Source organism: Pseudoalteromonas sp. SR41-8 (assembly GCF_014163915.1).
Taxonomy (GTDB): domain Bacteria; phylum Pseudomonadota; class Gammaproteobacteria; order Enterobacterales; family Alteromonadaceae; genus Pseudoalteromonas; species Pseudoalteromonas rhizosphaerae.
Window position 1 is genome coordinate 1 of the sequence record NZ_JACJEE010000037.1, and the last position, 44,740, is coordinate 44,740.

34 protein-coding genes are annotated in these 44,740 nt (G+C 40.9%); 19 read left to right on the forward strand and 15 right to left on the reverse strand.

The genetic code is table 11. From position 1 onward, the window contains the following. Positions 1 to 196: 196 nt before the first annotated feature. Both deoD and H5162_RS18410 read right to left on the reverse strand, forming a co-directional pair. Positions 197 to 898: a purine-nucleoside phosphorylase gene (gene deoD / locus H5162_RS18405; protein WP_145238795.1), complete on the reverse strand. Its 702-nt coding sequence runs from the start codon at positions 896 to 898 to the stop codon at positions 197 to 199. Further along, entirely contained in the window at positions 898 to 2,130 is a 1,233-nt protein-coding gene (locus tag H5162_RS18410) for a phosphopentomutase (RefSeq protein WP_145238798.1), read from the reverse strand. Before H5162_RS18410 ends, deoD begins: the two co-directional genes overlap by 1 nt. Before the next feature lie 191 nt (positions 2,131 to 2,321). On the opposite strand from H5162_RS18410, the gene udk reads away from it, so the two are divergent. The 3 genes from udk to H5162_RS18425 all read left to right on the forward strand — a co-directional run bounded on the left by udk (position 2,322) and on the right by H5162_RS18425 (position 5,106). After that, on the forward strand, positions 2,322 to 2,951 hold the full coding sequence (gene udk / locus H5162_RS18415; RefSeq protein WP_145238801.1) for a uridine kinase: 630 nt from the start codon (positions 2,322 to 2,324) through the stop codon (positions 2,949 to 2,951). Positions 2,952 to 2,969: 18 nt separating this feature from the next. Then, positions 2,970 to 4,193 (forward strand): NupC/NupG family nucleoside CNT transporter, encoded by a 1,224-nt coding sequence (locus H5162_RS18420; protein ID WP_182731970.1) that lies wholly within the window; start codon positions 2,970 to 2,972, stop codon positions 4,191 to 4,193. A gap of 193 nt (positions 4,194 to 4,386) precedes the next feature. Further along, positions 4,387 to 5,106: an ABC transporter substrate-binding protein gene (locus H5162_RS18425; protein WP_182731971.1), complete on the forward strand. Its 720-nt coding sequence runs from the start codon at positions 4,387 to 4,389 to the stop codon at positions 5,104 to 5,106. 4 nt (positions 5,107 to 5,110) lie between these two features. On the opposite strand, the gene H5162_RS18430 is transcribed toward H5162_RS18425, so the two are convergent. Both H5162_RS18430 and H5162_RS18435 read right to left on the reverse strand, forming a co-directional pair. Next, positions 5,111 to 5,833, reverse strand: coding sequence for an ABC transporter substrate-binding protein (locus H5162_RS18430; RefSeq protein WP_145238810.1), 723 nt, complete (start codon positions 5,831 to 5,833; stop codon positions 5,111 to 5,113). Between the two features lie 145 nt (positions 5,834 to 5,978). Next, the gene (locus H5162_RS18435) at positions 5,979 to 6,188 is read right to left on the reverse strand and encodes a cold-shock protein (RefSeq protein WP_058559473.1); all 210 of its coding nucleotides are present in this window, start codon (positions 6,186 to 6,188) and stop codon (positions 5,979 to 5,981) included. A gap of 615 nt (positions 6,189 to 6,803) precedes the next feature. Here H5162_RS18435 and H5162_RS18440 point away from each other — a divergent pair. After that, a complete protein-coding gene (locus tag H5162_RS18440) occupies positions 6,804 to 8,969 on the forward strand; it encodes a M3 family metallopeptidase (protein WP_182779262.1) in 2,166 nt (721 codons plus the stop codon). Between the two features lie 188 nt (positions 8,970 to 9,157). On the opposite strand, the gene H5162_RS18445 is transcribed toward H5162_RS18440, so the two are convergent. Continuing rightward, complete coding sequence (locus H5162_RS18445; protein ID WP_182779264.1) at positions 9,158 to 9,871, reverse strand: M15 family metallopeptidase; 714 nt, start codon at positions 9,869 to 9,871, stop codon at positions 9,158 to 9,160. A 66-nt stretch (positions 9,872 to 9,937) separates the two neighbouring features. After that, complete coding sequence (locus tag H5162_RS18450; RefSeq protein ID WP_259398277.1) at positions 9,938 to 11,602, reverse strand: sensor domain-containing diguanylate cyclase; 1,665 nt, start codon at positions 11,600 to 11,602, stop codon at positions 9,938 to 9,940. 722 nt (positions 11,603 to 12,324) lie between these two features. Here H5162_RS18450 and H5162_RS18455 point away from each other — a divergent pair. Continuing rightward, positions 12,325 to 13,401, forward strand: coding sequence for a DUF5009 domain-containing protein (locus H5162_RS18455; RefSeq protein WP_182779267.1), 1,077 nt, complete (start codon positions 12,325 to 12,327; stop codon positions 13,399 to 13,401). A gap of 13 nt (positions 13,402 to 13,414) precedes the next feature. Here the strand turns inward: H5162_RS18455 and H5162_RS18460 are convergent, their stop codons facing one another. Further along, complete coding sequence (locus H5162_RS18460) at positions 13,415 to 16,279, reverse strand: FAD-binding and (Fe-S)-binding domain-containing protein (protein WP_182779269.1); 2,865 nt, start codon at positions 16,277 to 16,279, stop codon at positions 13,415 to 13,417. A gap of 374 nt (positions 16,280 to 16,653) precedes the next feature. On the opposite strand from H5162_RS18460, the gene H5162_RS18465 reads away from it, so the two are divergent. The 5 genes from H5162_RS18465 to H5162_RS18485 are packed head-to-tail and all read left to right on the forward strand — an operon-like array spanning position 16,654 to position 21,738. Then, positions 16,654 to 18,471 (forward strand): glycoside hydrolase family 3 protein, encoded by a 1,818-nt coding sequence (locus H5162_RS18465; protein WP_182759731.1) that lies wholly within the window; start codon positions 16,654 to 16,656, stop codon positions 18,469 to 18,471. 17 nt (positions 18,472 to 18,488) lie between these two features. Continuing rightward, positions 18,489 to 19,286 carry a putative hydro-lyase gene (locus H5162_RS18470; protein ID WP_149980357.1) on the forward strand — a complete coding sequence of 266 codons (798 nt, stop codon included), beginning with the start codon at positions 18,489 to 18,491 and terminating at the stop codon, positions 19,284 to 19,286. A gap of 12 nt (positions 19,287 to 19,298) precedes the next feature. Then, entirely contained in the window at positions 19,299 to 20,030 is a 732-nt protein-coding gene (locus H5162_RS18475; protein WP_182779285.1) for a 5-oxoprolinase subunit PxpA, read from the forward strand. Continuing rightward, on the forward strand, positions 20,015 to 20,881 hold the full coding sequence (locus H5162_RS18480) for a glutamate cyclase domain-containing protein (RefSeq protein ID WP_182731975.1): 867 nt from the start codon (positions 20,015 to 20,017) through the stop codon (positions 20,879 to 20,881). Before H5162_RS18475 ends, H5162_RS18480 begins: the two co-directional genes overlap by 16 nt. Next, positions 20,881 to 21,738, forward strand: coding sequence for an aminotransferase class IV (locus H5162_RS18485; RefSeq protein ID WP_145238837.1), 858 nt, complete (start codon positions 20,881 to 20,883; stop codon positions 21,736 to 21,738). The genes H5162_RS18480 and H5162_RS18485 overlap by 1 nt, the downstream gene beginning before the upstream one ends. A gap of 74 nt (positions 21,739 to 21,812) precedes the next feature. Here H5162_RS18485 and H5162_RS18490 read toward each other — a convergent pair whose 3' ends face one another. Next, the gene (locus H5162_RS18490) at positions 21,813 to 22,793 is read right to left on the reverse strand and encodes a WD40 repeat domain-containing protein (RefSeq protein ID WP_182779271.1); all 981 of its coding nucleotides are present in this window, start codon (positions 22,791 to 22,793) and stop codon (positions 21,813 to 21,815) included. Between the two features lie 409 nt (positions 22,794 to 23,202). After that, entirely contained in the window at positions 23,203 to 23,334 is a 132-nt protein-coding gene (locus tag H5162_RS21565; protein ID WP_222428961.1) for a MerR family transcriptional regulator, read from the reverse strand. Positions 23,335 to 23,579: 245 nt separating this feature from the next. Here H5162_RS21565 and H5162_RS18500 point away from each other — a divergent pair, with 245 nt between their 5' ends. Further along, a complete protein-coding gene (locus H5162_RS18500; RefSeq protein WP_182735471.1) occupies positions 23,580 to 24,299 on the forward strand; it encodes a 4'-phosphopantetheinyl transferase in 720 nt (239 codons plus the stop codon). Between the two features lie 99 nt (positions 24,300 to 24,398). Then, positions 24,399 to 26,423 carry a S9 family peptidase gene (locus H5162_RS18505; RefSeq protein ID WP_182779273.1) on the forward strand — a complete coding sequence of 675 codons (2,025 nt, stop codon included), beginning with the start codon at positions 24,399 to 24,401 and terminating at the stop codon, positions 26,421 to 26,423. 627 nt (positions 26,424 to 27,050) lie between these two features. On the opposite strand, the gene H5162_RS18510 is transcribed toward H5162_RS18505, so the two are convergent. Next, positions 27,051 to 28,652 (reverse strand): isocitrate lyase, encoded by a 1,602-nt coding sequence (locus H5162_RS18510; protein WP_145238853.1) that lies wholly within the window; start codon positions 28,650 to 28,652, stop codon positions 27,051 to 27,053. Positions 28,653 to 28,908: 256 nt separating this feature from the next. On the opposite strand from H5162_RS18510, the gene H5162_RS18515 reads away from it, so the two are divergent. Next, positions 28,909 to 31,086: a malate synthase G gene (locus tag H5162_RS18515; protein WP_182779275.1), complete on the forward strand. Its 2,178-nt coding sequence runs from the start codon at positions 28,909 to 28,911 to the stop codon at positions 31,084 to 31,086. A gap of 208 nt (positions 31,087 to 31,294) precedes the next feature. Here the strand turns inward: H5162_RS18515 and H5162_RS18520 are convergent, their stop codons facing one another. The 4 genes from H5162_RS18520 to H5162_RS18535 all read right to left on the reverse strand — a co-directional run bounded on the left by H5162_RS18520 (position 31,295) and on the right by H5162_RS18535 (position 35,943). Then, on the reverse strand, positions 31,295 to 32,020 hold the full coding sequence (locus tag H5162_RS18520; RefSeq protein WP_182779277.1) for a YebC/PmpR family DNA-binding transcriptional regulator: 726 nt from the start codon (positions 32,018 to 32,020) through the stop codon (positions 31,295 to 31,297). Between the two features lie 167 nt (positions 32,021 to 32,187). Next, positions 32,188 to 32,823, reverse strand: coding sequence for an HAD family hydrolase (locus H5162_RS18525; protein WP_145238861.1), 636 nt, complete (start codon positions 32,821 to 32,823; stop codon positions 32,188 to 32,190). Between the two features lie 160 nt (positions 32,824 to 32,983). Beyond that, positions 32,984 to 33,502 (reverse strand): DUF6702 family protein, encoded by a 519-nt coding sequence (locus H5162_RS18530; protein WP_145238863.1) that lies wholly within the window; start codon positions 33,500 to 33,502, stop codon positions 32,984 to 32,986. Then, entirely contained in the window at positions 33,502 to 35,943 is a 2,442-nt protein-coding gene (locus tag H5162_RS18535) for a M1 family metallopeptidase (protein WP_182779279.1), read from the reverse strand. The genes H5162_RS18530 and H5162_RS18535 overlap by 1 nt, the downstream gene beginning before the upstream one ends. Before the next feature lie 305 nt (positions 35,944 to 36,248). Here H5162_RS18535 and H5162_RS18540 point away from each other — a divergent pair, with 305 nt between their 5' ends. From H5162_RS18540 to H5162_RS18565, 6 genes are all read left to right on the forward strand, one after another. Further along, complete coding sequence (locus tag H5162_RS18540; RefSeq protein WP_182731983.1) at positions 36,249 to 36,503, forward strand: hypothetical protein; 255 nt, start codon at positions 36,249 to 36,251, stop codon at positions 36,501 to 36,503. 128 nt (positions 36,504 to 36,631) lie between these two features. Then, the gene (locus H5162_RS18545) at positions 36,632 to 36,871 is read left to right on the forward strand and encodes a hypothetical protein (protein ID WP_145238872.1); all 240 of its coding nucleotides are present in this window, start codon (positions 36,632 to 36,634) and stop codon (positions 36,869 to 36,871) included. Positions 36,872 to 36,947: 76 nt separating this feature from the next. Continuing rightward, positions 36,948 to 38,192 (forward strand): exonuclease SbcCD subunit D C-terminal domain-containing protein, encoded by a 1,245-nt coding sequence (locus tag H5162_RS18550; RefSeq protein ID WP_182735474.1) that lies wholly within the window; start codon positions 36,948 to 36,950, stop codon positions 38,190 to 38,192. Continuing rightward, positions 38,189 to 41,830 carry an AAA family ATPase gene (locus H5162_RS18555; protein WP_182779281.1) on the forward strand — a complete coding sequence of 1,214 codons (3,642 nt, stop codon included), beginning with the start codon at positions 38,189 to 38,191 and terminating at the stop codon, positions 41,828 to 41,830. The genes H5162_RS18550 and H5162_RS18555 overlap by 4 nt, the downstream gene beginning before the upstream one ends. A gap of 9 nt (positions 41,831 to 41,839) precedes the next feature. After that, positions 41,840 to 42,505 (forward strand): class I SAM-dependent methyltransferase, encoded by a 666-nt coding sequence (locus tag H5162_RS18560; RefSeq protein WP_182717327.1) that lies wholly within the window; start codon positions 41,840 to 41,842, stop codon positions 42,503 to 42,505. 362 nt (positions 42,506 to 42,867) lie between these two features. Further along, complete coding sequence (locus H5162_RS18565; protein ID WP_182779282.1) at positions 42,868 to 43,527, forward strand: hypothetical protein; 660 nt, start codon at positions 42,868 to 42,870, stop codon at positions 43,525 to 43,527. A 74-nt stretch (positions 43,528 to 43,601) separates the two neighbouring features. Here the strand turns inward: H5162_RS18565 and H5162_RS18570 are convergent. Further along, positions 43,602 to 44,740: hypothetical protein (locus H5162_RS18570; RefSeq protein WP_182779283.1), on the reverse strand; the 1,139-nt coding region annotated here is incomplete at its 5' end.

Here is a 44,740-nt window from a genome sequence, read left to right on the forward strand (position 1 = left end):
TACCCTAGCTAACTTTACCCTAGCTAACTTTACCCTAGCTAACTTTACCCTCGCTAACTTTACCCTTGCTAGCTTTTCCCCATAAAAAAAGCCGCTTAGTTTAACTAGGCGGCTTTGGAGGTTAGTCTCACATTATTTTGGGCGTGTCTCCAAAATACTGCGAATACGTTACCAAGGAACTTTTTGTTTATTACGCTTAGATTGACTCTAAGGCAATTTTAACCATTTCATTGAAGGTGCTTTGACGCTCTTCACTTGGGGTTGCTTCACCGGTGATCACGTGGTCACTCACGGTAAATAATGCCATGGCTTTTGCACCATATTCAGCAGCAACGCCATATAAACCGGCTGTTTCCATATCTACCGCTAACATGCCTAGTTTATCAAGTTCTTGATAAAAGCTGTTATCGGCTTGATAAAAGGTATCGGTGGTAAATACGTTACCCACTTTCGCTTTAATACCTAGCTCTTTTGCTGCATTAACGCCGTTTAATAGTAAATCAAAATCAGCAATTGCTGAGAAATCATAACCACGTACACGTGCACGGTTTACATTTGAATCTGTGCTTGCGCCTTGCGCAAAAATAACGTCACGAATTTTAATGTCGCTACCAATACCGCCACAGGTGCCGATACGAATTAGATTTTTAACGCCGTAGCTGACGATTAGTTCGCGTGCATAAATCGACATTGATGGAATACCCATACCAGAACCCATAATGCTTACTGGTTTACCTTTATAAGTGCCAGTAAAACCATACATGTTACGAACGCCGGTTACTTTTACAGCATCATCAAGAAAATTTTCAGCAATGTATTGCGCACGTAATGGATCACCCGGCATTAATACCGTTTGTGCAAAATCGCCATTATTTGCGTCAATATGTGGAGTACTCATTATTCGTTTCCTTTTACTTTTAGCGCGTTAAGCTTATCAATAAAGCCATCGCCATATTCAAGTGCAGGTAAGTTAAACCACTGGGCAAGTGTTTGACCTATATCTGCAAAACTAGCACGTTCACCAAGCGGGGTATTTTCAAGCCCTACCTGATAAGCAAGTACAGGCACATATTCGCGGGTGTGCTCACTGCCCGGGAATGTTGGATCACAACCGTGATCCGCCGTAATAATTAGTACGTCGTCGGCTTTAAGCTGCTTAAGTATCGTTGGTAAGTAATCGTCCAACTGTTTAAGCGCTTTTGCATACCCAACAGGGTCGCGGCGATGACCAAATTTTTCATCAAAATCAACTAAATTAGTAAATATCAAACTGTGATCTGGCGCTGATGCCATTACCTCAGTGGTTTTTGCTAACAAGTTTTGTAAGCCTGGGGCTTTGTGTTTTTGGGTAATACCTTGATGCGCATAGATGTCAGATATCTTTCCTATGCTAATCACTTCACCACCGTCATCTGCTAGTTTGTCTAGCAATGTTGGCGCTGGCGGTAACACTGAATAATCTCGACGATTGCCCGTTCTGGCAAAGTCTTGATTATTGGAACCCAAAAATGGCCGCGCAATCACTCGTCCTATGTTCATTTCATCAAGCAGCGCCCGTGTGATTTCGCAGACCTGATAAAGTTTTTCTAGACCGAAAGTTTGTTCATGCGCGGCTATTTGAAACACGCTATCAGCTGAGGTGTAACAGATTGGTTTACCTGTTTTTATGTGCTCTTCACCTAGCTGTTCTAAAATCGTAGTACCCGAGGCATGGCAGTTGCCTAAAATCCCTGGGATACCGGTACGAGCAATCAGCTCGTCAATTAACTGTTGTGGAAAACTCGGTTGTGTTTTAGGGAAATATCCCCAATCGAATAACACCGGTACACCTGCCATTTCCCAATGACCTGATGGAGTATCTTTGCCGCTAGAAAGCTCTTTTGCGTAACCCCAAGCAGCAATCGGTGTTTGACGGTCGCTAACAAGGCACGGTTCATTGCCTGCAGCTTCACATGCATCAACTAAACCTAATAACGATAGGTTAGGTAGTGATAGCCGTTCGCCGGTTTCTTCAAAGTATGCTTTAAGCAAATGTGCAAAAGTGTTTGCGCCCAAGTCGCCAAACTTGTCAGCGTCTGGTGCTGCACCTATGCCTAGGCTATCTGCCATTAATATAATTGCTCTTGCCATACTCACCTCGATTATCCAATGTAGCTACTTTATATTTTTGTGCTTTTTAACGTACAGGACATAAGTCCTGTTTCATAAAACCTAAACATTATAAATTTCACACCTTAAAGCGAAGCAAGAGAGATTATTCGTGTCTTTTTTGCTATTGTGATCTACCAACAATGTATCCTTCTGTGTGGATGAGAACTTTAGTGACACGAACAATAATAGCCATTGCTGGCGCTTCTGCGTCTGGCAAATCTCTTTTTAGCCAAACAATTTACAATGAATTGGTGAATGAGCTTGAACCAGGCGCCATCGCCGTGATTGAAGAAGATGCGTACTATAAAGACCAATCGCATTTGCCGTTTGATCATCGTACGCAAACGAATTACGACCATCCTGATGCGTTTGAACATGAGTTAATGTGTAAACATTTAACACAGTTACGTGATGGCGAAGCGGTAGAAGTACCTACCTATGATTATGCGCAGCATACTCGCAGTGACAAAACACGTACTGTGATGCCAGCAGAAATTCTCATAGTTGAAGGGATTTTATTGCTTAGTGATAAAGCGCTACGTAAAGAATTTGATATCAAAGTGTTTATTGATACACCGCTTGATATTTGCCTGATGCGCCGTATGCAACGTGATATGGAGCAACGAGGCAGAACATTACAGTCCGTTGTTGAACAATATCAAGCTACTGTGAGACCGATGTTTTATCAGTTTATTGAGCCTTCAAAGCACAAGGCTGATTTAGTGGTTACACGTGGTGGTATGAATCGTGTTGCGATTGATATAATTAAAAGTAAAATAAAATATTTACTGCAAAAATAACAACGGGAATAAGCAAAGATGACAACATTTATGAGCTTAGTCGGCATGTGTATGCTGCTAGGCATTGCATTTGCGGCTTCGACAAATCGCAAAGCAATTAGTTTTAGAACTGTCGGTATCGCTTTTGCCCTGCAATTTATAATTGGTGGTTTTGTCCTGTTTTCAGACGCAGGTAAAAATGCATTAGTTGGCATGTCAAAAGCCGTATCATCAGTGATCGGGTTTGCTAATGATGGGATCAGCTTTTTATTTGGACCGTTAGCAAATCAGGATACGTTAGGGTTTATTTTTGCTATTCAGGTATTGCCAGTTATTGTGTTTTTCTCAGCATTAGTTGCTGTGTTATATCACTTAGGCATTATGGATTGGATAATTAGAATATTAGGCGGTGGTTTACAAAAACTGTTGAAAACCTCACGCACGGAGTCGCTTTCAGCAACCGCAAACATTTTTGTTGGTCAAACTGAAGCGCCACTGATTGTTAAGCCGTTCATTGCAACGATGACTAAGTCAGAGTTATTTGCAGTAATGGTAGGTGGCTTAGCAACGGTAGCGGGCTCAGTAATGGCCGGTTACGTGATTATTGGTGTAGAGCTTAAATATTTAATTGCAGCCAGCTTTATGGCAGCGCCGGGTGGTTTCTTAATGGCCAAGATGATTGTGCCAGAAACCGAAACACCAAAAGATACTTTAGCTGATTTAGAGCTTGACGAAGACAAGCCTGTTAACGTAATTGATGCAGCAGCATCGGGTGCAGCAAACGGTATGCATTTAGCCTTGAATGTAGGCGCAATGTTACTGGCATTTGTAGCTTTAATTGCGCTGTTAAACGGTTTATTAGGTGGTATTGGTGGTTGGTTTGATTATCCAACCCTAACACTACAAGAAATTTTAGGTTATATATTTGCGCCGGTTGCCTGGTTACTAGGTGTACCGTGGAATGAAGCAATTATAGCTGGTAGCTTTATTGGTCAAAAATTAGTAGTAAACGAGTTTGTTGCTTATTTAGACTTTATGAATTATCGCGATACGTTAAGTGCGCACACACAAGCGATTGTCACATTCGCGTTATGTGGGTTTGCTAACTTATCATCGATAGCCATTTTACTAGGTGGATTAGGCGGTATGGCGCCTAGTCGGCGAAAGGATATCGCACGCTTAGGGCTCAGAGCAGTGTTAGCAGGATCTATGGCTAACCTTATGAGCGCCGCAATTGCAGGTTTTTTCCTCTCGCTAGCTTAGAAACTTTGAGATGAGCCTTGGTTGCAAAACAATAGGATAAGCCTTTAAGGGGTTAAAGACTTATCTTACTTGAACGATACTTCACAAAGGGCCTTTATGGCCCTTTTATCGTTTTTAATTCACTGTTTACTTTCATAATACTTTTCCTAGTTATTGCTATACTCAAAGTTCTATCGTCAAAAAGAGAAAATAAATGCGGCTATTTATTAATCTGCTACTTCTTTGTATCAGTGTCCATAGTACTGCAAATCAAAACTTAATGGTTGTGACCGAGTTGTCACCGCCGAATCAAGTTTTGCTGAATAATCAGGTAACTGGTTATAGTACTGAGTTAGTAAATATGATTATTTTAGAGGCTAAGCTCAATGCCCCAATCAACATGTACCCTTGGGCACGTGCTTATAAAATGGCGGTTAATAATAGCAACACCTTAATTTACAGTATGGCACGCACAACGGATCGCGAGACACTATTCCATTGGATAGGGCCAGTAGCACAGTTTGAAATGGGCTTTGTAAAACTCTCTGAGCGCAGTGATATTAACTTTGATAATACAGAGCAAGCTAAGCAATATAAAATTGCCGTACAGCGCCATGACCTTGCATCGCAAGTATTAGTAAAACGTGGTTTCGAAGTATTGCTGACCACTGATATTCAAAAGTCATATCAGTTACTACTGGCAAGAAAAGTTGATCTGGTAGTCGACGATGCTAATTATCTAGCTTCAATGAGTGAGCAGCTAGCGATCAATGCTAACGCACTGACGTTCGTACATGCCATAGAAGGACTGGCAGTAGCTGGTTACTTAGCTGCAAATATCAATACTGATGAAGATATTATAAAAGCACTGCAGCAGGCTTTTTTAAAGGTTAAAAGTACTGAAAAATACCGTCAATTAATAACGGCTCATTAACTAGCTATTGTACATAACGATGCCGATAAGCGTCAAAGTTATCCACCGCTTTAAGTTTTTCTAACTGCTCATTGAAGCGTTCAACTATTTCAATAGGCATCTCTTTATTAAATACTACGTAGTTACCCTGTAATGTATTTACTGGTAGCTCAACTAGTTTGACGACTTCTTTACCACCATGACCAAATTGCTGCAGTTGGTAATCTAAGGCAAACTCTGAGCCGAGAATTAAATCGATTTTATTTTTAAAAAATAGGTTCATATATTCATAGTGATGAGCTACTTTTAATAAGTTTTTATCTTGTTGGAAACCAATACTTTCCACTAACCCCTCATAAATATTGCCTCTAACGACACCTAAGGTATATGCACTAACTTGAGTAATATCAGTTGGATTGATGTGTTTGTTGTCGCGAAGACGATAAAAAAATGTACGTGAAGAAACCAACGGGCCAACCCAGTAAAATAAATCTTCTCGCTCAGCACTGCGAGCGGTTGATACTAGCCCTGAGAGCTGATTTTTTTGCACTAAATCGTATGCCCTTGCCCAAGGCAACAGCTCAAATTTGCACTCCACTTGTGAAAGCTCACACAACGTACGCACAATATCTAAATTAATCCCTTGCAGCTGCCCTTTATTCGAAAAATTATAAGGAGGAAACTGTTCAGTAAAAATAGTAATTATTGGCTTTGCAGCGCAAGTAAAAGTGAATCCAAGGCTAAACACTAGGATAAGTAATCGGTAGATAATCTATCTCGTTACAGAATAATAATAATAGATAAAGAATAGGAGGGGGAGCAAGTTACGTCAATTTTAAAACACAAAAAAGCAAGCCTAAGCTTGCTTTTTTTATTCTACCTAAAAGGTAAAATTATACAGCAGTGATGTTCTCTGCTTGTGGACCTTTTTGACCTTGTGAAAGAGTGAACTCTACACGTTGGCCTTCAGCTAAAGTTTTGAAACCTTCGCTTTTGATTGCTGAGAAATGTGCGAAAACGTCTGGGCCATTTTCTTGCTCGATGAAACCAAAACCTTTAGACTCGTTGAACCACTTAACTGTACCTGATACGATGTTTGACATTGTAATATCCTGATATAAAAATAAAATAATTGCTCTAGTGAGCGGTGTAGCAAAAAATGAGATGGTACTTTAAAAACTTCAGGACGGTACTACAAGTATTACTTATACAACATCGAAATGGAGATTTATAGCTTTCATGCTTTCTTTCTAGCTGCAGCAAACTATACAGGGTTAATAAGTTATGTCAACCCCCTTTCGAGTCTTTATTTACCTTAGCCAATATTTAAGGCGCGTTGAGTAATTTTTTCTATCACGGATGAGTGTTACTTTTTTTGTTACAGTTGATTGCTCAGCATCATTTTTTGCAACCTATCACGTATTTGAAAACTCACTGAAAAAATTGCGTAAAAGTAAAAATATATTCCATTCTTAGTGAGATTTCACCACTTATCGCAGCTAATAATCGCCTTATCTCAATAGGTGAGATCATTAGTAGTTATCTGCAGTATGCTTGGGCCATTGAGCACATAGTGATATTTGCCCCATTTAATTGCGCTTTGCTGCTATTTTTTGTGCACTTCAACTTTGATGACAGCAGGCACCTGCTGATTTACAAAGCGCTTACTGCGCTTATATCGGCACAATTTAATTTTTAAAAATGATAAGAGAAAAATAATGAAACACTTATTAGCAACCGCGATCAGTTCAGCGTTATTATTAACAGCCTGTTCTGAGCCCCAAACAACAGCAAACAACATTAAAGCCGAACAAACGGCTACAGCTGATCAAGTACAGCAAGCTAATCCACTGTTAGTGAAAAGCGTTTTACAATACGAAACGCCAGATTTCAATGCGATTAAAGACGAACACTTTATGCCGGCTTTTAATCAGGGTATGGCTGAGCAAATGGCTGAAGTACAAACGATTATCAATAATCCTGCTAAGCCTGATTTTGCTAATACAATTGTTGCGCTTGAAGAAAGTGGGGAATTATTAACCCGTACCCGTAGCATTTTCTATAACCTAGCAGGCAGTGACTCAAACCCAACGCGTCGTGAGATACAAAAAGAGCTAGCGCCAAAAATGGCAGCACACAGCGACAACATTTTCTTAAATAAAGCATTATTTGAAAAAGTAGCAACATTATACGCAGAGTCAGACACTCTGGCTTTAACAGCTGAAGAAACTCGCTTACTCGACGTTTACTACAAACGCTTTATCAGAGCGGGCGCAAAATTAAACGCAGAACAAAAACAACAAATTCGTGATATCAATACCAAGCACTCAAGCTTAACCACTCAGTTTTCACAAAACTTACTAGCATTGACTAACAGCAATGTTGTTATCGTTGACGATAAAGCACTGCTTGATGGTTTATCAGCAGGCCAAATAGAGCAACTTGCCAATGCTGCAACACAAGCGGGTCACTCAGGTAAATATCTGATAAAAATCACTAACACAACGCGCCAACCAATTTTAGCAGCGCTTAAAAACCGTGAGCTACGTGAAAAAGTATGGCGTGCATCATCAGAGCGTGCGCTATCGGGTGAAAATAGTAACCGCGAAATCGTGGCTGAACTAGCTCAGCTACGTGCTCAAAAAGCAAAACTACTTGGTTACGACAGTTGGGCTGCGTTTGGATTAGAATCACAAATGGCGAAGAAACCAGAAGCAGTATTTGATATGTTTGCCAGCATGATCCCTGCGTTGATGCAAAACGTTAATGCTGAAGCTGCTGCGATCCAAGCGAAAATCGATGAGTCTGGCGATCAATTTAAGCTACAGCCTTGGGATTGGCTATTCTACGCAGAGCAAGTACGTAAAGATAAGTACAACTTAGACGAAAATGCAGTAAAAGAATACTTTGAGTTTAATCGTGTACTAGAAGACGGCGTATTCTTTACCATGAACCGCTTATATGGCATTACTTTCAAACCACGCACTGATATTCCGGTTTATCACCCAGATGTAAAAGCATATGAGCTATTTGATGCTGATGGTAAGAGCCTTGCGATTTTCTTTGCTGATTACTTTGCGCGTGAAGGCAAACGTGGTGGCGCATGGATGAGCTCGTTTGTAAAACAATCTGGCTTAAAAGAACAAAAGCCTGTGGTTGTGAATGTAATGAACATTCAAAAAGGCGCCAAAGGTGAACCAACGCTAATCAGCTATGACGAAACAACAACTATCTTCCACGAATTGGGTCACGGCCTACATGGTATGTTCTCGAACGTGAAATACCCAACTTTATCGGGTACTTCAGTATCTCGTGACTTCGTTGAGTTCCCATCAACGTTTGAAGAAGATTGGGCTATGTATCCTGAAGTTATCGCAAACTATGCAAAACACCACGAAACAGGTGAGCCAATTCCTGATGAGTTACTGACTAAAGTAATTCAATCACGTAGCTTCAACCAAGGCTATGACACCCTTGAGTACGTTGCAGCGGCACTTTTAGATATGGAATGGCACTCATTGCCTGCTGATGCCCCGTTACAAGATATTGAGAAATTTGAGCAACAAGCACTAACTAAGCACGGTGTAAATGTGCCATTTGTGCCACCGCGTTATAAGTCTGCGTTCTTCTCACACTCAATGGGTGGCGGTTACTCAGCGGGCTACTACGCATACATGTGGAGTGAAATTTTAGCGGCCGATGCATTTGCTTACGTTCAAGAGCAAGGCGGTTTAACCCGTAAAATGGGCGATAAATACCGTAAAGAGATCTTAGAAGTTGGTAACTCACGTGACCTAATGGAGTCGTTCAAAGCGTTCCGCGGTCAAGAGCCTGACACCTCAGCGTTATTAAAACGCCGTGGTTTAAAAGCAACCGTTCAGTAAAAACAAGCTACGGAGGGGAAAGTTAGAAGCTAGCTATTTCCTGCTTAACGATAAAGGCGCGAAACTAATTTCGCGCCTGTAACTAGCAATGGCTATATACCGCCTCATTATGAGTGTATAAATTAGTGGGCTGAATAGATGTACTTAGTTCAGCTCACTAACTTTACTGTTTTTAACTCGCTAGCACCTCACTGCACCACAAAATCAAAATAAGTATTTGGATAGGCTTGTGGCTGATAGGTAAAGTGCCACCACTCCATTGCGTAAGGCGAAAATCCAGCGGCCAGCATGATATTTTTTAACTTATATCTGTTTGCTTGTTGGTCTTGAGTAATACGCGGATCATCGGTATTTGAGATGGTATCGAACATATCAAACAATGAGCCCATATTTAATGCTTTGCCTTGACTATCAGTCAAAGTTAAATCAATTGTTGAACCACGGCTGTGGCCTGATTTAGCTGCGATATAATCACCGAGTAACTGATCTTTTCCTAAATTAGGGTAATACGCTGCTTTGGTTTTTGTGTCAGTTGCGTCGTTAACCCAACGCACAAAGTGGTCAACGGCTCGTTGTGGTCGATAACAATCATAAATTTTAAAATTATAACCTGCTTGCTCCGCCTGAGAATGTGCTTTTACCAGCGCTGCAGCTGCCGTTTTATGCAATAAGCATTTAGGCGCGTTATAACCTTCGATTGGTTTACCAACAAAGTTTTGCCCACTAAAATAGCGAATATCAAATAATGCGGTCGGTATTAACGTTGCAACATCAACAAACTCACTACGATAGCTTTGAGCTGGGTCGGAATATGTAGCGTTAGCGTCACGGGCAATTGCTGCACTGCTTAAAGCATACACTCCAAGCAGTGACATTAGTTTAAAACTGATATTTAACAACATTGTAGTAGCTTATAACATTAAAAACAGGCTATTAATATTGCATAGTTAAAAGCCATTGCCAATAAATTATTCCTGCTCGACAAGTTCAGATTGGATAAACTGAGAATCAATAATACACCGATTACGACCCGTTTTTTTCGCTTTGTATAAAGCCTGATCCGCTTGTTTGAGTATCTCTTCAACACTCAATTGCATCAGTGGCCAGCCAGAAATACCTATTGATATGTTGATACTTCCTACTGGTTCGATGATTGTTTCTGATACACGCATACGTAATCGTTCCGCAAGTTGATAAGCTGATTTGGCGTTAATATTTGGTAATATAACAATAAACTCTTCTCCCCCCGTACGTGCAACAAAATCATTTTCACGGGTTACATCAACAATAATTGTAGCCAACGATTGCAAAACAATATCACCAATATCATGGCCAAACTCATCATTAACACGCTTAAAAAAATCAATATCGATAGCAAGCACAGTGAAAGGCGTTTGCTGTAAAGTTAATTGATCTAACATGAGCTCCAGGCTACGTCGGTTATGTAAGCCCGTAAGTGGATCTGTTTGTGCTTCATGCTGTAATAGACCAATCTGGTTTTGTAATAAGCCGACTCCTTTTAGCATAGCTAAACGCAGTTCAGAGCTTTCATAATACCAAGACCGCACTTGCCTTAACTGTTGCGAAGTTGACGGGTTATCAAGTGTTTTAGCCGTTTCTGCAAGTTGCCTTAACGGCTTTGAAATTAACCGAGCTAGCACCCAAATAAATATAAAGGTTGCCAACCCTACTGGCAGGGTTCGATATAAAACATTCATCATTAAATCGTCTAATGGCGCAAATGTAGCGTCTAATGGTCGTTGTGTGACAATGCCCCAAGAGGCACTTTTTAATGGTGCATAACCTGCCAGCATGACAATGTTTTGACTATTAATTAACTGCCTAGTGCCGCTTTCACCTCTTAGCACCGCTTCGATCACTGGATTGCCAAAAACTTGTTCACCGATCCGAGCAACATCAGGGTGATAAAGTAAGCGCCTATTCTTATCAACAACATAGATATATGAGCCGTCTTTATGAAAATGTACTTGCAGTAAGTCGTGTAAAATCCCTTTTTGTTTTAGGTATAATGTCCCTCCTATGTAGCCAAGGTATTCACCTTGAGAGTTAAATATCGGATGCGAAATAACTATCACGAGGTTCCCTACCGCAGAAATATAAGGCTCACTGATCATTGGCTTTTTATTCGCTAGTGCTTGTTTTGCACCATCACTTTCTAAAAGTTGACCTTTTAGCTTTAGACTCAATGGTGAATGGGCTAATACCACACCATTTTTGTCAACGACAACCGTTGAGTTAAAGCTATCAGTTTGCAACCTAAGTCGCTGCGCCTCTTGCGCAAGAGTGTTTGCATCATTAAATTGGATTGCAAGAATTTTTGCTGAATAAGCGAGTTGCTGCTGAGAAGCCAGTAGAAACCGGTCAGTGGCAGAGACAAGTTTAGCGGCATACGCATTATGGTTTTTTAAGGTTTGCGATTGTAGTTGCTGTTTTTGTACTTGGTAGCTGGAATAAAAGCCATTTAGAAAGGTGATCACAGTCACTGAAATAGCTAAAAATAAGATTAACTTTTTTAAATCGAGATTGATATTAACACGGCCTAGCAAAATACTTACTTCTCTATGCTGGCCTTGTATTTCCTTGGCAATTATACTAACGATAAATGATAGCAAATAGCTCCAATACGATCCAGCTAAAAGCTCGTAAAGTACTTATTTCTGTTGTTCCCAACGGCTAATAATTTATCTCTATGCAATTTTTAGACCGCGCTCAGCTTGGCTCTCGCGACATAAAAATTTTAAATTCAAATACTTGTAATATTATTTGAATTTTCACTACATGCCAGTTGAACTTATACAACAACTTGTTGCTGAGCTTGCGCTAAGCGATTGCTGTTTCCCCATAGAAAAATCAATTTATCTGTTTGCGCTTTTAACAAAATAAGCGATGAAAATTTACCTTGCGCAAAATGAATAAATTATTACAATTAAAAAACAAATAACAAATAAAAGAACGTTATGGTTAAACATCACTGCCAGAATATATTGTCACAATTACCCAGTCATCGTTTGCTCGCCTTAGATGTACTGCGAGGGTTCACTATCACTGCGATGATTCTAGTCAATAACCCAGGAAGTTGGTTATATACCCAAACCACCTCATGATACAGAATTCAGCGTTGCACAGGGGCTTAATATCAAGGCGTTACTTTGCAACAATGGCAGTCCCTTTTAAGAAGTAACAACGATGAGAGTAAGTGCCTGTGAAACGCCCAACGGTTTAGTTTAAAAGCGATTTATACTGCGTTATTGATTTTAACAATAGAACCACTATTACTTGCAATCAATGCCTTGCCTACATCGCTTTTAATTCCAACTGAAACTCGGATCTTGAGGTGGTTTGGGTATCTCTGTACTGGCCGCTTAAACATGCTGATTGGCATGGCCTAACACCCACTGATTTAATTTTCCCATTTTTTATTTTTATTGTTGGGATGTCGATCACACTATCGGTTAATGCCATGCTGACAAAAGGAGTGACTAAACAAAGTATACTCAGATCTGTTGTAGTGCGTACGGTAAAGCTAGTTGCATTAGGTTGGTTTTTAGCCCTGTTCTACTATAATTTTCGCGATCCTAATTTCAGCTGGCTAGATGAACGATTAGCAGGTATTAGGATCATGGGCGTTTTACAACGCATCGGTCTAGTTTATCTCATTGCCTTAGCTTGTTACCTTTATATAAAACCAAAGTATATTGCGCTTACCTTTGTTAGCTTACTCATCGGGTACGGCGCGTTAATGATATATACGCCCTATTCATTGCCTAACGGTGAAATCGTTAAAGGGCTGTGGCTGCATGGTAATAACCTCAGCGCTTGGCTTGATAATTTACTGCTCGGTGCAAATCATGTTTACTATGCCACAGCAAAACCTTTAGCATTTGATCCAGAAGGAATACTCTCAACCTTACCTGCAGTTGCAACGGCATTATCAGGAATATTGTGCGGATACTATATAAGCACTGAAAAAAACCTTGGCAAACAAGTCAGAATATTTACCCTAGTGGCTATTACAAGCATTGTTTGCGGGTGCTTACTTTCACTTGTAATACCAATAAACAAAGCACTATGGACACCAAGCTATGTAATAATCAGCTCAGGACTAGCGATGTTATGCTATTCACTGTGTAGCTATATTCTCGATATTCGTAAAGTTCGCTTGTGGAGTGCGCCGTTTTTAGTGTTTGGCGCTAACGCTATTTTGTTCTTTATGTTTGCTGGCATCGTAGCGCGTATTTTAATTATGATCCCAGTGGCTGATACAAGTTTAAAAGGTGCTATATTTAATCAAGTATTACAACCGCTATTTGGTAATTATTTAGGCTCTTTTAGCTATTCGTTGCTATTTTTACTCGCCTCTTATCTAGTGATGTATGCGTGCTATAAACGCGGGATTTTTTGGAAAGTATAATGTCTAAGCCTCATCAAGAGGCTGCTTGACTCACTTTATCTAATAAATACAGCACAGATTGGTAGTTAATACCGCTGTGCTGAGTTAAGCCAATTTCACAACTGCGGCTATTAGAAATACCGCTACTGCAATTTTGAGGCACTTGGTTACGCAGCGTTTTTAATGCATTAGCATTTAGCTCTGGCAAGTTAAAGCCCTTATCGCCGGCAAAGCCACAACATTCAATATCAGCCGGAATAATTACTTCGTTACTGCATGCTTTAGCTACGGCAACAAGTTGTTGTTCACTGCCACGGCGCTTGCTACTACAGGTAACATGTAACATAACCGGCTCTGGTTGGGCTGTGATGGTCAGCTTAGGCAATAAATATTGATAAGCAAACTCAGCGCTTTCGAGTACTGTTAAACCGCGCTGTTGCGCTGCTTCATTGCTTGTTAATGCACATGGACTGGCGTCAAAAATAATCGGGTAACGACCATTTTCAGACACCTGCTGCGCGATATCGAGTAACTGCTCAGCTTTACTTTTTGCCTGTTCAGGTAAACCTTTACTGGCAAAGGGCATGCCACAACATAGCTCATTAATTTGCATCGGCAGTAACAGTTCAATTCCCGCTTTAGTCGCGAGGCTATGCATAACTTGCATAATTGAGCGGCGATCATCCGCTTGCTCATCGGCTGCAAACACCCTGCTGGCACAACTGGGAAGATAAACCACTTTATCAGGCTGTTGTGCGTGTACTATGCTGTGATTAATTGGCTGCTCCCCCCTTGGCCACGCTGAATAATAAAGTGGGGTGCCAATCAGCTTATTAGTAGGTTTGGTTAAAGTACGCAGTGCCTGTGCACCAATGATGTTTCGCACCATCGCCATACTGGTTAAACCAAAGCGTGCTGTATTTGCTAATACCGCAAAATGTTTGACCGCAAAACTGGCTATGCGCGGCGCCATTTTTGCATTGAGTTGCTTTTTTGCCCTCAGGGATTTTATAAATTCACCGGTGTTAATACCAACGGGGCATTTCATGCCACACAGCCCGGTTGCTGCACAGCTATCAATACCTAAATATTGAAAATCTTTTTCGATACTGCTGAGCTGACGATTAATGTGCTGTTTTTCGCTAATATCACCGGTGTTACTAAGTTGATTAACCAATTCAGTGCGACGTCGCCACAGCGTAATACGTTGGCGCGGCGTTAAGGTGAGTCCTTTTGATGGGCATACGGTTTCGCAAAAACCACACTCAATACATTTGTCGATTATATCGTCGCTGCTAGGCATGGTTTTTAAATGTTGAATATGGCAGTTTTCATCGGTATTGATGATCACTCCTGGGTTTAAAATGTGGTCTTTATCAAACAATTGTTTAATACGTTGCATCACAGCAAAGCCATCAGTGCCCCATTCAGTTGCCACAAACGGCGCCATATTTCGCCCAGTACCATGCTCAGCTTTTAATGAGCCATTCAGTTCAACCGCCACCAGTTGCGACACGTCCCGCATAAATTGCTCATAACGCGCTACTTGCGCTGGTGTATCGAACGCTTGGGTAAATACAAAGTGCAAATTACCCGCTAAGGCATGGCCAAAAATAATCGCTTCATCGTAACTGTATTTATCAAATAATTGATGCAGAGCTTTAACACCCTGAGCTAATACATCCAGCTCAAAAGCCACGTCTTCAATGATCACAGTGGTGCCATTTTCGCGCACTGCACCGACTGCCGGGAACGTACCTTTACGAATATTCCATAATGATGCATTGCGCTTAGCATCTGTTGAAAACGCCATAATCGCTAATTGATGGGCGCTAAAATGTGCGACAAGCTGATCCACTTGTTGTTGTAAATTAACTAATTTTGTTGCGTCTTCTGCACGTACTTCGATTAATAATGCTGCACTATCTGCTGGGTAGTTATGAACATCTTTAGGCATGATGTCATGATGCGCGACGCACAGGAGCGAGCGCTTGTCCAATAACTCAACCGCCGCTACATCAAGCGTTGCTAGCTGCTTTACTAATTCACAGACTTGGCTTATATCATCAAAAATAATAAACGCTGAGCTTTTATGAGCATGCTCAATCACCGTGTGGTAAGTAATATCAGCAATAAACCCCAGCGTACCTTCAGAGCCAATCATTAAATGCTTAATGATCTCAATCGGATCAGTGTAATCAATTAGCGCGTTTAAACCATAACCCGTGGTATTTTTTAAGCGGTATTTATGAGCGATACGCTGTGCCAACTCAGGATTATTTGTAACCTGCTGGGCAAGCGCAGTGATATCGTTAATAAACGGTTTATGGCTATGTAAAAATTTAGAACGGCTTTGCTCACTGCGTGTATCAAGCACTGTACCGTCAGCGAAGATTAAGGTCATGTCCTTTACTGTATGGTAACTATTTTGTGCCACGCCACAGCACATACCTGATGAATTGTTGGCTGCCATGCCAGCGATTTTACAACTATTGATTGAAGCGGGATCAGGGCCAATTTTACGGCCAAAAGGCGCAAGTACGGCATTGGCGCGAGCACCAATAATAGCTGGCTCTAACCGAATAGCAGCGCCGTTATCTTCAATTTGATAACCAGACCAGCAATCACTAAGCAGCACTAATACAGAATCTGTAATTGCTTGGCCTGATAGGCTAGTACCGGCGGCACGAAAAGTAATGGCAACTTTATATGTTGCAGCGGCACTGATGACCTGTTGCGCTTGTTGCTGATCAGCAACCAGTACTATTAATTGCGGCACTAAACGATAAAAGCTGGCATCAGTGCCAAAAGCATAGCGCCTAGGGTAATCTTCAATAAACGCCGAAGCAGGCAGCTTATCACTGAGTTGTTGTTGAAATAGTGTCAGTGCTGTTGCCATTATTTGCCCCTTTGCGTTCTGTTAATTTACTCGCTTGGCGACCCACCAAGCATTATGGAATATATTATTACTTGAAATAAGAGCGAATTACTATTAATAAAAGCTCGTCTAATATTATTTTTTTTCATCTAAATAACTATTAACTCTTAATATTTATGTAATGATCAGGCAAGCATGTGATTCGTCGGTGGTTTTTGCAGTTCTGCAAAAAAACCGTTAATGTGACAAAAATATGTTGTATTTTAATCCAAAATGGCATTACCATCAGGAATAAAATATTCACAAATAAAATAAGCAATTCAGCTTTGGAGCCTACTGTGTTAAATAAGTTTGCCATATCATCAATTCTCTTTGGACTAGGGTGTTTATTACCAATGAAATCGACCTTTGCAGCGACCAATTTAACCCTTGAGCAACAGCTTGGCCAAAAGCTGATGCTCGATTTTCGTTATTATTGTGAGCAAGACAGCGAGAACACACCTGAGCAAAAATGCCGTAATGCAGTCACTGAATTACCTGCAGATTTAGCCAAGGTGATCACTAAACATAATATTGGTGGGGTGATCTTATTTGCTGAAAATATCGATAATATTGCGCAAATCGTTAAATTAAATAATGCTATGCAACAAGCTGCGGCAAAGTCGAGCTTAGGCGCACCATTATTTATTTCAATTGACCAAGAAGGCGGACGTGTTGCACGTATTCCTCGTGATATTGCCACTTCATTTACTGGTAATATGTCGATTGGCGCAAGTTATGCGGTTCACGGCACCAAGTTTGCTACACAATCTGCACAAGTGATTGCTGATGAATTAAAAGCCATTGGTGTGAATGTTAACTATGCACCAACTGTTGATGTAAACATGAACCCTGATAACCCGGTTATTAATGTGCGCTCATACGGTGAAGATCCAACACTTGTGAGTATTTTAGGTGGCGCACAAGTTGCTGGCTTTGAAGGTAATGGCGTAATTACCTCACTGAAACACTTTCCAGGCCATGGTGATACAAACGTTGATAGCCACACCGGCTTGCCAAAAGTAATGCACGATAAAGAAACTATCTGGGAAAAAGATTTACCTCCGTTTCAAACTATTATTAAAAAGCAAAACCCTGGCATGATCATGACTGCGCATATTCAGTACCCAGCACTGGATAGCAGCACATTTGTTAGTAAAGATGGCAAAACCATGATCAAACCTGCGACGATGTCGCATAAAATCATCAGCGAATTATTACGCGATGAAATGGGCTATCAAGGTGTAGTGATCACCGATGCGCTAGATATGGCTGGTATTAGCCACTTTTTCGAACCAATTGAAGCCGTTGTAAATACCTTTGCTGCCGGGGTTGATATTGCTTTGATGCCAATTGAAATTCGTAGTCCAAAAGATTTAGTCGTATTAGATAAACTGATCAGCCGCTTAGTGAGCGAAGTTAAAAAAGGTAATTTACAAGCCGACGAAGTCGCTATCTCTGCTCAACGCATCATCAATTTAAAAAGTAAATTTAAACTGACCACAGAGCTTGACGAATCGTTAGCAATGCAAAAAGCACAACTTATTCTCGGTGATGATAATCATCGCAAAGTCGAAGCTGAGCTGGCTCTTGCCGCCATTACCCAAGTTAAAAATGACCAGCACACTTTACCGATTAAACTGACGAAAAATAGTAAAGTACATATCATCATGCCTGATACCCGCAAGTGTTTGGCGCTACAACAGGCAATTGCAGAAAATACTCAGCAACCACTTGCATTTAGCTGCACCAGTTTACAAGGCTTTGAGCCCACAGCGACGTTAAAAGCAATCAATGAAGCGGATATCATCATTGCAGGCAATGCATCACCAAACCAAAGCGCGGTAGAAATTGGCGGCATGGATGACCTTGCTGATAACCCTGCATTTGCAATTGCAAAATCGGCGCAAGGTCCGGCACTTGAAAAACTGCTTCAGCAAGCGCAACAAGCTGATAAGAAAACCGTTTTTGTTAGTTTACGAGCACCATACGATATTGCCACATTTGGCCAATATGCGGATGCAATTTTAGCAACTTATGCGTATAACATAGATGTAGATAATGATGTTAAAGTAGCAGGGCCAGCTTTTACTGCTCTTGCAAAAGTACTAGTTGGTAAAAAGCCAGCGCAAGGTACTTTGCCTGTTACCGTCAGTGGCATTAACAACAACTAAAAGTTTACGAGGATACTATGCAACATAACGCATCACTTACTACGCCTTACGCTATTCGTAATATGATCAGGAATGAAGATTATACCGGTAGTACATCGGGCTTTGTTCCCGGCTTTGTACAGGCTAATTTAGTGATTTTGCCCCAGCGCTATGCGTTTGATTTTTTACAATTTTGCCAAGCAAACAAAAAAGCGTGCCCAATTGTAGCAAGTAGCCGCACGCCTGGAGCTACCAGCATTCCAAATGTTGCTCATGATTTAGATATTAGGACTGACATACCTCGCTATCGTATTTTTAAAAATGGCCAATTGATTGAAGAAGTAACGAATATCAAAGAGCAATGGCGTGATGACTTGGTCACTTTTTTAATTGGTTGCTCGTTTTCATTTGAAGAGTCGTTAAAGTTGGCGGGCCTAGAAATACGTAATATTACGGAAAATAAAAATGTACCTATGTACATGACTAATATTCCCTGCGAAAGCGCCGGTATATTTCATGCTAACATGGTCGTTAGTATGCGACCGATGAAGCCGGCAGATGCGATTCGGGCAATCCAAATATGTAGCCGCTTTCCAGATGTGCATGGAGCGCCAGTTCACTTTGGGGATCCAGCTGCAATAGGTATTAAAGATATTAATCGCCCTAACTTTGGTGAATCTGTCACCATTAAAGACGGTGAAGTACCGGTATTTTGGGCCTGTGGTGTCACGCCGCAAGTAGCCATAGCTAATGCTGCGCCTGATTTTTGCATTACACATAGCCCAGGTCATATGCTGATCACCGACATTCAAAACGCCCATATCTCGGCTTTTTAAACGGAAATAATGATGAAGCTCAATTGTGATTTAGGGGAAAGCTTTGGCGCATGGCAAATGGGCCTTGATGAAGATGTAATGCCGCATATTGATATGGCTAATATTGCTTGTGGTTTTCATGGCGGTGATAGTGATGTTCTAGCACGCACCCTGATGCTTGCTAAACAACATGACGTCATTATAGGCGCGCATCCCAGCTATCCTGATAAACAGGGCTTTGGGCGTCGCTCCATGGCATTAACACCACAAGAGCTAAGCAATTGCCTGCATTATCAAATAGCCGCAATTGAAGGCATGGCAAAAGTTCAAGGCCTCACTTTAGAGTATGTGAAGCCACATGGCGCGTTATATAACGATATGATGGCCGATAAAACAATTTTGACCACGGTGATGCAAGCTGTTGCCAGTTACCCGAGCCCTTTAAAACTAATGCTTCTCGCCACTGCGAAAGCAGCGCAACATCAACAACTTGCTCAACAATATAACCTTGAATTAATTTTAGAAGCATTTGCTGATCGCCAATATACCGATGACGGTCAATTAGTATCACGGAAAATTGCTGGTAGTGTGCATGATAAACCTGCGCTAATAGCACAAGTTAAACAGTTACTCGCCACCGGCTGCGTAACCACACAATCGGGCAAACAACTGCCTTTACACGCCGACAGTTTATGTGTGCATGGCGATAACGCTGCAGGCATTGCCCTTATTCAAGAGATCAAAGCGTTATGCCACACTCGTTAAGTGATGAACAATTAAGTCAAGCAATCGAAACCATGATGGTAGAACAAAACCTACGTGGTATGCAAAATCTCTATGCCTATCAACAGACAGGTACTTATCTGCGCGCTGCAAAGTCGTTATTTGATGCCAAAAGTACGGTACTCATTGGTACCGGTTTTGCCGTCAAGCAAACCTTTGAAACCGATGGCCCTGTAGGCGCCATTGCTTTATACAATGCTTTAATTACGCTGGGTAAAAATCCTATTTTAGTCTGTGGAAACCCCCTTTACAGTGCACTGAAAAATGAATTTAACTGTTTTGAATTGCCACTGAATAATTTTACTGATGCAATGGCTTTTAGCAAAGCTGCGCTGGCTGAATTAAAGCCAGATTGCGTATTGTCTATCGAGCGCCCCGGGCTGTGTCACGGCAATAAATATTACAATATGCGTGGTATTGATATTTCAGCTGATTGTGGTTGTTTTGATTTTTTTGTCAGCCAAGCACCCTGCCCAACGGTAGCTATTGGTGATGGCGGTAACGAAATAGGGATGGGCAATTTATCACAATATATGACCGAGCTGAGCATTATGCCGTGCCTTACTTGCTGCGATGAACTGCTGTTAGCGGATGTATCAAACTGGGCAGCTTACGGCATTATTGCGTTTTTAAGCCGCTGGCATAGCCAAGACTTACTCGCAGAAGTCGATACTTTAGCAATCCTGCAATATTTGAGTGAACGTGGCAGTGTAGATGGCGTTACTCACAAAAACGAATTAACCGAAGATGGCTTACATGCTATGCATGGCCAACAACTCATCGCAAGACTACGTCAGCTTAGCGATGTTGCCAATCAGAATGAGGATTTATAATGAGTACGGTGTATTTAAACGGCGACTATATGAACGCAGAGCACGCAAAAATATCGCCAATGGACAGAGGCTTTTTATTTGGCGATGGTATTTACGAAGTGATCCCTGCCTATAATGGCAACATGCTTGGCTTTGCAGCGCATATTGAACGCATGAAAAATGGTTTAAATGAACTGGAAATTGTACTCGATTATACAGCTGATACATGGCGTGAAATCTGTCAGCAGCTGTGTGAGAAAAATCACGGCGAAAACCTTGGTATTTATTTGCACGTTAGCCGTGGCGCTGATACTAAGCGTGCTCATGCATACCCGAGTGGTATTACGCCTACGGTATTTGCCTACGCCTTTGAAATTCCAGCACAACCCGTTAGTGATATCGACAACGCCACGACTTATACTGTATCCGTTGAGCAAGATAAGCGCTGGCAGCGTTGCCACATCAAGTCAACCGCATTACTCGGCAACGTGATTCATTACCAGCATGGTGCGGCGGCTGGCAATAAAGAAACCATTTTATACAATCGCTTAGATGAGCTTACCGAAGCAAGCTCAAGTAATGTGTTTATTGTTAAAGATGGCGTGATCAGCACACCCCCATTGGATAACCAAATTTTACCGGGTATCACTCGCTGGTTAATTTTAACGATATTACACAGCCACAGTGACTTTAAAGTTCAAGAACGTATTATTACTAAGCAGGAACTATTTGCAGCCGATGAAGTGTGGATCACCAGTGCCACAAAAGAAGTTGGCCCAGTGGTAAAACTCAACGGTCAACTGGTCGCTGATGGCAAACCAGGGAAAATATGGCAACAAGTACAGAGCTTATTTACTGAACATAAGTTTGATTATTAATAGCGCTAAGCGGTAATTATAAAAGCCGGGGTTGTTAAGTAAACACGGCTTTTAAAATCCAATTAAGTTTTCGCTTACTTAGGCTGATACGGCCAAACTTCTAGTACTCCATCACTGCTTTCGCTGACAATTGTTTTATTTTCTTTATCATACGCTACAGCTAAAACTGAGCCACGAATGCGCTGTTGTGTCGCTTTATACTCAGCCAATAATGTACCATCTTTTACACGCCATAATTGTATCGTGCTTTTCGGTGAGCCGGTTAAAAACCATTTATCATCATTTACAAACCGCGAGTGGTTAAACTCTATAAAATTAGTAAATATATTTAGCTCAGCTTTTTTAATACCGGTGTTTAAATCAAGAAATATACGATCATCAACAGAATCTATCGCAAAACCTAAACTTGCATTTTCGTTTATATTGACATGATTAACACGAGTCGCTAATTTGAACTCTTTTAAAATAGTGCCATCTTTCGTTGACCATAAATAACAAAACTTATCGCTTGAACCGCTTAATGCTGTTTGTCCATCTGCAGATAGTGCTACAGAATTAATATCAAGGCGATGAACTTGAAATAGCGTATTTTGCTTAGTTAGAGAGTTGATCACATCAGCTTCACCGCTACGATAGCCTACCACTATTAACTGACCGTTTGCTGATATTGCAATATCACGAGCAATGTTTTTCCCTGTTGACCAACTACCCAGTAGTTGACCATTTGCAACTGAAAATAAATGTACTGACGTGCGGTTAGAAATATAAAACTTAGTTTTATCATCACTAAAGCCAAGCAGTTCAATATGTTTTGCATCATCACCGGAAATGCAACTAAACAAGATTTTGCTTATCTTATTATCCCATACACATACCTTACCTTGCTCTGAGACAACACTTAGCTGGCCATCATTAGATAACGCCGCAGACTCAACAATTTCTTGCGTATGGCGAAATTGTGATGTTGATGGAGCTTCAAAAACTGGCTCTCCTGAGCAGCCAACCAGTGCCGATAAAATCCCTATTAAAACGAGTGTTAAAATACAAAAGCGCACACGTATTCTCACTTATATTATTGTTATTAAACGGTACTTAAAGATCTTGCAAGCTATAAAGTAAAGTCTATACTCTCATTTCATCGCCATTTTAGCCATCTGTTTTAAGCACTTAGCCCGCTACTTTGTCGTTGAACTGATGATTGGACCAATATGCGTTATTTTTAGCACTTTAATGCCACACAAGCCTAAAATTGTGTGCTTCAACTGCTTTGTCACACAGTCTCCTTGAAAATAACGATAATAAACGGGGGTATCAAGCGTTAGTACAACCTCTGCGGTAAGTACTTTAAGAAGTTTTTCAGGAATGCTTTTATTAGGTTGATATTGAAAGGCAAAGCCATTAAAGCAGGCCAATCTAAGTCATGTCTAGTGACTTTTAGCTGTTTTAATTGAGTTAAACTTAACCCTAATAATTGTGCACGTTTATAAGCGAAACAAATTCCACATCAGCGTTATCATAAATACGGTAACAACCTTGACGTTCTATGTTTGTCAGTAGACCTATACTTTCATAATGCCTAATTGCTTTAATTGACACGCCTGAACGCTTGCCATTTCACGTAGACCGGCTGCGCCCTTATCAGTAGCGCCAAGCTCAATCGCTTTGTTATCCCTGAAAATTTCCGGCTGGGGAGTAAAATAATATTAATGCTAAAATAAATATGTTAGTAAATCTCTTAACCAAAGCTCAGCTTAAATAGTCATAGCCTTTACTTTATTTATGAAGTTATTAGCGTATTATCAAAGTCTTACTAATGACACTAAACAAAACAGCAAAATGTTATGGATTTTTCTCTTTATACTAAACTGAGCCCACAACTTAGTCATAATAGTTATTGTTGTGAGTTTGACAGTAGTAGTTTTATTGACAGTGACTTTTTAAATTATCAGATTGTGTTACCGCAACAACTACAAAAGGCTGTTGTTAAACGAAGAGCTGAATACCTCGCCGGCCGTTTTTGCGCAAAACAGGTGTTAACCGCCCTCAATATCCCCTGTTTTGATATTATCTCAGGCCCCGATCGCGCGCCCATATGGCCTAAAAACATTATTGGTAGCATTACCCACACGCAAGGGATCGCAATGGCTATAGCATGTCAGCACACTGATATCGCTGGAATTGGTATTGATATAGAGCAACTAATGAGTGCCAAACAAGAGCTAGAGCTACAAAAGCAAATTTTGCATCCTGATGAATATCCACTGTTTAGGCGATTGGCTGGGCAGCTTTCACATCCATTAACCGTCATTTTTTCAGCAAAAGAAAGTATTTTTAAAGCACTATATCCAAGCGTAAAGCAATTTTTTGGTTTTGAAGCTGCACAGCTAATTGCTTTTAATCAGCAACAATTGCAGTTTAAAATTACTAAAACGCTCGCAGAGCAAGTGCCTCAAGACACTTACGTAACCGTTTTCTATCAATGTAATAAAAGTGTAGTACTCACCGAGTGTGAATTTACTATCGCAGCTCAACCACTCAAAAATACTAATGTCGGCAAGTAGCCACTAATAATCAATCAGGTATTCATCGCATGATGGTGTACCTTTGGGTTTTGTTATTCTATAACGGTTAGGTGCGATAATTAATAACAAGGAATTAAAATGAAATTGATTGCCCCCGCAGCCCTCCTAACCTCGCTGTGTTTTTCAGTATTAGCCAATGATAACCTGCAAACTTTTCAACTAGAAAATGTATTCGACCTTGAATATGCCAATCAAATTGAAATGACTAACGACGGTAAAACCGTCTACTTTGTTCGAAATCGGATGGACATTAAATCAGATAGTAAAGTTAGTAATATTTGGTCTGTCGACAGTAGTTCAAAGCAATTACAACCGCTTACATCGGGTGTACATATGGATTACTCCCCTGTCTTGTCGCCAGACCAATCACGTTTAGCGTTTATTTCAACTCGTGATGGCAGTAGCCAAATTTATGTAAAATGGCTAAAAACAGGCGCTGTTGCAAAAATTAGTAATCTTACTCAAAGCCCTTCAAGTTTGCAGTGGTCACCTAATGGTCGGCAATTACTGTTTAGCCAATTTGTACCGAGTAAAGTTAGTTCTCCTATTAACTTACCAGGCAAGCCTGAAGGTGCCAGCTGGGCAGAGCCTGCTAAATTTATTGATGACGTATATTATCGTGCCGATGGCGGCGGTTATACCAAGCCTGGTTTTCGTCATTTGTTTACTATTGAAGCCAATGGCGGTAATGCCCGTCAGTTAACCTCTGGCGACTTTGATCATGGCGGGCCAGTTAGCTTTTCTGAAGATGGTAACAGCCTTTATTTTTCGGCTAATCGCCATGCTGACTTTAAACTCAAACCAACAAATTCTGAAATATATCAGCTGACATTAAATGATCTACAAATAACAGCGCTTACCGACCGAGAAGGTCCTGATCAGCAACCACAAATATCACCAGATGGGCGTTATCTTGCCTATACCGGTTATGATGATAAACGTACCAATTATGAAAATACCCAGCTATATATTCTCGATTTAAAATCGGGTGATACCACAAGTTTAACCGCTGATTTTGACCGCAGTGTCGAGCAAATTAAATGGGCTGATAATTCTAGAGGGCTTTATTTTAGTTACGCCAGTGAAGGCCAAACCGCACTCGCTTATCAACCACGTAGCGGCAAACGAAAAGTGATCACACAAAAAATAGGGAGTGTTTCATTCGGTCGCCCTTATTCTGGTGGTGACTTTGATATAAGCGACGATGGTGATGTGGCAATCACGCTTGCTGATACCCAACGTCCTGCTGATATAGCAATAGTTAAAAATGGTAAAACACAACGTTTAACAAAATTAAATGACGACGCGCTTGGTAATAAACAGCTGGCAAAAGTAGAAGAAATTTGGCTGAAATCAAGTTATGACGACTTACCAATTCAAGGTTGGGTCGCCTACCCTCCTGGGTTTGATAGTAGTAAAAAATATCCCCTTATTTTAGAAATACACGGCGGCCCTGTCGCTAACTACGGTCCACACTTTAGCGCTGAAATACAATTATTTGCCGCTAAAGGTAATGTGGTTTTATATATGAACCCGCGTGGTAGTGATTCATATGGGAAGCAGTTCGCGCAAACTATTCATCACAATTATCCTAGTAACGATTTTGATGACTTAATGACTGGCGTTGATGCGCTTATTGGCAAAGGTTTTATTGATCAGTCAAAACTGTTTGTAACCGGTGGCTCAGGTGGCGGTGTACTTACGGCGTGGATTGTTGGCCATACCGACAGATTTGCCGCCGCTGTTGTTGCCAAGCCGGTGATCAATTGGATCAGCTTTGTACTAACTGCTGACTTCTACCCATTCTTTGCCGATTACTGGTTCCCAGGTAAGCCATGGGATCATATTGAGCATTATATGAAACGCTCGCCAATTAGCTATGTTGGTAATGTTAAAACACCAACCATGCTACTCACTGGTGAAGCGGATTACCGCACTCCTATTTCTGAGACCGAGCAATTCTATCAAGCATTAAAGCTACAAGGAGTTGATACAGCAATGGTACGTATTCCTGATGCATCACATGGCATAACAAAACGGCCGTCAAACTTGATGGCTAAAGTAGCTTATATTCAATGGTGGTTTGATAAGCATAGTAAATAGAAATTAGTTAGCGGCGAGAGTAAAGTTAACAAGTTGCAAGTGTGAAGCTAGAAACCGTAGCTTGGTCCTTAACAACTTTTACTCTCGCTAATTTGTCCCTAGTCAAATCCCCTGTAAACCCCCTTTACAAAAAGTGAGTGCTCATTCACATATTCTAAAGTTTACACAAGTATCGGACTTTGTAAAAAATCGAGTTAGTAAAATTTCGGTTTATGACATTTTTTGGTCATCGAGTTAGTAAAAAATCGGTTTGAGTCACTGTTTATGGCGTTTAAGTTGGTAAAAAAGTGGTTTGTAGTCGGTTAGAGTTGGTAAAAAATCGGTTTATATTTTCTGATTAATGGCTAATAACGGCCATTTTTATCAAAATCCCCCCTTTCCAAAGAGCTAAAAGCTGATTAAATCGCTAAATTGATAAAAAATACCGCCAAAAAATTCACTTGATTAAACTCTGATCCAAAAATTGAAAATAAATCTGATGCTAGTTAAATACTGATCCAAGCCTTAGTTAAAATCTGATCTGAGCGGTAAAGTTAGCAAGTGTAAAGCTGTATATCCTCTGTAATTGCTAGCATCAAAAAAAGGGCCTTGCGGCCCTTGGTAACATTGTTGAGTTGGACTGTTATGTTAGAACTGGTTCATAGTGTTTGCTTCGCCGCCAGCTTTAAGCGCATTTTCACCTGAGAAGTACTCTTTATGGGTATCTCCCATGTTAGAACCTGCTAAGTCTTGATGCTTAACGGATGCTTGTTCGCGGCGAATTTCTTGACGCTGCACATCACGTACATAAGCCAGCATACCTAAGTCACCAAAGTAGCCTTCTGACAGAATATCAGTGCTCAATGCAGCCGTGTGATAGGTCGGTAGCGTAATTAAGTGGTGGAAAATACCAGCTTCGCGCGCGCCATCACGTTGGAAGTTTTGTACTAACTCATCTGCTGCGACTGCAAGTTCAGTTGCATCCATCTCTGGTGCCATTAGCGCCTTATTATCATCAATGCTTGGATAAGCAGATAAGTCTTTACCTTCGTCTAACCACTGTTGATAAACTTGCTCGCGGAATTTCAATGTCCAGTTGAAAGAAGGTGAATTGTTATAAACCAGTTTAGCGTCAGGAACTTGCTCTTTAACCCGATTAACCAGTTCAGCAATTTGTTTTACATGTGGTTTTTCAGTTTCAATCCACAGTAAATCAGCACCCGATTGCAAGCTGGTAATACAATCTAGTACAACACGGTCTTTTTCTGTGCCTTCGCGGAATTGGTATAAACCATTATCAAGGCGAGTCGGCTTGCATAGTTGGCCGTTCAGCTTCATTGCCGTATCACCTTCATTTAAATCTTCAACACCGTTAATTGGTGTGGTTTCTAAAAACGCATTGTACTGACTAGCAAGGTCGCCAGGTGTTTGTGATACCGGCACTTTTTGGGTCAAGCTGGCACCAAGTGAGTCAGTACGTGCGACAATAATACCGTTATCAATACCCAGTTCTAAAAAGGCATAACGCACGGCGTTAATTTTTGCTAAAAAGTCTTCGTGTGGCACAGTTACTTTACCTGCTTGGTGACCACATTGCTTCGCGTCTGAAACTTGGTTTTCGATTTGGATAGCACATGCCCCCGCTTCAATCATTTTTTTAGCGAGTAAGTAGGTTGCTTCTTCATTACCAAAACCAGCATCAATATCTGCGATGATCGGTACCACATGACTTTCAAAGTTATCTATTTTATCAAGTACCGCTTGTACATCACCACCAGTTGCTTTGGCGTTATCTAAGTCTTTAAATAAATGGTCAAGTTCACGAGCATCGGCTTGTTTTAGGAAAGTATAAATTTCTTCAATCAACGCCGGTACTGAGGTTTTTTCGTGCATACTTTGATCCGGTAGTGGGCCGAACTCAGAGCGCAGCGCAGCAACCATCCAACCGCTTAGGTATACGTAGCTACGCTTAGTGGTTTTTTGGTGACGTTTAATCGCCATCATCATTTGTTGGGCAGTAAAACCATGCCAGCAACCAAGCGATTGTGTGTATTGGCTGGTATCAGCATCATATGCAGCCATATCTTCACGCATGATGTCAGCTGTAAACTGAGCGATGTCTAATCCCGTACGAAAACGATTTTGCAAACGCATACGACTTGCGTATTCAGGATTAATTGCTTGCCATGTTTTACCTTGTGCTTGACAAAGTGTAGCTAAAGTATCGGTTTCACGTTGATAAGTAGTCATAATAAAAAATCCTCTGAACGGGTTAAAACTAAATTTTATTTATATGGTTGTGTGAGAGGCTAAGAGTTAATGCTCTGTAGCGCTTAAATCAACATTAGGCCGATTTATTGGATTTAGTAAATTTATAGTTGTTATGCTGGCTATATATTTAGTGAATGGCTAAAAGAACACCTATTGCGTATTTTTAGGTTATGGTTAACAAAAGATTGCTCACATGCAGTCAATTGCACCGCGACCGTTTAAAAGGATATCGATTATGACACTCTCTCACAGCCAATTTGGATTAACCGTAGATAACCAATTAGCCGATTTTGTTAACCAGCAACTGCTACCCGGTACAGGTATTAGCGAACAACACTTTTGGCAAGGATTTGCTGAAATTATTGATGACCTTAGTCCGCTTAACCGTGCATTATTAGTCAAGCGTGAAGACCTACAACACCAAATTGATAGCTATCACCTAGCAAATAAACACTGGGATGCAGCGCAATACCAACAGTTTTTAACTGACATTGGTTATTTAGTCCCTGAGCCCGATAATTTTTGCATTGAGACAGAAAATGTTGAGCCTGAAATAGCCCGCACAGCTGGCCCTCAGCTGGTTGTGCCAGTAAGTAATGCACGCTTTGCACTTAATGCCGCTAACGCACGCTGGGGGTCGTTATACGATGCCTTATACGGCACTGATGTACTTAGCGAAGAAGATGGCGCTGAAAAAGGCAGCAACTATAATCCTGTTCGCGGTTTTAAAGTAATGGCCTACGCAAGGCAGTTTTTAGATAAAGCGTTACCACTTGAAAATGGCTCACATATTGAAAGTACTAATTATTCGGTAGTTAATGGCCAGCTCATCATCACCTTACGTGATAGCTCACAAACAGGCTTAAAACAACCAGCGCAACTTATTGGTTTTCAAGGTGAAGCACAAAACCCCAGTGCAATTTTATTACTCAGTCATGGCCTCCATATAGAGCTACAAATAGATCATAATCATAGCATTGGTGCAGCCGACAAAGCGGGCTTAAAAGACGTCCTCCTCGAAGCTGCACTTACCACCATTATGGATTGTGAAGACTCCGTTGCCGCCGTTGACGGCGAAGATAAAGTGCAAGTGTATCAAAATTGGTTAGGCTTAATGAAAGGAACTCTCGCTGAGTCATTCACAAAAGATGGCAAAACGATTGAGCGTACACTCGCTAAAGACCGCAGTTATTCAGGTATTGATGGGAAACCGCTAAGTCTAAAAGGGCGTAGTATGATGTTTGTGCGTAATGTTGGCCATTTAATGACAAACCCTGCGATTCAAGATAGCCAAGGCCGCGACGTATTTGAAGGTATCATGGATGCAATGATCACGGTCACTGCCGCACTGCATGACTTAAATGGCAATAGCCCGGTAAAAAATTCAACTGCAGCCAGTATCAATATCGTCAAACCGAAAATGCATGGTCCTGAAGAAGTTGCTTTTACCAATACATTATTTAGTCGTATTGAACAGCTTTTACAGTTACCCAAAAACACCATCAAAATGGGCATTATGGATGAAGAGCGCCGTACATCGGTGAACTTAAAAGCCTGTATTAATGCTGCTAAACAACGTGTGGTATTTATCAATACTGGCTTTTTAGACCGTACAGGTGATGAAATTCATACCTCAATGCAAGCAGGTGTAGTATTACCAAAAGCAGCCATTAAACAACAACCTTGGATCAATGCTTATGAAGACAGAAATGTCGATATCGGTTTGCAAACCGGGTTAAGTGGTCGCGCACAAATAGGCAAAGGTATGTGGCCAATGCCCGATAAAATGGCGTTGATGATGGAGCAAAAAATTGCCCATCCGCAAGCAGGCGCTAATACTGCTTGGGTGCCCTCCCCTACTGCAGCCACCTTACATGCTATGCACTATCATGACGTTGATGTGTTTGCCTGTCAAAAAGCGATTGCCCAGCGTCAACAAGCTAGTTTAACAGAACTATTAACTCCGCCTTTGATGGTTGATCCTAATAGTTTGAGCAAAGAAGATATTCAGGCAGAGCTGGATAACAATGCTCAAGGTATTTTAGGTTATGTAGTACGTTGGATTGATCAAGGTGTAGGCTGTTCTAAAGTGCCTGACATTAACCATATAGGATTAATGGAAGATAGGGCTACACTACGTATTTCAAGCCAACATATGGCTAACTGGTTGCAGCATGGTGTATGCACGCAGGCACAAATAGAAACTACTATGGCGAAAATGGCAAAAGTAGTGGATGGCCAAAATGAAGGGGATCCGGCTTATGTTAATATGGCCGATTCAGTGCAAAGCTTAGCACAAAGTATTGCATATCAAGCTGCATTAGCCCTTGTATTAGAAGGAGTTAAACAACCCAGTGGTTATACTGAACCATTATTGCATGCGTTTCGTATAAGATATAAAGCGCAACAATAGCTCCCCTTCGAGTTTGTTAGTGTCATATTGCCAGCCCTCGGGCTGGTTTTTTTTGCTTAAATTATCCTTTAACCATAACTTTCCTGAATAATCAGCATTCAGAAAAATAAGCTATCAACAACAAAAAAGCACATTCCAACAATGAAATGCGCTTTTGCATCTTCTCGAAACTACTAACTTGCTAACTTTATAACTTTATAACTTCAGCCTAATTCACTACCGTGGCGTTATGATAAACGTTTTGTACGTCGTCACAATCTTCCAACATTGCAATAAATTTATCAAAATTAGCGATAACATCAGCATCATTAATTTCTATATGCACTTGTGGTACAAAGGTGATTTCGTCAACTTCAAAAATAATACCTTCAAACGCCTCTTCTAATGCTGTTTTTGCTTTGTAATACTCGGTATGTGGAGCAAAAACCGATACTTTGCCATCTTCAACTTCTACATCGGTTACATCAACATCAGCCATCATTAAAGCTTCAAGTACCACTTCATCATCGTCACCACTAAAGCCAAGTACAGCTAAATGATCAAACATATGTGCTACACAGCCTGGTGTACCTATTTTTGAATCAGTTTTAGTAAACGGTAAGCGAACATCTTTAATAGTACGATTTGGGTTATCTGTTAAACAGTCAACAATCACCATACAGCTACCTGGGCCATAGCCTTCGTAACGGGCTGTTGCATAATCCTCACCAGCTCCGCCAGCAGCTTTTTCTATCGCTTTTTCGATGACATGTGCTGGTACTTGATCTCGCTTTGCGCGTTCGATTAAGCGTTTTAGCGACTGGTTTACTTCTGGATCAGGTTCACCATTTTTTGCTGCTACGTAAATTTCTTTACCGTACTTAGAATTAACTTTGGTTTTAGCATTGGCTGTTTTCGCCATGGAGCTTTTACGTACTTCAAATGCTCTGCCCATCTTATGCCTCTATTGGAAACTCGATATTGGCAACATTTTAACAATTAGCGCGGTATTGAGCTAGTGATTAAATGACTGCAAAATCACAATTATGACATTTCATTTGACAGTACTCATGTTTATAAAAGTTAAACAACGCACTATTTAACATAACATATTTAATACCTTTAAATGGAGACATTTAAAATACGTGATTGTCGTGTTTGTCCTAAATTATTTATTAAGTTAGGCAATTCAGAAAAATGGTGCAGAATATAATCAGCTTGATCTGCATATGCAGGCACATCACTCGGTGCATATAAGCAAGCACGCATATTGGCATTATGTGCAGCCTGGATATCATAAAGATAATCACCAACATAAAGTATGTGTTGCTGATCTATTCCCCATAACGTTGCAATTGCATTCAAAGCGCTCGGATCTGGCTTAGGGGGGGCATCACTACGCGTGAGTACTGTTTGAATTGGCAACGGATTATTTTTTAATTTCAGCGCAGTAGCGCGATCGTAATTGCGAGTCACGATTGCCATTGGTATTGCTTGCTCTTTTAAACACGCGATAGCTTGCGCTACGCCGGGTAACAACGTTGCATGTTGAGCATCTATAAGCTCATGTTGATGGACAATATTCATTGCTTCCTCACGCATGTAAGGCGAAGGAAGACCATCAATAAAACTAAGTAGATCAAGCTCGTCAGGACACCCGACTTGAGCTTTGATAAGAGTAAAATCAAGTTCAGATGATACTAAGGTGCCATCTAAATCAAAAATAACCCCAGCTACTGCACTTTGATACGTGTTCATACCACTCCTTGTATATGATTTAATTTTCATCCAAATTACTTACTTTAAGATAGTTTAAGCAATTGGATATGAAAAGAAACATATTCGTATTTAATTAAAAATTAATAAAAAACGCGCACAAAACCACTGTGCGCGTCGGTTGGGGGACTATTAAACTTGCCTACTTTGTTTGCTCTACCGCTGTATTAGCTGGTTCAAAGCGCGCTTCTAGCCAAGTGTCATCTTGGGTAAAGTGCAGTGTTTTCACTTTGCCTTTACCTTCAACATTAACCATATTCACTTGCGCAGGCCATAAATCGCGCAGCGCGCCGTGACTCATACGGATACCTTTAATATCCTTTGGGATCGGTGCTTCTTGGTAAACCCAAAAAAACTTACCATCAACTTGCGCACCCACTTCTTTCAACACTAGCGGCTCTCCATCGAGTGTTTGTAAAGCAACATGTGATTCGATGTAATCTACAAAGCGTTGTTGATCTTCTTTATTACTAATAATATCGGCGCCACCGGCAAATAAATGCTCCACAGCATGCTCGGTATCATGTAAATAAAAACGATGCATTAGCTCAATATTGCTAGTACGTTTATTGAATAAAACAGTAGTTACTGATGCTTTAAGTTGATGTGCCGTCGCAGGCATAGCAACTATAAAAGCAAGAATAATAAGCATAAAACGCATTATTCTTGTTCCTTAGCGTCATCTTTTTCGTCATCTGTTTTTAGTTCAGTTTTAATATCATGCATGATATCGCGGCTGACTTTGGCTTTACTTTGCTCTTTTTTATACACTTCAATACGTGAAGGAATAATACGACGAGGGTAGTTATTATTTTCAACATCTACGTCTGCAGTTTCCCAACGAGGATCAACCGTTACAGATACCAAAGTCTTGTTCTTATCAGTAATAATAAGTTTTTGCACATGTTTGTGGTTGCGACGCCAGATTTCGGCAGGGATCATACGATCTTCTTTAGTACCATCTTCATAGGTAAGCTCAAGTAAAATTGGCATTACTAGGCCGCCTAAATTCGAAAATTCAAGCACGTAATAGTTTTTATCTTCTGCAACTGCGCGATCGAGTACTTTACGCTCCCATGGCTCTAAGCCTTTTAAAAATTTATTATACGAGTTGCGCTCTTTGTTAGTAACAGTGAAGCGGTCGTTTTCATCGTAGAAATCAGTTACGTCGGAGTTTTCTTCAACCCATAGCTTTTTAGCTTCAGCCTTATTGCGTTCCACAAATAGTGGCATAGGTTTAGCCGCTTCAATATCACGTAGGCGATTAAAATCTATATCAGGATTTTTAGTATCTAAACGTAATTGATAGACTTTATCGAGCGAGATATCAACATGATCAGTGCTATAGAACCAGCCACGCCAGAACCAATCTAAATCAACACCTGATGCTTCTTCCATGGTACGGAAAAAATCAGCAGGGGTAGGGCGCTTGTACTTCCAACGCTGGGCGTACTCTTTAAACGCAAAATCAAACAGCTCACGGCCTAAAATCACTTCACGCAAAATATTTAGTGCGGCCGCAGGTTTGGTATAAGCATTAGGCCCTAAACGCAGTACGCTGTCTGACTGAGTCATTACCGGCACTTGATTTTCAGACTTCATGTAGGCAACAACGTCACGCGGTTCAACCCCCCATGGAATAGTTGGATCCCATTCACGCCCAGCAACACCATCTAAAAAGCTGTTTAAACCTTCATCCATCCAAGTCCATTGGCGCTCATCAGAGTTCACCACCATAGGAAAATAAATATGACCAACCTCGTGGATCACCACGCCAATTAAAAAGCGCTTTTCAGCTTGTGAATAAGTACGCGAACCGTCATCCTGTAACTCAGTTCGTGGGCCATTAAATGTGATCATTGGGTATTCCATACCGCCTACTGGACCATTGACTGACTGCGCAACAGGGTATGGATAATCAAATGAAAAGCGCGAATAAACTTCCATTGTATGTACGATTGCTTCGGTCGAATACTTCTTCCATAGATCGCCACCTTCTTTGGGGAAAAATGACATAGCCATCACTAATGGCTGATCATTACCTCCTTGTTGGTAACCTTTTGCATCCCACATAAATTTACGCGACGACGCCCATGCAAAGTCACGCACATTTTCCGCTTTAAAGTGCCATGTTTTGGTCTTGTCTGTGCCTTCTTTTTCATTTTCTAAGGCTTCATCTTCAGTAACGATAAATACTGGACGCTTTGTATTTTTGGCTTGTTCTAAACGGTTTCGCTGAGTACGGGTCAGCACGCTACTAGCATTATCAAGCTTACCCGTTGCTGAGACGATATGATCGGCAGGAACAGTGATCTCAACATCATAATCACCAAATTCTAGCGTAAACTCACCACTGCCTAAAAAGGCTTTATTAGTCCATGCTTCGTAATCTGTATAAGCAGCTAAACGTGGAAACCATTGAGCAAGTAAGAATATATCGTTGCCATCTTTTTCAAAATGCTCGTAACCAGAGCGAGCGCCAACGGCATCTTCTTCAACGATGTTAAAAGCAAAGTCCATGCTGAATTCGGTGTCTTTGCCTGGTTTCAGTGGTTCATTTAAGTCAATACGCATTAGTGTATCAACAACTGTGACTTTTAATTCTTTACCGTTGTCATCTTTAACATTAGCAATTGTAAAGCCAAGTTCATTGTCACTCATAAATTGTTGACGACGTAGCTGGCTTAAACTTAATTTAGTTGCTTTGGGTTGTGGATCTCCCTGCAAGGCAGAACCATTAAATGTAGCAGTACGTTCTGCAATAGAGTCACTTTTAAAAATATTTTGATCGAGTTGCAACCATAAATACTTGAGTGTGTGTGGTGAATTATTTTTATACTCTATGGTTTGACTTGCTGTTAAGCGACGCGCTTTTTCATCAAGCTTTACATCGATGTCGTAATTAACATGCTGTTGCCAGTATTTTTCACCAGGTTCACCTGCTGCACTGCGATAAACATTCGGTGTAGGCAGCACTTCATCGAGTTGGCGAAACTTATCAACATAACTGCCTTTTGTTTGCTCAACTGCAGAAGCCATGACAGTACTTGAGAGAGCTAACGGTAAAAATATAGCCCCTAAAGTTACAACTGCTTTTTTCATAATTAATCCTGTTAATTTTTCGTAAGCATACTTTGTCAAAATAGTCAGATATATTCAATAAAATAGCGATAAACCGCCGCATTTATAGGGTAAAAAATAACTTATTCTTAAATACTGATGATTAACAACAAGGCAATTATTGTAAAGGGGGTTTACAGCAACTTTTGTACGAAATTCAGGCTTAATTAATGCAAGTCTATTACAGTTAGCTTTACAATTTGTAAACACGTTAACCTAAACGATGAGTAGTAAACCCTCTTACCATAGTATTGAATAAGCTAGCTGACAGCTTGCAGGGGTAACCAATGAAATTTTACATTGTAAAAAAAGATAATAGTGTTGCGGCAATTCCAGCTCAGACTGAGCAACTAAATGAATATCAAAAGCGGGGCTTCGAGTTTGTTGAAGTCGTTGCGGCTTGCGATAAAAACGACGCACTCGATCGCTTTCCAAAACATAGTAAAAAACGTAAAAAGTGGCTTGTTTTATGCAGTAGTTTGGTGGTTATAAGCATAACTTTTAGCTTAATTTCGGCTATTTTTGTATTAATGGCTAAATAATGAATTCTTTAGTTGACCTTTATAGTCATTTGTATTTAAAATCGCCCACTTTTTTGATTTGAGGGGGTTAAAAGCATCGCTTTTCTCCTCAAAAGTGTTTCAACATACTAGTAAAATGCGGTGGGCATATGGATTTTTATATCCTAAAAAAACAACAAGAAGTAATTGCAATTCCAGCAGATGAACAAAGTTGTAAACAGTATTTAGATTCAGGTTATTTTTATATTGATAAAGTAGCTGCCTGTAACGAAACGAATGCGTTAAAAGTACTGCAGGCCAAACAAACCAAAGCACTCAAAGTACCATTAGTGCTGGCATTGTTAGCTTTACCCATGGTGATCTTTGCTTGGTATAACCTAACAAGTTAAAGATTCAGCTTGTGCCCTTGCATCTTAATTTAGCTTGGGTATATTGACGCTCTTAACTGTTTTTTAAGAGCGTGACATGAAAGTCTTACATACCTCAGATTGGCATTTAGGCCAACAATTTTACGAACACAATCGCTGCCAAGAGCATCAGGTGTTTTTCAGTTGGCTGATAGACACGCTCGTCACACAACAAATAGATCTGCTGTTAGTCGCTGGTGATATTTATCACACAGCTACCCCGCCTGCTAGCAGTGAAAATCAACTCTACCAATTTATAAAAGATGCCAAAAAGCACTGCCCTGCATTGCAAATAGTGCTTATTGCCGGTAATCATGATTCTGCAAATCGCATAATGGCCGCCCAGCCGCTGCTTGCTCAGTTTGATACTCAGGTCGTAGGCCGTTTTGATGCGAATAATCCAGCAGATGTGGTACTGCGTTTAAATAGCAACTCTGTAACAGCTCATATCGTTGCAATGCCATTTTTACGTGCCAGTGATGTTAGTTCACTTAGTCACACTGAAAACGGTCACGATTACGCTCAAGGCATAGCTAAGGCGTACCAGCTAAGTATTGAGCATGCGCTCATTGATAAGCCTGCAACAACGCCGCTGATAGTGATGGGGCACTTACATGCCAAGGGCGGCGATATCTCCAGTGATTCTGAGCGAAATTTGATAATTGGCGGAGAAGAATCAGTCACAGCAAACGTGTTTAGCAATCATGCTGATTACGTTGCGCTGGGCCACTTGCATAAAGCGCAAATAGTCGCAAAGTCCGAGACTATCCGCTATAGCGGTACACCAATGCCGATGTCGTTTTCAGAGCGCAACTATAAACACCAAGTAAGTGTTGCTGAGTTTACAACCACCACTGATGATACGATTGCAGTGACTGTAAACCCCCTTTACATTCCTCGCCCAACAGAAGTGATTCTATTACCTGAAGGTGAGTGCGTACCTCTTGAACAATTATGCCAACAACTATCGAGCCTAGACCTAAGCCAATATAGCCAAGCTCCGTATTTAAGAGTAAAGCTCAGTGCAGGGGATACCGATACAACTTTTCGAGAACAAATTGAAAAAGCACTAGAGAACAAAGAAGTGCGCTTTTGCGGCATAGAACGCGTTCGTCAGCAAAATAAAGAGCAGCGTTTAACTGTCTTTGAAGATTTAAGCCAAGTCGAAATGCTCAACCCGCAAATGTTATTAGAGCAAGCGTTTGCCAATAACAAAGACATGGCGGGGCAAGCTGTCCCGGATGAGCTAAAAGCCCTTTTAAACGATGTAATAAGCGAACTTGCGGAGCAAGAACAACTATGAAAATAACCGCAGTACGCATCCATAACTTAGCCTCAATTGTTGACGCCGAAATCGACTTTACCAAAGCACCGTTAAGAGATGCTGGTTTATTTGCCATAACGGGCGACACCGGTGCAGGAAAAAGCACTTTTTTAGATGCGATTTGCTTAGCCCTTTATACCAAAACAGCTCGATTAAGAGGTGATAAAGGTAACTTAATAGATTTTAATGGCGACAGTATAAAGTTAAATGATCCACGTAACTTATTACGTAAGGGCAAATGGGAAGGTTTTGCCGAGGTCGATTTTTTAGGCCAAGATAAACAGCTCTATCGCGCGCGCTATACCATTCAAAGAACTCATAAAAAAATAACCGGCAAGTTAAAAGTAGCTGAGCACAGCCTCTATACTTTGCCAGACGAAACGCTAATAGCTGATAAAAGCAACACCATAAAAGAAGTCGAAAGTAAAATAGGGCTCAACTTTGAACAATTCTCGCGGGCGGTATTATTAGCGCAACATGAGTTTGCGGCATTTTTAAAGGCCACGGGTGATGAACGAGCCCAGCTTTTAGAATGCTTAACTGGCACAGATAAATTTAGCTTGATTGGTAAACGTATTTTTGAGCGCCATAAAGAACAGCTAAATAAACTCGAATTGCTCAAAGCCAGTTTAGCCAGTTATACCTTACTCACTGACGAAGAACTTGCCGCGAAAACTCAACTACTTGATGATTTAAAACAGCAAATTGAAGATACTACAAAAACCTTAGCTGGCATCGAGCAGGGTATAAACTGGTATAAGCAAGCCAATAGCTTAGAGCAAGCACTTAATCTAGCACAACAAAATCAACAACAAGCCAGTACAGCGCTTAAAGCCATTGCAACACAAAGTGAACAGGCTAAACAAGCGCAAAGTGCACTGGAAATTAAAGACAATCGCAATCGCTTTAAAAGCTTAACGGCGCAAAATAATGAACTAAATACCAAGGTAAATGATTTAAAGAGTATCGATCATATGGCACTCATTACTGATCTTGCCAGCGCACTTGAAAAGCACAACGAGAGCTTGCAAAGGGCGAAACAACAGCAAAAAAGCGCAGAACCAATCATTGCTAAAGCGCGTGAGCTCGACAATCACCTTGCGATGCAAACACAAACAATAACCAGCATTACAAGGCAAAATGAAAAAGAGCAAAAACAACTTACTCATTTACAGCAGCAATTTAAACAAAGCCAAGCAAGTCATCAACAAGCAAAAAAACATTCCGAGCAACACCAGCAATGGCTAACCCAGCATAGTCAACTTAAGCAACTAGCAAGTGATTGGAATTACTATCAGCATAGCTTTAATCAGTTTTTGCACGCTAAGCAGCAATTTGCAACAACGACTGAACAAAGTACACAGTTAGCAGCTGAGCTTATACGGCAAAACGAGCAGCTGGAAACACAAACTAAAAAACTGACGCTAAGCGAACAAACACTTTTAAGCGAACAACAAAAGCTTGATCAACTCAACAAGCAACACGGCCAATTTAATATTGAGCAATGTGATGCCAAACTTAAAAGTATCGATTACTTAAAAGAGCAACGCGAGCGTTACAAACAGTTTAATCAAGAGCTAAAGCAAAGCACGCAACAACAAAGTGTTATTGCAAGCAAACTAAGTCAGGGCGAGCAAACACAAACAACGCTAACCCAGAACCTAGTAACACGAGAACAAACGCTTAAACACAGTGAATACGCACTAAATCAAGCTCGCTTGCGTGCCAGCGAAAGTGTCGAACATTTACGTGCTCAACTTACGCCAAATGAACCTTGTGTGGTATGTGGAGCAACCGAACACCCATTCGCAGATCAGCAATTAACTAACTTAATCGCTGCTTTTGAAAATGACTATAAAACTGCAAAACAGCACTACGAAAATGCCCTAGCAGAGCTTCACTCGCATCAAACTCAGCATGCTGTGCTCGTTGCTGAACACACACAACACAGCCAAGCGGTACAGACTGCACAGACTAAACAGCTTGAAATAAAACATACCATGCAAGCGGCCCGCACTGAACTTAATGACTTAACCTCAGAGCAATTGGAGGCCAGTTACATTGCGCTCAATGAACAAAAAACACAGTATTATGCAACACAAAAACAACAACGCAACTTGCAAGAGCAGGTAAACCAACTGCAAAGTATCTTTAAAAATGAGCAGCAAGCTCAACAACAGTTACATACACGCCACCTTGAACTAAGCAATCAACAAAGCCAGCTCAATAGCAAGCTAAGTGAGCTAAGCACACAAATTAATGAGCTAACCGCGACCCTTGGTTCACAATTTCAAGAGGCTCAATTTTGGCAACAACTGCAAAATAATACACTTGATTTAACTGAGTTAAACCAGCAAGTTGAGCAATATCAGCACAACCAAGAGCAACTTGAGCAAGCGCAAAAACAACTCGATAGCGCTGACCAACAGATGCAGCAGTTTACACCGCTGATCAGTGATGCGGAGCTGATCTTAAAAAACCTAAATGATGATTTAGCCAAAGCACAGCAACAACATAGCAGCTCGCAAAGTGAGCGCTTAGCGCTATTTAATAATGAACACATTAGTGCTGACGACTACCAAACGAAGCTAGCTGCTCAACAAGAGCAATGCCAAGCACAGCTTCAGCACAGCCAAAAAGCGCACGATAACGCGATAAAACAACGCGACGAGCACGCGATAACGCTGCAAGGCCTCGAGCAACGGCTACTTGAAAATACGCAAGAACAAGCCGACCTCGATACTCGCTATAATCAATGGTTTGCTGAATTTAAAAGCCGCTACAGCGATGCAAGCCACGAACAGGTCACAATTTTACTAACACTAAGTAGCGATGAAATTAAAACGCATTTAAAGCAACATGAACAATTAGCGCAAGCTTTAATAGATGAAAATGCCGCGTTAAAGCAGCACAAACACGCTTACTTACAGCATCAAAACAGCGATAAACCTAAGCAAAGCCATGCTGAGCTTATTCAACAGTTAGCCAATTTAAACGATCAGCAAGCTGCGCAGCACAAAGCACAGCTTGCAACCAATACTGTACTTGAACAGCACAATCAAAACCGTCAGGCGCTGCAAGGCAAACAAACTGAATTGGCAACCGTGCAAAAACACGTCGAGCAATGGCATGTACTTAATAAAGTGTTGGGTGATGCAACGGGTAAAACCATGCGTAACTTAGCACAAACGCAAACGCTAAAAATATTATTACACTATGCAAACAGCCACTTACGAACGTTAAACAAACGCTATGAACTTACAGCTATTGAGCAAACCTTGGATATCGCCATTGTTGATAAGGACATGGCTGATGAGCAACGTTCAGTTAATACCTTATCCGGCGGCGAGTCGTTTTTAGTCTCGTTGGCACTTGCGCTGGGCCTTGCATCTTTGTCATCCAATAAAGTAAGTATTAACTCTTTGTTTATTGACGAAGGCTTTGGTACGTTAGACAGTGAAACATTAAGCATTGCCATGGATGCACTTGATTCATTACAAGCGCAGGGGCGCAAAGTGGGCGTGATCTCCCATGTATCTCAAATGACAGAACGGGTTGCTACCCAAGTTCATGTCGCCAAGAAACCTGGTGGCTATTCGACTGTTACAATTATTTAAGGAATAGTAATGCCAACATTTACACAAGACGAAGCAACGCAGTATGATTCTCGCATTCCTCGTTTAGTACCGGGGTATGAATTACTGCACAGCAGTACCGCAGCGCAACTACAAGCAACGCTCGGCGATGAAGCGCATATTTTGGTAATAGGCGCCGGTACCGGTAAAGAAGTCGCCCTCCTTGCTGCCTTGCAGCCTAAATGGCATTTTACTGCACAAGATACCTCACAAGACATGCTCGATATCGCAAAGCAACGATTTGTTGAGCTTGGGATTAGCGAACGGGTTACTTTACACTTAGGCTCGCCATCCGAACTTAAACAACAAGCGGATGCCGCATTATGCTTATTAGTGATGCACTTTGTGGCAGATAACGGCGATAAAAAAGCCATGTTGCAAGCAATTAGCACACAGCTAAAAGCACATGGGCAATTATATTTAGCCGATTTAATGCGTCCAGAAACACTTTTTGAGCGTGATGCCCAATTGATACTCAGCAAACAATTAGGCTTAACTGAAACAGGGGTAGAGCGCATGCAGCATAATTTTGAGCATGAGTTTTTCCCACTTGATAGAATTCGTCTTGCCGACTTACTCGATGAAACAGGCTTCAATAGTGGCAAGTTGTATTTTAAAACACTTGGCTTTAGTGGTTATGTGGCACAAAAACGCTAAACGTAAACTAATAATTTACCTTTCACAATGCTCTATTACTACTTAGGCATGCATTAAAGTATATTAAAACCGTTTACCCAAAGCTGGTTAACGGTTTTAATATTGACACTTTATTTTTCAATGGGTCTGCACCACCGAATAGATTCATATTAGGTCCAATAAAACCACCGTTACTCGGGATTGTGTATCATCCCACTAACAACAATGTACTGACACACTTAGAATCAACAATAATTTTTTCATGCGCTTTTAAGACAGATCTCCGCTTTTAACGGTTACCGTCTTGTTTAGTTGTACCTATAAAGTTGCAATAACAAAAAATAATGGTAGGCTGTAAGTTCATCTTTTACAGGACGTAACTAATGAAAAAATGGATTTTTATATTAATCTCCCTCAGTTTCAGCCCGCTATGTACTGCATCCGCTGTTTACTCCCCTTTGACACAACCGCAATTAGAACAACCTGACACAACACTATTCACTGGATTAGCTGATTTTTGTAATCGCAGAGAAAACATCACAACATCAACCGATAAAGACAGCTTCGCGAATATAATTGAATCACCAATAACAGCTGGTTTTTATCTACACTCATATAACAACACGGCAAAACAGACTGCATGGCGCAATTTCTATGAGTTGCCAGCGCGCTGTAAAACTAAAGAAAACGCCACCATTAATGCATTATGGTGTACTGGGCATCAGCGAGTAAAGCGCCAACAGTTTGAATTACATTGGCAAACAGCGGGCAACTTACAACGTGCCGAAGTACAACCTAATGATCATGTCTATGAAATCATCCTACCCAAAAAAGGCATGCAATCGATTAGGTTAGCTACTCAAAACGTAAAGTCACTCCCCCAAACAAGCTTATTACAGCATGCCTCTTCATTAATGGGGATTGTCTGTATTTGTTTGTTTATTACCGTTGTGATTTTATTTTTTAGTTGGCGACATGCTAAAAGGGTGAAGCGGTTCGTAATATTAACTCATACAAACAAAGTAATTTATAGCAGCAAGTAACAGCCCAGAGCAGGCTGCTACTAAACGAAATAGTCTGAGCTTTGGATAATCAATCTCCAGCGACAATTAATATATTAATCGTCAGTTTTTAACTGTTTTGCACGCTCCTGTGCTGCAATTAATTTGGCTGATTTTGGCACTGTTTTTTTCGGGACAATCGTCGGCTTTTCTTTTGAATTTGGATCCCAAGTGGGGTCGAGTGATAAATTAGCAAATGGGTTAGCTTTACTCTGATTTGGATCTGCTACAAATGCGCCAGATATATCATCTCTTTCATCGTGCTCTGATGCACTATGCTGCTCTGCTGCTAATTCATCGTTTAATGCCGCAAGCGCCTGTGCTATTTCATCATCACTGTCAGTTACCGTTAAAGTATCAGCTTGTGGTTGAACATCCACGGTCGTTGATAGCTTAACTTCCCTCATTTGCGAAAGGCCTGATGTGAGCACTTGGCCACTACTATTAACAGCATCCGAATGGACAATTTCATTTGCTACTTCATTCGTTGCGCAATGAATAACGTTTTCATCATCCATTTTAGGTAATTGCTCAGCTTCGCTATCGAGCTCTGTTGTGGTCGTTTGGTGTGGTTCTAAATTAGTTTCAAGATCAGCTTCAACATTTATCGTCGCAGGCTTTATGACGTCTTTAGGTTGTTGTGGCTTCTGACCTGGTAATGGCGCATCAGGATCAAACATACGCACTTCAGGCTCTTTAAAATCATGCTCATTTTTAAAAAGCCGCTGCGTTAGCTCAACTTTTACGTTCACATCGTCTGCACTTATCACTTCAGTTTGTGGAGTTGCAATCACTACTTGCTCTGCTATAACCGCTTTTTTTGGCGCAACAGTGGATTCGCTTGCTACGGGCTCAGCTTTTGCGGGGGTTAATTTTGATACAGCGGCTTCTGTACTTGAAGCCTCATCAGTTGCAGGAATTAGCGGTGCAGTTTCAACTGCTTTTTTGTTAGCCCGTAAGCGCAGCAGCAACATTGCAGCTAATAATAAAACTACTAACAACAATAAACTTGGCATTAATAACGAATCCGACTCAGTGCGCACTGGTTCTGGGGCTGTTACCTTTATCGTCGCAGGTTCGCTTGTTATTACTGCTTCGGGTGTAGCATCAACTACATCATTGTTTTGCCCAAGCGGCTGTTCGACTGTGGTTTCTGCGCTGCTCTTTTGCTCAACTTCAATACTTTGGGCATTCT

Bases quoted from the DNA above. Each gene is read 5' to 3' on its own strand.
- deoD (WP_145238795.1), bottom strand. From the start codon at position 898: ATGAGTACTCCACATATTGACGCAAATAATGGCGATTTTGCACAAACG.
- H5162_RS18410 (WP_145238798.1), bottom strand. From the start codon at position 2,130: ATGGCAAGAGCAATTATATTAATGGCAGATAGCCTAGGCATAGGTGCA.
- H5162_RS18420 (WP_182731970.1), top strand. From the start codon at position 2,970: ATGACAACATTTATGAGCTTAGTCGGCATGTGTATGCTGCTAGGCATT.
- H5162_RS18425 (WP_182731971.1), top strand. From the start codon at position 4,387: ATGCGGCTATTTATTAATCTGCTACTTCTTTGTATCAGTGTCCATAGT.
- H5162_RS18435 (WP_058559473.1), bottom strand. From the start codon at position 6,188: ATGTCAAACATCGTATCAGGTACAGTTAAGTGGTTCAACGAGTCTAAA.
- H5162_RS18440 (WP_182779262.1), top strand. From the start codon at position 6,804: ATGAAACACTTATTAGCAACCGCGATCAGTTCAGCGTTATTATTAACA.
- H5162_RS18445 (WP_182779264.1), bottom strand. From the start codon at position 9,871: ATGTTGTTAAATATCAGTTTTAAACTAATGTCACTGCTTGGAGTGTAT.
- H5162_RS18460 (WP_182779269.1), bottom strand. From the start codon at position 16,279: ATGGCAACAGCACTGACACTATTTCAACAACAACTCAGTGATAAGCTG.
- H5162_RS18465 (WP_182759731.1), top strand. From the start codon at position 16,654: ATGAAATCGACCTTTGCAGCGACCAATTTAACCCTTGAGCAACAGCTT.
- H5162_RS18470 (WP_149980357.1), top strand. From the start codon at position 18,489: ATGCAACATAACGCATCACTTACTACGCCTTACGCTATTCGTAATATG.
- H5162_RS18475 (WP_182779285.1), top strand. From the start codon at position 19,299: ATGAAGCTCAATTGTGATTTAGGGGAAAGCTTTGGCGCATGGCAAATG.
- H5162_RS18480 (WP_182731975.1), top strand. From the start codon at position 20,015: ATGCCACACTCGTTAAGTGATGAACAATTAAGTCAAGCAATCGAAACC.
- H5162_RS18485 (WP_145238837.1), top strand. From the start codon at position 20,881: ATGAGTACGGTGTATTTAAACGGCGACTATATGAACGCAGAGCACGCA.
- H5162_RS18500 (WP_182735471.1), top strand. From the start codon at position 23,580: ATGGATTTTTCTCTTTATACTAAACTGAGCCCACAACTTAGTCATAAT.
- H5162_RS18505 (WP_182779273.1), top strand. From the start codon at position 24,399: ATGAAATTGATTGCCCCCGCAGCCCTCCTAACCTCGCTGTGTTTTTCA.
- H5162_RS18510 (WP_145238853.1), bottom strand. From the start codon at position 28,652: ATGACTACTTATCAACGTGAAACCGATACTTTAGCTACACTTTGTCAA.
- H5162_RS18515 (WP_182779275.1), top strand. From the start codon at position 28,909: ATGACACTCTCTCACAGCCAATTTGGATTAACCGTAGATAACCAATTA.
- H5162_RS18520 (WP_182779277.1), bottom strand. From the start codon at position 32,020: ATGGGCAGAGCATTTGAAGTACGTAAAAGCTCCATGGCGAAAACAGCC.
- H5162_RS18525 (WP_145238861.1), bottom strand. From the start codon at position 32,823: ATGAACACGTATCAAAGTGCAGTAGCTGGGGTTATTTTTGATTTAGAT.
- H5162_RS18530 (WP_145238863.1), bottom strand. From the start codon at position 33,502: ATGCGTTTTATGCTTATTATTCTTGCTTTTATAGTTGCTATGCCTGCG.
- H5162_RS18535 (WP_182779279.1), bottom strand. From the start codon at position 35,943: ATGAAAAAAGCAGTTGTAACTTTAGGGGCTATATTTTTACCGTTAGCT.
- H5162_RS18540 (WP_182731983.1), top strand. From the start codon at position 36,249: ATGAAATTTTACATTGTAAAAAAAGATAATAGTGTTGCGGCAATTCCA.
- H5162_RS18545 (WP_145238872.1), top strand. From the start codon at position 36,632: ATGGATTTTTATATCCTAAAAAAACAACAAGAAGTAATTGCAATTCCA.
- H5162_RS18550 (WP_182735474.1), top strand. From the start codon at position 36,948: ATGAAAGTCTTACATACCTCAGATTGGCATTTAGGCCAACAATTTTAC.
- H5162_RS18555 (WP_182779281.1), top strand. From the start codon at position 38,189: ATGAAAATAACCGCAGTACGCATCCATAACTTAGCCTCAATTGTTGAC.
- H5162_RS18560 (WP_182717327.1), top strand. From the start codon at position 41,840: ATGCCAACATTTACACAAGACGAAGCAACGCAGTATGATTCTCGCATT.
- H5162_RS18565 (WP_182779282.1), top strand. From the start codon at position 42,868: ATGAAAAAATGGATTTTTATATTAATCTCCCTCAGTTTCAGCCCGCTA.